This is a genomic window from Streptosporangium sp. NPDC005286, from assembly GCF_040607515.1.
Lineage (GTDB): Bacteria > Actinomycetota > Actinomycetes > Streptosporangiales > Streptosporangiaceae > Streptosporangium.
Genome location: NZ_JBEXGU010000028.1, coordinates 1 through 57404, shown reverse-complemented (window position 1 = coordinate 57404; position 57404 = coordinate 1). Strand labels below are relative to the sequence as shown.

General features: G+C 70.9%; 51 protein-coding genes and 1 pseudogene (1 of these 52 running past the window's edge). 17 read left to right on the top strand and 35 right to left on the bottom strand.

Translation table 11 applies throughout. The features are described 5' to 3' along the window. The 10 genes from ABZU75_RS13540 to ABZU75_RS13495 form a co-directional block, all read right to left on the bottom strand. On the bottom strand, positions 1–50 hold the 5' end (the start) of the coding sequence (locus ABZU75_RS13540; protein WP_350954461.1) for an ABC transporter permease. Its footprint begins 685 nt before the window's first position; the window shows 50 of its 735 coding nt (coding positions 1–50); its start codon is at positions 48–50; its stop codon lies off the left edge, out of view. Beyond that, positions 50–934: an ABC transporter ATP-binding protein gene (locus ABZU75_RS13535; protein ID WP_355553322.1), complete on the bottom strand. Its 885-nt coding sequence runs from the start codon at positions 932–934 to the stop codon at positions 50–52. The genes ABZU75_RS13540 and ABZU75_RS13535 overlap by 1 nt, the downstream gene beginning before the upstream one ends. A 128-nt stretch (positions 935–1062) precedes the next feature. Further along, positions 1063–1908, bottom strand: a complete 846-nt coding sequence (gene hisG / locus ABZU75_RS13530) for an ATP phosphoribosyltransferase (protein ID WP_355553319.1) — start codon at positions 1906–1908, stop codon at positions 1063–1065. A gap of 61 nt (positions 1909–1969) precedes the next feature. Beyond that, entirely contained in the window at positions 1970–2233 is a 264-nt protein-coding gene (locus ABZU75_RS13525) for a phosphoribosyl-ATP diphosphatase (protein ID WP_030904803.1), read from the bottom strand. A 110-nt stretch (positions 2234–2343) separates the two neighbouring features. After that, complete coding sequence (locus ABZU75_RS13520; protein ID WP_355553315.1) at positions 2344–4761, bottom strand: glycoside hydrolase family 2 protein; 2418 nt, start codon at positions 4759–4761, stop codon at positions 2344–2346. Beyond that, entirely contained in the window at positions 4758–5642 is an 885-nt protein-coding gene (locus tag ABZU75_RS13515; protein ID WP_355553312.1) for an ATP-binding cassette domain-containing protein, read from the bottom strand. Before ABZU75_RS13515 ends, ABZU75_RS13520 begins: the two co-directional genes overlap by 4 nt. Continuing rightward, positions 5642–6583 (bottom strand): ABC transporter ATP-binding protein, encoded by a 942-nt coding sequence (locus ABZU75_RS13510; protein ID WP_355553310.1) that lies wholly within the window; start codon positions 6581–6583, stop codon positions 5642–5644. The genes ABZU75_RS13515 and ABZU75_RS13510 overlap by 1 nt, the downstream gene beginning before the upstream one ends. Beyond that, a complete protein-coding gene (locus ABZU75_RS13505; protein ID WP_355553307.1) occupies positions 6584–7444 on the bottom strand; it encodes an ABC transporter permease in 861 nt (286 codons plus the stop codon). Further along, on the bottom strand, positions 7441–8436 hold the full coding sequence (locus ABZU75_RS13500) for an ABC transporter permease (protein ID WP_355553304.1): 996 nt from the start codon (positions 8434–8436) through the stop codon (positions 7441–7443). The genes ABZU75_RS13505 and ABZU75_RS13500 overlap by 4 nt, the downstream gene beginning before the upstream one ends. A gap of 73 nt (positions 8437–8509) precedes the next feature. Continuing rightward, complete coding sequence (locus ABZU75_RS13495; RefSeq protein ID WP_355553301.1) at positions 8510–10282, bottom strand: ABC transporter substrate-binding protein; 1773 nt, start codon at positions 10280–10282, stop codon at positions 8510–8512. A 154-nt stretch (positions 10283–10436) separates the two neighbouring features. On the opposite strand from ABZU75_RS13495, the gene ABZU75_RS13490 reads away from it, so the two are divergent. Further along, on the top strand, positions 10437–11456 hold the full coding sequence (locus ABZU75_RS13490; RefSeq protein ID WP_355553298.1) for a LacI family DNA-binding transcriptional regulator: 1020 nt from the start codon (positions 10437–10439) through the stop codon (positions 11454–11456). Positions 11457–11580: 124 nt separating this feature from the next. On the opposite strand, the gene ABZU75_RS13485 is transcribed toward ABZU75_RS13490, so the two are convergent. The 10 genes from ABZU75_RS13485 to ABZU75_RS13440 form a co-directional block, all read right to left on the bottom strand. Continuing rightward, complete coding sequence (locus ABZU75_RS13485) at positions 11581–13314, bottom strand: DEAD/DEAH box helicase (RefSeq protein ID WP_355553295.1); 1734 nt, start codon at positions 13312–13314, stop codon at positions 11581–11583. Between the two features lie 366 nt (positions 13315–13680). Then, positions 13681–14055 (bottom strand): metal-sulfur cluster assembly factor, encoded by a 375-nt coding sequence (locus ABZU75_RS13480; RefSeq protein ID WP_355553292.1) that lies wholly within the window; start codon positions 14053–14055, stop codon positions 13681–13683. Then, positions 14052–14489 carry a Fe-S cluster assembly sulfur transfer protein SufU gene (gene sufU / locus ABZU75_RS13475; protein WP_350918982.1) on the bottom strand — a complete coding sequence of 146 codons (438 nt, stop codon included), beginning with the start codon at positions 14487–14489 and terminating at the stop codon, positions 14052–14054. Before sufU ends, ABZU75_RS13480 begins: the two co-directional genes overlap by 4 nt. 118 nt (positions 14490–14607) lie before the next feature. Beyond that, entirely contained in the window at positions 14608–15870 is a 1263-nt protein-coding gene (locus ABZU75_RS13470; RefSeq protein WP_350918979.1) for a cysteine desulfurase, read from the bottom strand. Beyond that, a complete protein-coding gene (sufC, locus tag ABZU75_RS13465) occupies positions 15870–16643 on the bottom strand; it encodes a Fe-S cluster assembly ATPase SufC (RefSeq protein WP_355553288.1) in 774 nt (257 codons plus the stop codon). The genes ABZU75_RS13470 and sufC overlap by 1 nt, the downstream gene beginning before the upstream one ends. A gap of 2 nt (positions 16644–16645) precedes the next feature. Next, positions 16646–16963: a non-heme iron oxygenase ferredoxin subunit gene (locus tag ABZU75_RS13460; RefSeq protein WP_355553286.1), complete on the bottom strand. Its 318-nt coding sequence runs from the start codon at positions 16961–16963 to the stop codon at positions 16646–16648. Further along, positions 16960–18081 carry a Fe-S cluster assembly protein SufD gene (gene sufD, locus ABZU75_RS13455; RefSeq protein ID WP_350918973.1) on the bottom strand — a complete coding sequence of 374 codons (1122 nt, stop codon included), beginning with the start codon at positions 18079–18081 and terminating at the stop codon, positions 16960–16962. Before sufD ends, ABZU75_RS13460 begins: the two co-directional genes overlap by 4 nt. Then, entirely contained in the window at positions 18081–19493 is a 1413-nt protein-coding gene (gene sufB / locus ABZU75_RS13450; RefSeq protein WP_343981594.1) for a Fe-S cluster assembly protein SufB, read from the bottom strand. The genes sufD and sufB overlap by 1 nt, the downstream gene beginning before the upstream one ends. Beyond that, the gene (locus tag ABZU75_RS13445) at positions 19490–20281 is read right to left on the bottom strand and encodes a metalloregulator ArsR/SmtB family transcription factor (protein WP_355553362.1); all 792 of its coding nucleotides are present in this window, start codon (positions 20279–20281) and stop codon (positions 19490–19492) included. The genes sufB and ABZU75_RS13445 overlap by 4 nt, the downstream gene beginning before the upstream one ends. A 104-nt stretch (positions 20282–20385) precedes the next feature. Continuing rightward, positions 20386–21618 carry a multidrug effflux MFS transporter gene (locus ABZU75_RS13440; RefSeq protein WP_355553281.1) on the bottom strand — a complete coding sequence of 411 codons (1233 nt, stop codon included), beginning with the start codon at positions 21616–21618 and terminating at the stop codon, positions 20386–20388. A 246-nt stretch (positions 21619–21864) separates the two neighbouring features. Here ABZU75_RS13440 and ABZU75_RS13435 point away from each other — a divergent pair, with 246 nt between their 5' ends. The 3 genes from ABZU75_RS13435 (at position 21865) to ABZU75_RS13425 (ending at position 24657) form a co-directional block, all read left to right on the top strand. Next, on the top strand, positions 21865–22773 hold the full coding sequence (locus ABZU75_RS13435) for an ABC transporter ATP-binding protein (RefSeq protein ID WP_355553278.1): 909 nt from the start codon (positions 21865–21867) through the stop codon (positions 22771–22773). A gap of 26 nt (positions 22774–22799) precedes the next feature. Then, positions 22800–23609, top strand: coding sequence for an ABC transporter permease (locus tag ABZU75_RS13430; protein ID WP_355553275.1), 810 nt, complete (start codon positions 22800–22802; stop codon positions 23607–23609). Between the two features lie 145 nt (positions 23610–23754). Then, entirely contained in the window at positions 23755–24657 is a 903-nt protein-coding gene (locus ABZU75_RS13425; protein ID WP_355553272.1) for a DMT family transporter, read from the top strand. Between the two features lie 9 nt (positions 24658–24666). On the opposite strand, the gene ABZU75_RS13420 is transcribed toward ABZU75_RS13425, so the two are convergent. From ABZU75_RS13420 to ABZU75_RS13370, 11 genes are all read right to left on the bottom strand, one after another. Then, on the bottom strand, positions 24667–25320 hold the full coding sequence (locus ABZU75_RS13420) for a GntR family transcriptional regulator (RefSeq protein WP_355553269.1): 654 nt from the start codon (positions 25318–25320) through the stop codon (positions 24667–24669). 180 nt (positions 25321–25500) lie between these two features. Continuing rightward, entirely contained in the window at positions 25501–26208 is a 708-nt protein-coding gene (locus tag ABZU75_RS13415; protein ID WP_355553266.1) for an ABC transporter ATP-binding protein, read from the bottom strand. Further along, positions 26201–27097: an ABC transporter ATP-binding protein gene (locus ABZU75_RS13410; protein WP_355553263.1), complete on the bottom strand. Its 897-nt coding sequence runs from the start codon at positions 27095–27097 to the stop codon at positions 26201–26203. The genes ABZU75_RS13415 and ABZU75_RS13410 overlap by 8 nt, the downstream gene beginning before the upstream one ends. Further along, on the bottom strand, positions 27094–28056 hold the full coding sequence (locus ABZU75_RS13405; RefSeq protein WP_350918949.1) for a branched-chain amino acid ABC transporter permease: 963 nt from the start codon (positions 28054–28056) through the stop codon (positions 27094–27096). Before ABZU75_RS13405 ends, ABZU75_RS13410 begins: the two co-directional genes overlap by 4 nt. After that, positions 28053–28946, bottom strand: coding sequence for a branched-chain amino acid ABC transporter permease (locus ABZU75_RS13400; RefSeq protein ID WP_350918946.1), 894 nt, complete (start codon positions 28944–28946; stop codon positions 28053–28055). Before ABZU75_RS13400 ends, ABZU75_RS13405 begins: the two co-directional genes overlap by 4 nt. Then, entirely contained in the window at positions 28943–30118 is a 1176-nt protein-coding gene (locus tag ABZU75_RS13395; RefSeq protein ID WP_355553258.1) for a branched-chain amino acid ABC transporter substrate-binding protein, read from the bottom strand. The genes ABZU75_RS13400 and ABZU75_RS13395 overlap by 4 nt, the downstream gene beginning before the upstream one ends. Positions 30119–30402: 284 nt before the next feature. Further along, the gene (locus ABZU75_RS13390; RefSeq protein ID WP_350954498.1) at positions 30403–31404 is read right to left on the bottom strand and encodes a proline racemase family protein; all 1002 of its coding nucleotides are present in this window, start codon (positions 31402–31404) and stop codon (positions 30403–30405) included. 36 nt (positions 31405–31440) lie between these two features. Next, a complete protein-coding gene (locus ABZU75_RS13385) occupies positions 31441–32334 on the bottom strand; it encodes a dihydrodipicolinate synthase family protein (protein ID WP_355553254.1) in 894 nt (297 codons plus the stop codon). 22 nt (positions 32335–32356) lie between these two features. After that, positions 32357–33784 (bottom strand): FAD/NAD(P)-binding oxidoreductase, encoded by a 1428-nt coding sequence (locus ABZU75_RS13380; RefSeq protein WP_355553251.1) that lies wholly within the window; start codon positions 33782–33784, stop codon positions 32357–32359. 7 nt (positions 33785–33791) lie between these two features. Continuing rightward, positions 33792–34115, bottom strand: coding sequence for a (2Fe-2S)-binding protein (locus ABZU75_RS13375; protein WP_355553248.1), 324 nt, complete (start codon positions 34113–34115; stop codon positions 33792–33794). Between the two features lie 13 nt (positions 34116–34128). Next, positions 34129–35292 (bottom strand): FAD-binding oxidoreductase, encoded by a 1164-nt coding sequence (locus ABZU75_RS13370; protein WP_355553245.1) that lies wholly within the window; start codon positions 35290–35292, stop codon positions 34129–34131. Between the two features lie 258 nt (positions 35293–35550). Here ABZU75_RS13370 and ABZU75_RS13365 point away from each other — a divergent pair, with 258 nt between their 5' ends. After that, a complete protein-coding gene (locus ABZU75_RS13365; protein WP_355553243.1) occupies positions 35551–36543 on the top strand; it encodes a COX15/CtaA family protein in 993 nt (330 codons plus the stop codon). Positions 36544–36661: 118 nt separating this feature from the next. Beyond that, positions 36662–37342 (top strand): ElyC/SanA/YdcF family protein, encoded by a 681-nt coding sequence (locus ABZU75_RS13360; RefSeq protein WP_355553239.1) that lies wholly within the window; start codon positions 36662–36664, stop codon positions 37340–37342. On the opposite strand, the gene ABZU75_RS13355 is transcribed toward ABZU75_RS13360, so the two are convergent. Beyond that, complete coding sequence (locus ABZU75_RS13355; protein WP_355553236.1) at positions 37330–38625, bottom strand: PrsW family intramembrane metalloprotease; 1296 nt, start codon at positions 38623–38625, stop codon at positions 37330–37332. The genes ABZU75_RS13360 and ABZU75_RS13355 overlap by 13 nt on opposite strands. A 312-nt stretch (positions 38626–38937) precedes the next feature. Beyond that, positions 38938–39891, bottom strand: a complete 954-nt coding sequence (locus tag ABZU75_RS13350; RefSeq protein ID WP_355553233.1) for a heme o synthase — start codon at positions 39889–39891, stop codon at positions 38938–38940. A gap of 312 nt (positions 39892–40203) precedes the next feature. Here ABZU75_RS13350 and tkt point away from each other — a divergent pair, with 312 nt between their 5' ends. The 6 genes from tkt to pgl are packed head-to-tail and all read left to right on the top strand — an operon-like array spanning position 40204 to position 48459. Then, positions 40204–42300 (top strand): transketolase, encoded by a 2097-nt coding sequence (gene tkt / locus ABZU75_RS13345; RefSeq protein WP_355553230.1) that lies wholly within the window; start codon positions 40204–40206, stop codon positions 42298–42300. Positions 42301–42302: 2 nt separating this feature from the next. Beyond that, positions 42303–43406, top strand: coding sequence for a transaldolase (gene tal / locus ABZU75_RS13340; protein WP_355553227.1), 1104 nt, complete (start codon positions 42303–42305; stop codon positions 43404–43406). 8 nt (positions 43407–43414) lie between these two features. Beyond that, positions 43415–45046 carry a glucose-6-phosphate isomerase gene (locus ABZU75_RS13335; protein WP_355553224.1) on the top strand — a complete coding sequence of 544 codons (1632 nt, stop codon included), beginning with the start codon at positions 43415–43417 and terminating at the stop codon, positions 45044–45046. 19 nt (positions 45047–45065) lie between these two features. Continuing rightward, positions 45066–46718 (top strand): glucose-6-phosphate dehydrogenase, encoded by a 1653-nt coding sequence (zwf, locus tag ABZU75_RS13330; protein WP_355553221.1) that lies wholly within the window; start codon positions 45066–45068, stop codon positions 46716–46718. Continuing rightward, positions 46719–47630 (top strand): glucose-6-phosphate dehydrogenase assembly protein OpcA, encoded by a 912-nt coding sequence (locus tag ABZU75_RS13325; protein WP_355553218.1) that lies wholly within the window; start codon positions 46719–46721, stop codon positions 47628–47630. 55 nt (positions 47631–47685) lie between these two features. Further along, entirely contained in the window at positions 47686–48459 is a 774-nt protein-coding gene (gene pgl, locus ABZU75_RS13320; RefSeq protein WP_355553215.1) for a 6-phosphogluconolactonase, read from the top strand. Positions 48460–48749: 290 nt separating this feature from the next. Here pgl and add read toward each other — a convergent pair whose 3' ends face one another. Then, entirely contained in the window at positions 48750–49784 is a 1035-nt protein-coding gene (add, locus tag ABZU75_RS13315; protein WP_355553212.1) for an adenosine deaminase, read from the bottom strand. A gap of 188 nt (positions 49785–49972) precedes the next feature. Between add and ABZU75_RS13310 the strand changes: the two are divergent. Further along, a pseudogene (locus tag ABZU75_RS13310) lies at positions 49973–50410 on the top strand (Clp protease N-terminal domain-containing protein); the annotation flags it as partial. 325 nt (positions 50411–50735) lie between these two features. Here the strand turns inward: ABZU75_RS13310 and ABZU75_RS13305 are convergent. Continuing rightward, positions 50736–51767, bottom strand: coding sequence for a GNAT family N-acetyltransferase (locus tag ABZU75_RS13305; protein ID WP_355553209.1), 1032 nt, complete (start codon positions 51765–51767; stop codon positions 50736–50738). 177 nt (positions 51768–51944) lie between these two features. On the opposite strand from ABZU75_RS13305, the gene ABZU75_RS13300 reads away from it, so the two are divergent. From ABZU75_RS13300 to ABZU75_RS13285, 4 genes are all read left to right on the top strand, one after another. Then, positions 51945–53345, top strand: coding sequence for an FAD-binding oxidoreductase (locus ABZU75_RS13300; RefSeq protein WP_355553206.1), 1401 nt, complete (start codon positions 51945–51947; stop codon positions 53343–53345). A 155-nt stretch (positions 53346–53500) separates the two neighbouring features. Further along, positions 53501–55114 (top strand): amidohydrolase, encoded by a 1614-nt coding sequence (locus ABZU75_RS13295; protein ID WP_355553203.1) that lies wholly within the window; start codon positions 53501–53503, stop codon positions 55112–55114. A gap of 21 nt (positions 55115–55135) precedes the next feature. Further along, the gene (locus tag ABZU75_RS13290) at positions 55136–55942 is read left to right on the top strand and encodes an MBL fold metallo-hydrolase (RefSeq protein ID WP_355553200.1); all 807 of its coding nucleotides are present in this window, start codon (positions 55136–55138) and stop codon (positions 55940–55942) included. A gap of 39 nt (positions 55943–55981) precedes the next feature. Beyond that, positions 55982–57235 (top strand): MFS transporter, encoded by a 1254-nt coding sequence (locus tag ABZU75_RS13285; RefSeq protein WP_355553197.1) that lies wholly within the window; start codon positions 55982–55984, stop codon positions 57233–57235. Positions 57236–57404 lie beyond the last annotated feature (169 nt).

The window sequence follows — 57404 nt, the reverse complement described above, 5'->3', positions numbered from 1 at the left end:
CGCTTGTTGCGCAGCATCCTCAGGACCTCGATTTTGACGTAGTTCGGCATCAGGACTCCCGGGTGAGGGCGAGGAAGGCGTCTTCGAGGTCGGCGCCGATGATCCTGAGGTCGCGGATCTCCAGCGAGGTGCCCCGGTACAGGGCCGCCACGGTGGCGTCGGGGTCGGCGGTGCGCAGCGTGACGACGCCCTGGGAGATCTCCGCGGCGGAGACGCCCGGCAGGCCGTCCAGCCCCGCGACCGGCTGCCCGCCCAGGGTGAAGCGGACGACATGGTCGCCGATCCCCGACTTGATCTGGGCGGCGGTGCCGTCGGCCACGACCCGGCCCCGGGTGATCACGATGACCCGGTCGGAGTTCTCGTCGGCCTCCTCCAGGTAGTGGGTGGCGAACAGGACCGTCCGGCCCTCGGCGGCGTAGTCGCGCATGCTCTTCCAGAACCGCAGCCGCGACTCCACGTCCATGGCCGCGGTGGGCTCGTCCAGCACCAGCAGTTTGGGCGCGCCCGCGATGGCCAGGGCGAACCTGACCCGCTGCGCCTGCCCGCCGGACAGCTTGTCGGCGCGCCGCCGCGCCAGTTCCGTGAGGTCGGCCACCCGCAGGATCTCGTCGAGACCGAGCGGCTCCGGGTAGAGCCGCCGGACGAAGTCGACCAGTTCCCTGACCGTGAGCTCACCGATGAGCTCACCGCTCTGCAGCATGGCCCCGATCTCGCCCCGGGCGACGGCCGCCTCGGGGGAGCCTCCCAGGATCTCGACACGGCCCCCGCTCGGGCGGATCAGGCCGAGCATCATGTTGATCGAGGTTGACTTGCCGGCCCCGTTGGGGCCGAGCAGGGCGACGGTCCGGCCCGCCTCGACGGCGAGGTTCAGGCCGTCGACGGCGAGCACGTTGCCGTAGCTCTTGCTCACGTCTGTGAGGGCGATGGCGTCCATGCCCCAACGCTAGGAGCGCCCGGCGGGAATCCTCAGTGCCGCTTCTCCGGGTTTGGGGATGACATTTGTCAGATCTGCGGACACCGCCGCGGGCCGGGCCGGTGGCGCGGAGGGGCGCGGACGGCGGGTCAGATCCGGCAGGCGAAGATGGCGGTCACCAGGATGGCCTTGGCGCCGATCTCCCAGAGCTGGTCCATGACCTGCTGGTGCCCCTTGCGCGGGACCATGGCCCGGACCGCGACCCAGCCCTCCCGGTGCAGCGGAGAGACCGTGGGGCCCTCCATGCCGGGGGTGAGGGCGATGGCCTCCTCGATCCGCTCGGCGCGGATGTCGTAGTCCATCATCACGTAGTCACGTGCCATCAGCACGCCCTGCAGGCGGCGGACGAGTTGCTGCAGGCCCGGGGCCTCCACGGCGCCGGTCCGCTTGATCAGCACACCCTCGGAGCGGGCGATCGGCTCGCCGAACACCTCCAGGCCGATGTTGCGCAGCGTGGTGCCGGTCTCCACCACGTCGGCCACGGCGTCGGCCACGCCCAGCCGGATGGCGGTCTCGACGGCGCCGTCCAGCTTGATCACCCGGGCGTCGACGCCCTGTTCGGCCAGGTAGGACTCCAGCAGGCCCGCGTAGGAGGTGGCGACGCGTTTGCCCTTGAGGTCGGCGACGGAGGCGAAGTCCCCCGGATTCGCGGCGAAGCGGAAGGTGGAGCGGCCGAAGCCGAGCGGGATGATCTCCTCGACCTGCGCCCCGGAGTCGTGCAGCATGTCGCGGCCGGTGATCCCGGCGTCCAGGGTGCCCTCGCCGACGTAGACGGCGATGTCCTTGGGCCGCAGGAAGAACAGCTCGCAGGAGTTCTCCGGGTCGACGACCACGAGCTCCTTGCTGTCCTTGCGGGCGCGGTATCCGGCTTCCTTGAGTATCGTCTGGGCGGCCTCGGTGAGGGCGCCCTTGTTGGGTACGGCGAGACGGAGCATGGCTGGGTTCCTTACCTGTGGACGGGATCTGCCTACGAGACCGGGAGCCGGGCGCACCGGCTCACAGATGCTTGTAGACCTCGTCCAGTCCGATCCCCCTGGCGATCATGAGGACCTGCACGTGGTAGAGGAGCTGGGAGATCTCCTCGGCCGCCCGCTCCTTCGACTCGTGCTCGGCCGCCATCCAGCTCTCGGCGGCCTCCTCCACGACCTTCTTGCCGATGGCATGGACTCCGGCGTCCAGCGCGGCCACGGTGCCCGAGCCCGCGGGCCGGGTGCGCGCCTTGTCGGACAGCTCGGCGTACAGCTCTTCGAAGGTCTTCATGATCTCTCTCGGCGTCGTCGGATGTGCGCGTCAAGCCTAACGGGCTCACCGACCCCGGCGTGTGCGGGTCCACCCTCGCCGGACGCGAGCCGCCGGGTGATCTCCGGAGGTCACCACTCCATTTGACCGTCCCGTGCCCGGGCCGCCCATGGGGGCGGCCCGGGGGACGTTCGGTCGTTGACGCAGCGGAGCACCGGGCGGGTGACGAGAGCGGCCGGATCGGGCGAGCCCGTCACGTGCAGGGTGACGCTCTCACCGGGAAGCAGGGTCAGCAGCATGTCGTCCACCCAGGACGCCGGATCGAGGCGATCGGGGAACAGGGCCAGCTCGCGCAGGAGGGTACGGGCGGTGACGGTGACATCCAGGCCGCCGGCCGCGGGCACGACCTCGGTGTCATAGGCGGCCACCGGGAAGGCGACCCGCGGGTCCTCGACGAAGAAGCGGAGCACGCGGTGCTCGCCCAGCCGTACCGAGAGCAGCTCGGCACACGGGTCCCCGGGGACGGCCACCGAGTCCGGCAGCCCGACCCTGGCCACCGAGCGCGCCGCCACCTCGACCGCGACCCTCTCGGTGGCCAACACCTCCCCGCCCAGGCCGAGCCGCGACAACTCCAGCTCACCCGACCACGGCTGCGGGCCGTCGTTGACCACGGCCACGACGCCGTCGCAGACGGTGAGCAGACGGTCGGCGTAGACACGGCGCAGCGCGTACCACAGGGGCTTGCGCCGCCCGGCGCCGTCGACGGCCGACCAGGAGGTGACCGGCCAGCAGTCGTTGAGCTGCCAGACGATCGTGCCCGCGCAGTGCGGCGCCAGCGCCCGGAAGCGCTCGATGCCAAAGGCCACCGCCCTGGCCTGGTTGAGCTGGGTCAGGTAGTGCCAGTCGTCGAAGGTCTGCGGCCGGGGCAGGTGCTCACCGAGGCCGCGCAGCAGCTTGGCGTTGCCCTCGTGCGCCTTTTGGTGGTGCAGCACGCCGGGCGAGGTGGGGGTGAGCGGGTCGTCGCTGACCGCCCCGCGCAGCGTGGCGTGGGCGGGCGGTCCCTGGAAGCCGAACTCGGCCACGAAGCGGGGGCGATAGTCGCCGTAGCGGGTGTAGTCCTCGCGGTTCCACACGTCCCAGATGTGGACGGTGCCGCGCGCGGGGTCGTTGGGCGGCAGGTCGGGGTCACCGGAGTACGGGCTGCCCGGCCAGTAGGGGCGGGTGGGGTCGAGTCCGGCCAGCAGCGAGGGCAGCAGATCGTAGTAGAAGCCCGCCCCCCAGCTTTTCTCCCCCAGCTCCTCGCGCCAGCCCCAGTCGGCCTGGCCCTCGATGTTCTCGTTGTTGCCGCACCACAGCACCAGCGAGGGGCGCCAGGACAGCCGGGTGATGTTCTGGCGCGCCTCGGCCTCCACCTCGCTCGCCAACGGCTCCTCCTCCGGATAGGCGGCGCAGGCGAACGGGAAGTCCTGCCAGATGAGCAGGCCCAGCTCGTCGGCCAGGTCGTAGAAGTCCTCGCTTTCGTACAGGCCGCCGCCCCAGACCCGCAGCAGGTTGACGCCCGCCCCGACCGCCTGGCCGAAGCGCTCGGCCAGCCGCTCGCGGGTGACCCTGGCCGGGAAGCAGTCGTCGGGGATCCAGTTGACGCCGCGCACGAAGACCGGCACGTCGTTGACGACGACGGTGAACCCCTCGCCGGTGCGGTCCAGGCGCACGTCGCGAAAGCCGATCCGGCCCGTCCAGGTCTCCTCGCCGAGGCGTACGACCAGCTCGTAGCGGTCCTGTGCGCCGTAGCCGCGCGGCCACCACAGCCGGGGGTCCTCCACCCGCAGCTCCAGGACCGCCTCGCACTCGCCGGCGGCCAGCCGCACCTCGCGCTCGACGCCCGCGACCGAGGCCGTCACGGTCACCGGGACGTTTGTGGCGCGCTCGAGCGTGACGTGCACCTCGACGCGGCCGTCCCCGCTCACCAGCGGCCGCACCGACGCCAGTCTGGCCCCGCTCCAGGAGTGCAGCCCGATCGGCCGCCAGATGCCGGAGGTGACCACGGCCGGACCCCAGTCCCAGCCGAAGTTGCAGGCCATCTTGCGGATGAACTGGTAGGGCGCCGGATAGGCGCCGGGCCGCTCGCCCAGCTCGGCCCGGCGCGCCTCGGCGTAGGCCTGCGGGGAGGCGAACCGGATCCGCAGCGTGTTCTCGCCCTCGCACAGCAGCTCCCGCACCGCGAAGCGGTAGGAGCGGTGCTGGTTGGCCGTGGCCGCGACCCGCACACCGTTGAGCTCGACCGTGGCGATGGTGTCCAGGCCCTCGCAGACCAGGTCGGCGCGGTCGTGGGAGTCGGCGCTCCAGGTGAAGACCGTCTCGTAGTCCCAGTCCGAGCGGCCTATCCAGGTCAGCCGGTTCTCGTTGTCGTCCAGGTACGGGTCCTCGATGAGCCCGGCGGCCAGCAGATCGGTGTGCACGCACCCCGGCACCGTGGCGGGGACACGGGAGGTCCCGCCACCCACCTGGCGCAGGGTCCAGCCCTCGTGCAGTGCCCTAACCGTCGTCAACTCACGCTCCTTGTCAGTGTGGTGTCGCCCCGCCGGACGAGGTGCCCCGGTTCCTCCTCCACCAGCGTGGAGGGCCCTGCCGAGACGTCCTCGGCGGGGACGGCGGGATCGCCGCCGTCCCACCGGGCGGTGAGCCTCGGCACCGACGACAGCAGCTTGATCGTGTACGGGTGGAGGGGGTTGCCGAACACCGCGGCGGTGGGACCGGACTCCACCACCTGCCCCCGGTACAGGACCACGGCCCGCTCGCTGATGTAGTTGCCCAGCGACAGGTCGTGGGTGACGAACAGCACCCCGAGGCCGCGCGACTTCAGGTCGGCGAGCAGGTTGAGGACGTCGATCCTGGTGGAGGCGTCGAGCATGCTGGTGATCTCGTCGGCGACGAGGTACCTGAGGTCGAGCAGCAGCGCCCTGGCGATCAGCAGGCGCTGCAGCTGGCCACCGCTGAGCTGGTGCGGATACCGGCCCAGGACCTGCCCGGGGTCGAGGCCGACGTCCTTGAGCGACTTCTCGATCCTGCCCTCCCACTCGGAGGCCGCGACGCCGGGAAAGTACTCGTCCTTGATCATCTTGACTACCCGGTCGGCCTTGAAGACCGGGTTGTAGCAGCTGAACGGGTCCTGGAAGACGCCCTGCACGTGCCGGTAGTACGCCTTTCCCGGCCGCGCGGGGGCTCCGTCGAGGGTGATCCTGCCCCGCGTCGGGGTGAGCAGCCCGAGGACCGTCTTGCCGAGGGTCGTCTTGCCGCTGCCGCTCTCGCCGATGAGGGAGACCACCTCCCCCGGCGCGAGGTCGAGGCTCACGTCGTCGACGGCGGTGAGGGTCGCGGTGCCGAAGGCACCCACCCGGTAGGTCTTGGTGACCCCTTCGAGACTCAGCATTACGCCTTCCAACAAGCGACGTGGTGGCCGGGGGCGACCTCGATGGGCGGGGGGTCCTCGGCGCACCTGTCGAAGGCCAGCGGGCAGCGGTCCCTGAACCGGCAGCCCTGCGGCGGATCGAGCAGCGAGGGCGGCCGCCCGGGGATGCCGGAGAGCCTGCGCTCCGCGTGGCGGACCCCGACCTCGGGCAGCGAGGAGATCAGCATCCGGGTGTACGGGTGGCGCGGCTCGCTGACGATCACGCTCGCGGGGGCCTTCTCGGCCAGCTTCCCCGCGTACATGATCATGATCGTGTCGGCGATCTGGTAGGTCAGCGAGATGTCGTGGGTGACGAAGATCATGCTGCGCACGAAGCCCCGGTCCCGAAACTCCACGAGGGTCCTGGCCACGGCCTTCTGGGTCGACACGTCCAGCGCGGAGGTGATCTCGTCGGCGATGAGCAGGGAGGGGTCGAGCAGCGTGGAGATGACCATCACCATCCGCTGCTTCATCCCGCCGGACAGCTCGATCGGGTAGCGCCCCAGGATGTCCCTGGGCAGCTCCACCAGGTCCAGCCGGCGCTCCAGCTCGGCTGTGTCCACGCTCTCGCCCCGGGAGGCGAGCAGCTCGGTGATCATCCTGCCGATCCTGCGGGTGGGGTTCATCGCGCTCATGGAGTACTGCGGGATGAGCGACACCCGCTTGAAGCGGAAGGGGTTCATCCGCCGGTCGTCGCCGATGGGCAGTTCCTCGCCGTCCAGCGAGACGGTGCCCCCGGCCAGCCGCATCCGGCCGTCCATCCTGATCAGGCTCTTGCCGAGGGTGGTCTTGCCGCAGCCGGACTCGCCGGCCAGGCCGAGGATCTCGCCGTCGCCGACGCCGAAGCTGACGCCGTCCAGCGCCTTCACCTCGCCGCGCAGAGTCCTGTAGTGGACCCTGAGGTCGTCCACACGCAGAGTCATCTACAGCTCCCGCAGTTTCGGGTTGAAGACCTCGTCCAGGCCGACGTTCATCACGTACAGGGCGCCGACGATGGCGGTGATCCCGGCTCCCGGCGGGATGAACCACCACCACATGCCCAGGTGCAGGGCGCTCCAGCGGGCCGCGTTGTTGAGCATCAGGCCGAGCGAGACACCCTCGCTGGGGCCGAGCCCGATGAAGTCCAGCGAGGCGGCGATCAGGATGGACCCGCCGAACAGCAGGATGAAGGTCATGAAGAGGTACGAGCTCATGTTGGGCGCGATCTCCCTGGCGATGATCTTCCAGGTGCGCACGCCGCTGAGCTTGGCCAGGTCCACGAAGTCGCGCGAGCGCAGCGAGAACGTCTGGGCCCTGATGGCCCTGGCCGCCCACGGCCAGGAGGTGAGCCCGATGAAGAGCGCCTGCACGCCGACGCTGCGGACCCCGAGGTAGGCGTTGACGATCAGCAGCACCGCCAGCGCGGGCAGGACCAGGACGATGTTGGTGAGCATGTTCAGCACCTCGTCGACCAGGCCGCCCCGGTATCCGGCGGTGAAGCCGATCGCCATCCCGATGATCGCGGCCAGCCCGCCGCCGAGCAGCCCCACGATGAAGGTGACGCGCAGGCCGTAGACGAACTGGGCGAAGATGTCCTGGCCGAACATGGTGGTGCCGAACCAGCGCTCGGCCGAGGGAGGCGAGGCCGGGGTGGCGACGTAGGCGTTCGGGTCGCCCCCCGCGATCAGCGGGGCGGCGGCGGCCAGGACGAGCAGCGGGACCAGCACGACCAGTCCGGCCAGCAGCTTCCCGTTGCGCAGCGCGAAGTACAGACCCTCGTTGCGCCTGGTGGGCACGGCCGTCATGCCGCCTCCCCTCCTATCCCGGTCCTGGTACGCGGGTCGACCAGGACGTAGACGATGTCGATGATGAAGTTGGCGACCAGCACGCCCACCACGATGAACAGGAAGGTCCCCTGCAGCAGGAAGAAGTCCTGGTTCTGGATCGCCTGGAGGATCAGGTGGCCGAGCCCCGGATAGGAGAAGACGATCTCGGTGACCAGGGCTCCGGCCACGAGCACGCCGAGTTGCAGGGCCAGGCCGGTGATCTGCGGCAGTACCGCGTTCCTGAAGGCGTAGCGCCGGATGAGCCGCCGCGAGGCCCCCAGCGAGGACAGGTAGGTGGAGTAGTCGGCCTCCAGCTCATAGATGATCATGTTGCGCATGCCGATCGCCCAGCCCCCGAACGCCACGAGGAAGAGCGAGACGAACGGCAGGAACCAGTGCAGCGCCAGGTTGCCGACGAACTCCCACGACCAGTTGGGCCGCATGGCGAAGCTGTAGCCGCCGGAGACGGGGAAGATCCCCGCCACGATGCCCAGCCCCCAGGCCAGCAGGATCGCCAGCCACATGTAGGGCGTCGCGGTGAGCACGTACCCGATCGGCAGCGCGGTGTTGTCCAGCCACTTGCGCCTGGCGGCGAAGGCGCCGAACCTGTTGCCCGCCCACCAGCTGAGCAGGATGGACGGGATGAGCAGTGCCAGCGTGTACGGCACCGCCCGGATGATGATGTCGGTCACCGGGGTGGGGAACAGCCAGATGCTGGTCCCCAGATCACCCCGGAACAGCGCGGCCCAGAAGTTGCCGTACTGCTCCCAGAGCGGCAGGTCGAGCCCGAACAGGCTCGTGTAGTGGGCGCGCATCGCCTCAACGGCGGCGGGCTGTGACACGTTGGCCCTGGCCAGCATGCTCTGGACCGGGTCTCCCGGCATGAAGCGCGGGATCATCCAGTTGATCGTGACGGCCACGAGGAAGGTGAGCCCGTACACGAGCAGCTTCCGGCCGAAATAGCGTCGCACGCGATCCTCCCGAATCGGCGAGATGAGCCCCTCCCCGCGCCGCGCGCGGGGAGGGGGCGAGAGTCGCGGGGGATCAGCCGCCGGCGGGCTTCAGCTCGGTCAGGGTCAGCACCCCGCCCAGCTCCAGCCAGTTACGCCACATGGTCGGCGGGCTCTTGGGCGTCGCGGGGTCGGAGGAGGGCCAGTTGGTCCAGACCGCGTTGCTGGTCTGCGCCCACAGGCCGTTGTACCAGAGCGGGATCACCGGCAGATCGTCGAGCTGGATCTTCTGGATCTCCGAGGCGACCTGCTTCATGCCCTCGACGTCGTCGGCCTTCTTGCCGTCGAGATCCTGAACCAGGTCCCAGACCTTCTTGTTCTCGTAGCGGCCGAAGTTGACGGTGTTCTGCTGCTTGTTGATCGGCAGCCGGAACATGTAGTCGTAGTACATCCAGGGCGTGTTGGACAGCTGCCGCTCGTTGTTGAGCAGCAGGTCGAACTTGCCGGACCCGCGCTGGTCGACCAGCGCGTTGTAGTCGGGGAACTCCGGGGTGAGGTCGATCCCGGCCGCCTTGGCGCCCTCGGCGATGACCCGGCTCGCCTCCATCCAGTCGGTCCAGCCGGCCGGAACGATGATCTTCAGCGAGGCCTTGGAGCCGTCCTTGTTCTCCACGAACCCGTCGCCGTCGCCGTCCTTGTATCCGGCGTCGGCCAGCAGCCTCTTCGCCTTCTTGGTGTCGAAGGAGAAGCCCTTCTCGCTCACCACGGCCTGGTCGACGTACTTGTCCCACTGGGGCAGCAGCCCGGTGGGGCCGGCCGCCTTGACCAGGTTGCCGTAGACACCCTCGACGATCTTCTTGGTGTCGATGGAGTTGGCGATCGCCTTGCGGAAGGCGGGGTCGTCCAGCGGCTTCTTCGCGGTGTTGGGCACCAGGAAGGCCGTGTTGGCCGAGAGCATGTACGGCGGCTCTGGATAGTAGGTCTTGATACCGAAGTTGCCCTGGACCAGGTTGGCCACGCCGGGCAGGAAGTTGTTGCTGAGGTCCAGGCCCTTCTGCAGCAGCAGGCCCATCGCCACCTCATTGCTGGAGTTGACGATGTCGACGACGTACTTGGGCTTGACCTCCTTGCCCAGCGCCGCGGTGGCCCACCAGCCGTCGCGCTTGACCCAGGCCATGCGGTCCTGGTCGTGGCTGTGGTAGGCGTACGGCCCGGTGCCGACCGGCTTCTCGTTGACGCCGTTCAGCACCTCGTCCTCGGAGAGACCTTCCCAGATGTGCTTGGGGACGATCGCGTTGCTGTAGACCCAGTTGGCCCACTGCTGGTAGTTGGCCTTGGAGAAGGTGAACCTGACGGTGCCCGGGTCGACCGCCTCGACCTTCTCCAGCCAGTCCCACAGGTTGGCGTAGGGGATGGTCTTCATCTTGCCGAGCTCGACGGTGAAGACCACGTCGTCGGCGGTGAAGGGCTTGCCGTCGGCCCAGGTGACCCCCTGCCTGAGCTTGAGGTCGTAGGTCTTGTCGTCCGTCCAGGTGCCGCTCTCGGCCAGCCAGGGCGTGAACTTGTCGGTCTGGGGGTCGTACAGGAAGAGCGTCTCGTAGACGAGCCCCTTGGTGCCGGTGGCCGAGTCCCAGGTCCGCAGCGGATTCCAGTTGGCCGGCGGGCCCCACTGGGTGCCGCTGGTGTACAGGGTCTCGTTGCGGGGGAACGCGGCGTTCGCCGCCCCCGCCCCCGCCGAGGGGGCCGCGGCGCCCGACCCCTGCGGCGCCTCGCTCGGAGCTGACGGCGTCGTCGACCCTCCCGTGCACCCGGCCGCGACCATGCAGGCCGCCACCCCGAGGATCGCGAACCTTCGTCGAATCCGCATCTATGTTCTCCTCTCCAACATGGGAGCGCTCCCAAATAACTAAACGCGACCGCATGCGTTTGCTGAGCCGGATAAGTATCGTGACCGTAAAGTCCACGTGTCGGCACTGTCAATAGGCGACTGGACCGGTTCAGCTGAAATCGCGGAGGAGATCATGAAACGACCGACGATCGCGGACGTCGCCAGACGGGCCGGGGTGTCCAAGGGGGCCGTCTCGTACGCGCTCAACGGGCAGCCCGGCGTGTCGGAGAGCACCCGGGCCAGGATCCTGGCGATCGCCGAGGAGATCGGCTGGCGCCCCAACAGCGCGGCCCGCGCCCTGAACGGCGCGCGGTCCCACACCGTCGGCCTGGCCATGTGCCGCCCGGCGCGCACGCTCGGCGTGGAACCGTTCTTCATGGAGCTCATCAGCGGCATCGAGGGCGAGCTCTCGGCCCGCTCGTACGCGCTCATGTTGCAGGTGGTCTCCGACCACGGGCAGGAGGTCGCGGTCTACCGCCGCTGGTGGGGTGAGGGCCGCGTCGACGGCGCCATCCTGGTCGACCTGCACGTGGGCGACCCCCGCATCCCCGAGTTCGAGTCACTCGGCCTGCCGGCCGTGGTGATCGGCCATCCGTCGGAGGCCGGGTCGCTGCTGCCCATCTGGTCCGACGACGGCGGTGCCGTCCACGAGACCGTGGAGTATCTCGTCGCGCTCGGCCACCGCAGGGTCGCCAGGGTCGCCGGGCTGCCGCGCCTGGCCCACACCGTGCTGCGCGACCACGCCTTCGCCGAGGCCTGCGACGGCGTCGCCGAGCACGTGACCGTGCACACCGACTACACCGGTGAGGAGGGCGCCCGCGCCACCCGGCGCCTGCTGAGCTCGCCCTCCCGGCCCACCGCGATCGTCTACGACAACGACATCATGGCCGTCGCCGGGCTGTCCGCCGCCCAGGACCTGTGCCTGGACGTGCCCCGCGACCTGTCCATCGTCGCCTGGGACGACTCACCCCTCTCCCGGGTCGTCCGCCCCCCGCTCACCGCCCTGAGCCGCGACATCTCCGCCTACGGCGCCCACGCCGCCCGCCATCTCCTCGCCCTCGTCTCCGGCGAGAGCCCCGGCCCCTACCAGGACGAGGCCGCCCGCCTCACCCCCAGGGGCAGCACCGCTCCCCCGCCCGGGCGGGTCCGGTGACGGCGGCCCTTCCGGGGACCGGGCCGGAACGCGGAGCGGCGGCGGTCCCGGCGGGTCGGGCCGCTCCAGACGAAGGGCCGGCACGGCGAATGCCGTACCGGCCCTTCAGGGTGCTACGAGATGATCAGCGGCCGTAGCGGCTGCCGCCGCGCGGGGCGGAGCCGCGGCCGTCGGCGCGGAACTCGCCACCGCGGAAACCGCCGCCCTGACGGTCACCGCGGAAGGGCTCGCGCTCGCCCGCGGGACGCTCGGAGCGGTAACCACCACCGGCCGAGGCCGGACGGTCGGCGCGGAACGGCTCGCGCCGCTCGCCGCCGCGGTAGCCACCGCCCGCGGGACGCTCGGAGCGGAAGCCGCCACCGGCCGGGCGCTCACCGCGGTCGGCGCGGTAGCCACCGCCCGCGGGACGCTCGGAGCGGTAACCACCGCCGGCCGGGCGCTCGGAACGGTACTGGCCGCCGCCACGGGAGTCGTCACCGAAGGAACGCTCACGGGGCTGCTGGCCCTCACCGTGGGCGGGACGCTCGGAGCGGAAACGACGCGGGCCACGCCCGCCACCGTTGCCGCCGAAGCCGCCGCGCCCCTGGCGCTGCCTGCTGGCCGGAGCCGAGGGCTCCCAGACCGGGATCGGCTCGCCGCTGGGGGTACGCGCACCGGCGACCTCCTCCAGGCGCGGGTGGCCCGGGGTGACCCTGGCGCGGAACGGCTTGATGCCCGCGCGGCGGGTCATCGCGTCGGTGGAGCGGCGCTCGTTGGGGAGCACCAGCGTCATGACGGTGCCCTTCTCCCCGGCGCGGGCGGTGCGGCCGCCGCGGTGCAGGTAGCTCTTGTGGTCCTGGGGCGGGTCGACGTGCAGCACGAGGCTGATGTTGTCGACGTGGATGCCGCGGGCCGCGACGTCCGTGCAGACCAGGACGTTGATCGTGCCTTCCTTGAACTCGGCCAGGATGCGGGTGCGCTGGTTCTGGCGCTTGCCGCCGTGCAGGCCGCCGGCCTTGATGCCGACCTGGGCGAGCTGCTTGCACAGCCGGTCCACGCCGTGCTGGGTGCGCACGAAGATGATCGTCCGGCCCTCACGGTTGGCGATCTCGGCGGTCACCGGGAACTTGTCGTCGCGGTGCACCTCCAGCAGGTGGTGCTCCATGGTGTCGACCGAGGAGGCGGCCGGGGCCATGGAGTGGGTCACCGGGTTGGTGAGGAAGCGGCGGACGAGCTTGTCCACGTCACCGTCGAGGGTCGCGGAGAAGAGCAGGCGCTGGCTGTCGGCCGGGGTCTGCTGCAGGATCGCGCTGACGACCGGGAAGAAGCCGAGGTCGCACATGTGGTCGGCCTCGTCGAGGATCGTCACCTGGACCTCGTCCAGCATGCACTCGCCCTGCTGCATGAGGTCGGTCAGGCGGCCGGGGGTGGCCACGACGACCTCGACACCGCGGCGCAGCGCCTCGATCTGGCGGCCCATGGACATGCCGCCGACGACGGTCTTCATCCGCAGCGACAGGCCGCGGCCGAGGGGCTCCAGCGCGTCGGTCACCTGCATGGCGAGCTCGCGGGTCGGCACCAGCACGACGGCCAGCGGGTGGCCGGGACGCGCCTTGGCCCCGGCGATGCGGGTCATCATGGGCAGGCCGAAGGCGAGCGTCTTGCCCGAGCCGGTCTGGCCGCGGCCCAGGACGTCGTGGCCGGCGAGGATGTCGGGGATCGTGGCCCGCTGGATGGGGAAGGGACTGTCGATGCCCGCACGGGAGAGACCGGTCACCAGCGGCTTCGGCAGACCGAGAAGGGTGAACTCGGACGTGCCTGCGGGGGCCTGGGAGATTTCGGTGATTTCGGTGATTTCGGGCAGAACAGCGTCAAGCATGGTCACGAAGACTCGTGCCTTTCGATAGAAGAACGGGGCACGTCACTTCTGCGAAAGGACGAGCCTGGAACGCGCGGCCTGAGGCCGCGCTTGATCAACACCCACATGGGGGCGGTGGTGCGGTGCAAGTCGAGGCGCACCGCACGGGGCGGGTCTAGCTTACCCGCACGCAGTCAAACCACGATCAAGCATACCCGGCGTTCGCAGTGCCGAGTTCGGTCGGGGCGTCCGGCGTGAGCCGGTCGCTTGTCCGTCGATTGGAGCCAACACTCCCGGCCGGGTTTTTCTTCCCGGCCTCCGTGATCCTCTCACACAATTGGGTACGGCCCGAACCCGGGGGGTGCGAGCCGTACCGGTGACCGCGTCTCAGACGTTGAAGCCGAGCATCCGGAGCTGCTCGCGGCCCTCATCGGTGATCTTGTCCGGGCCCCACGGCGGGAGCCAGACCCAGTTGATCTTCACGTCGGAGACCATGCCGTCCAGGGCCGAGTGCGCCTGGTCCTCGATGACGTCGGTCAGCGGGCAGGCCGCGCTGGTCAGCGTCATGTCGATGGTGGCGACCGGCAGGGCGTCCCCCTCGCCCCCCTCCGCGGGGTCGAGGTGGAGCCCGTAGATCAGGCCCAGGTCGACGACGTTGATGCCGAGTTCGGGGTCCACGACGTCCTTGAGGGCCTCCATGACCTCGTCATGGGTGGTGTCCCCGTCGTACGCCGTGGTCGGCGTCTCAACAGCCTTGCTCATTTCGTGCTCCTCACGACCGCGTCCTTGTAGGCCATCCAGGCCAGTAGCGCGCACTTCACCCGGGCGGGGAACTTCGCGACCCCGGCGAAGGCCACGGCATCGCCCAGCAGGTCCTCGTCCGCCTCGATCTTTCCTCTGCCCTGCATGAGCCGGGTGAACTCCTCCACGACGCCGAGCGAGTCGTCGACGGTCGAGCCGGTGGCCAGCTCGTGCAGCACCGAGGCCGCGGCCTGGCTGATGGAGCAGCCCTGCCCGTCGTAGGAGACGTCCTCGACCTTGCCGCCGTCGCCCAGTTTCACCCGCATGGTGATCTCGTCGCCGCACGTCGGGTTCACATGGTGGACCTCGGCGTCGTACGGGTCGCGAAGACCCCTCCCCTGCGGGTGTTTGTAGTGCTCCAGGATCAGCTCCTGGTACATGGACTCGGCGATCATAGGGTCGTGCTCACCTTCTCGTTCGCTGCGCCGTACGCTCGCGCGTCGCCGGACGCCGTGCCGTGGGCGTGTGGCGCCCGCCGTTCGCTCGCCCGCCGGCTCGACTGCTCGGGCATGACTAGGCGAACACCTTCCGCACGTGGTGGAGGCCGCGGACCAGAGCGTCGATCTCGGCCGTTGTGTTGTACAGGTAGAAGGACGCCCGCGTGGTCGCGGGAATCCCGAATCGCAGATGGAGCGGACGGGCGCAGTGGTGCCCCACGCGCACCGCCACGCCGAAGTTGTCATCCAGGATCTGCCCGACGTCGTGCGGGTGAATCCCCTCCAGCGTGAACGAGACGGTGCCGCCGCGGTCGGCGAGGTCCAGCGGGCCGATCACCTTCAGGCCCGGGACCTCTCCCAGCGCACCGAGCGCGTAGGCGGTGAGCTCGTGCTCGTGCCGGACGACGGCGTCCATCCCGATCTCGGACAGGTAGTCGACCGCGGCACCGAGGCCGACCGCCTCGACGATCGGCGGCGTACCCGCCTCGAACTTGTGCGGTGCGGGCGCGTAGGTCGAGCGGTCCATCCAGACCGCCTCGATCATCTCGCCGCCGCCCAGGAACGGGGGCATGGCCGAAAGCAACTCACCGCGGGCCCACAGCACGCCGATCCCCGAGGGGCCGACGACCTTGTGGCCGGTGAAGGCCAGGAAGTCGACACCCAGCGCGGCCACGTCCACCTGCTGGTGAGGCACCGACTGCGAGGCGTCGAGCATCATCAGCGCGCCGACCTCGCGGACCCTGGCGAGCACCGGGGCGACCGGGTTGACCGTGCCCAGCACGTTCGACTGGTGCACGATCGAGACGATCTTCGTGCGCTCGGTGACGAGCTCGTCGAGGTTCGACAGGTCCAGGCGGCCGGAGTCGGTGACGGAGAACCAGCGCAGCGTCGCACCCGTGCGCTGCGCGAGCATCTGCCACGGCACGATGTTGGAGTGGTGCTCCATCTCGGAGATGACGATCTCGTCTCCGGGGCCGAGCCGGAAGCGCGGGTCCTCACCGATGGGGTTACCGAAGGCGTACGCCACCAGGTTGAGCGCCTCGGAGGCGTTCTTGGTGAAGACGATCTCGTCGCGGTCGGGCGCGCCGACGAAGGCGGCGACCTTGTCCCTGGCGTTCTCGTACGCCTCGGTGGACTCGGCGCCCAGCGCGTGCATGGCGCGGCCGACGTTGGCGTAGTGCATCGCCATGTGCTCGCGCATCGCCTCGACCACCTGGGTCGGCTTCTGCGCGGAGTTGCCCGAGTCGAGATAGATCAGCGGCCTGCCGCCGGGAAGCTCTCGGGAGAGGACCGGGAAGTCCTTCCTGATCCTCTCCACGTCAAGGCCGGTGTCCACCATCAGGCCGACGCCTTCGTGTAGGCCTCGTAACCCTCGTTCTCAAGCCGCTCGGCGAGTTCGGGGCCGCCCTGCTCCACGATCCGCCCCGCGGAGAAGACGTGGACGAAGTCCGGCTTCACATAACGCAGGATGCGGGTGTAGTGGGTGATGAGCAGCACACCGGTCTCGCCGTTCGAGCGGAAGCGGTTGATCCCCTCGGAGACCACGCGCAGCGCGTCGACGTCGAGGCCGGAGTCGGTCTCGTCGAGCACTGCGATCTTCGGCTTGAGCAGCTCCAGCTGGAGGATCTCGTGGCGCTTCTTCTCACCGCCGGAGAAGCCCTCGTTGACGTTGCGCTGGGCGAAGGCCGCGTCGATGGACAGGGCCTCCATGCCGGACTTGAGGTCCTTGGCGAACTGGCGGAGCTTGGGGGCCTCGCCGCGGACGGAGGTGACCGCGGTGCGCAGGAAGTTGGAGACGCTGACACCGGGGACCTCGACCGGGTACTGCATGGCGAGGAACAGCCCGGCGCGGGCGCGCTCGTCGACGGTCAGCTCCAGCAGGTCGACCCCGTCGAGCAGGACCTGGCCACCGGTGACCGTGTACTTGGGGTGACCGGCGATCGCGTACGCGAGCGTGGACTTGCCCGAGCCGTTGGGGCCCATGATGGCGTGGGTCTCGCCGGCCCGCACGGTCAGGTTGACGCCGCGCAGGATCTCCTTGTCGGCGACGTTGACGTGCAGGTCGCGGATCTCCAGGGTGGAACCCGAGGGAACTCGGCTCGTGTCAGACACTTTTATGACTCCTTCGAGAGCGAGACGAGGACGTCATCGCCGTCGATCTTGACTCGGTAGACGGGGACGGGCTTGCTGGCGGGCGGACCGGTGGGCTTGCCCGACCGCAGGTCGAAGCACGAACCGTGCAGCCAGCACTCCAGGGTGCCGTCGTAGACCTCACCCTCGCTGAGTTTCACCTCGGCGTGGGAGCACACGTCGTGCAGCGCGTAGACCTCATCGCCCCGGCGGACCAGGGCGACGGGGGTCTCGCCCACCTCAACGCCGATCACGCCCTCGTCGGGGATGTCGGCGAGCTTGCAGACCTTCTCGAACGTCACTTCTCAAGCTCCGCCTCGACCCGGGCGAGCACCCGCTCGCGAAGCTCGGAGACCTCGATCTTCTCCACCAACTGCGCGAAGAAGCCCCTGATCACGAGGCGACGCGCGTCCTCGTAGGGGATCCCGCGGGCCTGCAGGTAGAAGAGGTGCTCGTCGTCGAGGCGGCCGGAGGTGCTGGCGTGGCCGGCACCGGTGACCTCTCCGGTGAGGATCTCCAGGTTGGGCACCGAGTCGGCGCGGGCGCCGTCGGTGAGCAGCAGGTTGCGGTTGAGCTCGTAGGTGTCGGTGCCCTCGGCCTCGACCCGGATGATGACGTCGCCGATCCAGACCGCGTGGGCGTCCTGGCCCTGCAGCGCCCCGCGGTAGTCGACGTTGCTCCGGCAGCCGGGCCGGGAGTGGTCGACGAGCAGGCGGTGCTCCAGGTGCTGGCCGGCGTCGACGAAGTAGAGGCCGTTCAGCTCGGCGTCGCCGCCGGGCCCGGAGTAGGAGACCGAGGGGGAGAGCCGGACCAGGTCGCCTCCGAGGGTGACCACGAAGCTGCGGAAGGTCGCGTCCTTGGCGAGCAGGGCGTGGTGGTGGGAGACGTGCACGGCGTCGTCCGCCCAGTCCTGCAGGCTGATGACCTTGAGCGTGGCGCCCTCGCCCACAACGAACTCGACGTTGTCGGCGTAGAGCGCGCTGCCCTGATGGTCGAGGACGACCACGGCCTCGGCCATCGGCTCCAGCTTCACGACCGTGTGGCCGTAGGCGGCGCCCCGGCCGGACCCGGTGAGGGTGACCACCGTCGGGGTGGAGGCGACGGCCTCGCGCGCCACCGTGATCACGGTGGCCTTCTCGAAGGAGGCGTAGGCCTGGGCGCTGACCCGGTCGGCGGGCACGTAGGCCCGGCCGAGCCGCGCGTCGTCACGGCCGACGGTCTCCACGGTGACCTCGGGGGCGGCGTCGACGTGCACGACCACGTTCGCGGAGGCCGCGACGCCCTCGTGCAGGCCCTTGAGCCGGGAGAGCGGGGTGAAGCGCCACTCCTCCTCCCGGCCGGTCGGGACCGCGAAGTCCGCCACGTCGTACGAGGCCTTCTCGTGGAGCGTCGACAGGGGTTTGGCGGTGTCGAGACCCATCAGCCGACGGCTCCTTCCATCTGCAGTTCGATCAGGCGGTTCAGCTCCAGGGCGTACTCCATCGGGAGCTCGCGGGCGATCGGCTCGACGAAGCCCCGGACGATCATCGCCATGGCCTCGTCCTCGCCCATGCCGCGGCTCATCAGGTAGAAGAGCTGGTCGTCGGAGACCTTGGAGACGGTGGCCTCGTGCCCCATGGAGACGTCGTCCTCGCGCACGTCCACGTAGGGGTAGGTGTCGGAGCGGCTGATCTGGTCGACGAGCAGCGCGTCGCACTTGACGGTGCTGGCACTGCCGTACGCGCCCTCCTCGATCTGGACCAGACCGCGGTAGGAGGTGCGGCCGCCGCCCCTGGCGACGGACTTGGAGATCACCGAGGAGCTGGTGTTCGGTGCGAGGTGCACCATCTTGGAACCGGCGTCCTGGTGCTGGCCCTCACCGGCGAAGGCGACGCTGAGGGTCTCGCCCTTGGCGTGCTCGCCCATGAGGTAGACGGCCGGGTACTTCATGGTGACCTTGGAACCGATGTTGCCGTCGATCCACTCCATGGTCGCGCCCTCGTACGCCACGGCGCGCTTGGTGACCAGGTTGTAGACGTTGTTCGACCAGTTCTGGATGGTCGTGTAGCGGCAGCGCGCGCCCTTCTTCACGACGATCTCCACGACCGCGCTGTGCAGCGAGTCCGAGGAGTAGATCGGCGCGGTGCAGCCCTCGACGTAGTGGACGTAGGAGTTCTCGTCCACGATGATCAGGGTCCGCTCGAACTGGCCCATGTTCTCGGTGTTGATCCGGAAGTAGGCCTGGAGCGGGATCTCCACGTTGACGTTCGGCGGCACGTAGATGAAGCTGCCGCCGCTCCAGGTCGCCGTGTTCAGCGCGGCGAACTTGTTGTCGCCGACGGGGATCACGGTCCCGAAGTACTCCTTGAAGATCTCCTCGTGCTCCTTGAGGGCGGTGTCGGTGTCGACGAAGATGACACCCTTCTCCTCAAGGTCCTCACGGATCTTGTGGTAGACCACCTCGGACTCGTACTGGGCGGCGACGCCGGCGACCAGGCGCTGCTTCTCCGCCTCGGGGATGCCAAGCTTGTCGTAGGTGCTCTTGATGTCGTCGGGCAGGTCCTCCCATGAGGCGGCCTGCTTCTCGGTCGAGCGCACGAAGTACTTGATGTTGTCGAAGTCGATCCCGCTGAGGTCGGAGCCCCAGTTCGGCATGGGCTTCTTACCGAACAGGCGCAGCCCCTTCAGGCGAAGGTCCAGCATCCACTCCGGCTCGTTCTTCAGCGCGGAGATATTGCGGACGACCTCTTCGGACAGGCCGCGCCGGGCCGTCGCTCCCGCGGCGTCCGAGTCGGCCCAGCCGAACTTGTAATTCCCGAGGCCTTCCAGCTCCGGGCGGTCGGTGACAGTCACCTTCCGGTCTCCTTGCTCGATATGTCGATCGTTTCGTGGGTTGCTGGTGATCGCACCGGCGTGGATGCCGGGGCGTTCGCCGCGCGCTCCCTCGCGCCCGGCCCGGAATCCCGGTGGGGACTCACATGCGTGGTGCACACGCCGTCACCGTGGGCGATGGTCGCGAGCCGCTGCACGGGAGTGTCGAGGATGCGCGCGAACGCCTCCGTCTCGGCCTCGCACAGCTGCGGGAACTCCGCGGCCACGTGCGCCACCGGGCAGTGGTGCTGACACAGCTGTTCACCGCCGAGGCTGGCCTTGCTCGCCGAGGCGGCGTAGCCGTCGGCCGACAGCGCCTCGGCCAGGACGCGCACCCGCTGGTCGGCGGGGACCTCGCGCATCTCCGGCCGCAGGCGGGCGACCAGGCCGGCCACCTGTGATCGGGCGAACTCCGCAACGGCCTCCTCGCCCACGCGCTCGGCCAGGAAACGCAGCGCGCTCCCGGCGAGACCGTCGTAGGCGTGCTCGAAAGCGCTCCGGCCGGCGTCCGTTATGGCGAACAGCTTGGCAGGCCGGCCACGCCCGCGCTGGCCTCGTGGCCTGGCGGTACGCGTCTCGGCCATTCCCTCGGCCAGCAGTGCGTCCAGGTGCCTGCGGACCGCTGCGGGGGTGAGACCCAGCCGCTCGCCGAGAGCGGCGGCGGTGACGGGCCCGTGCTCCAGGATGAGCCGGGCGACACGCGCTCGCGTGCTGCGCTCGGCGGACACGGCGGAGGGCCGCACGATGGCGGCTCCCTCGGTGCCCTGCATCCCGGTCACGTATTTCACAACATCAGTGTGCCGTAATTGCTTCCCGAGTTACAAACCAATGTTCAGCCGCCTCAAATGCGATTTGTCACGCAGGCAAGGCTTACCTAACCTGCGGAAACATTCCGCGCGCCTCCTCGCAGCCCGGTGAAGGCCAGGAGCGAGACGAGGGTGAAACCGGCCAGCACGACGGCCATCGGCAGCGCGGAGCCCTCGCCCCCCAGGCCCACCAGCGGTGCGGCGAGCGCGCCGAGCGCGAACTGCAGCACACCCGTCAGCGCGGCGGCACTCCCGGCGATCTGCGGGGGCTGGCCGGCCAGGGCGAGCGCGGCGCTGCCGGGCATGACGAAGCCCGCACCACACATGATCACGAACAGCGCGGCGACCAGCACCGGCAGGGGCAGGTGGAACAGCGCCGTGGCAAGCAGCGTCACGGCTCCGGCCACGCTCGTGAACAGTCCGATCAGGATCAGCCGGGCCGGGGCGATCCGGCGCCCCGCGAGGCGCCCACCGATCTGCGCGGTGACGGTCAGCCCCAGGGCGTTCAGCCCGAACACCAGGGAGAAGGTCTGCGCCGAGGTCTCGTAGACCTCCTGGAGCACGAAGGGCGATCCGGAGATGTAGGCGAACATGCCCGCGAAGCCCAGCCCTCCGGCCAGGGCGGGGGCCATGAAGGACCGATCGCCGAACAGGTGCCGGAAGGTGACGAGGGTGTGCCGCAGCCCCCCGCCCTCACGCTGGTCCGCGGGGAGCGTCTCGTGCACCCCCGACAGCGCGGCGGCCAGCAGCAGCAGGCCGGCGACGCTCAGCGCGACGAAGACACCCCGCCAGGAGGTGTGGTTGAGCAGCTGCGCGCCCGCGAGCGGGGCCAGGATCGGCGCGAGGCCGGTCACCAGCATGAGGGTGGCGAAGATGCGGGCGATGGCCGCCCCCTCGTACAGGTCCCGGACGACCGCGCGGACGATCACCAGCGCGGCGCCGCCCGCGATGCCCTGGAGCAGGCGCAACCCGACCAGCCCGTACACCGAGGGCGAGAAGGCGCACAGCAGCGAGGCGACGGCGTAGGCGAGGATGCCGAGCAGCAGCGGCCCCCGGCGGCCGCGCACGTCGCTGAGCGGGCCGGCGACGACCTGCCCGGCGGAGACCCCGATGAGGCAGGCGGTGAGGGTGAGCTGCACCTGTGCCTGCCCGGTGCCCAGGTCGGCGGCGATGGCCGGGAAGGCCGGCAGATACATGTCGATCGACAGGGGACCGATCGCGGAGAGCGCACCCAGGATGATCAGCAACAGTCTGCGCCGCGTGCCCGGCACCACGTCCGACTCGCCGACGACGGCGGTCATATCCGTACTCCCCTTTTGATCGCAGGCCACGACGGGCCCGCAGGGGCCGAAGCGTCCCAACCATCAACAGGTCATCCGAATTCCTGGATTTAGGAAATTTCCCAGAAAGAATCTCAAAGCACTGACCAGTAAAAGCCCTCTGGGAGCCCCCGGCGCCTCAGGGCCGGAACTCCTGGCCGGTATGGAGCGGCCCGGACGCGTGGTCCGGGAACATGACCGGCGGCCGCGGTCCCTAAACTCGTGGCCATGGAATCCCCAGCCGTCGAGATCGTCGACCTGGTCAAGAGATACGGCGGAACGACCGCTATCGACGGCCTGACCTTCAACGCCGCCCGAGGCGCGGTCACCGCCGTGCTGGGCCCCAACGGGGCCGGCAAGACCTCCACGCTGGAGATCTGCGAGGGATTCCGCCGGGCCGACGGCGGCAGGGTGAAGGTGCTCGGACTCGATCCGTCCAGGCCGGAGCTGCGGGCCAGGGTCGGGGTGATGCTCCAGGCGGGCGGCGTTCCCCCGGCGACCCGCTGTGGGCAGTGGCTGCGGCTGATGGCCCGCTTCCACGCCCACCCGCTCGATCCCGCGGCGCTGTTGGAACGGCTGGGGCTGACCGAGCACGCCCGCACCCCGTACCGGAGGCTCTCCGGCGGCCAGCAGCAGCGCGTGTCGCTGGCCGGAGCGGTCATCGGCCGTCCCGAGCTGGTCTTTCTCGACGAGCCGACCGCGGGCCTGGACCCGCAGGCCAGGCACGCCTGCTGGGAGCTGGTACGCGAGCTGCGCGCGAGCGGGGTCTCGGTGGTGCTCACCACCCACCACATGGAGGAGGCGGAGAAGCTCTCCGACCAGATCGTGATCATCGACCGCGGCCGGGTGGTCGCCGAGGGCACCCCCTCCTCCCTCACCGGCGCCGAGCGGCAACTGCGCTTCCGTGCCCGCCCCGGGCTCTGCCTGGACGAGTTGCTCGCCGCGCTGCCCGTCGGCAGCTCGGCCAAGGAGTCACCGGCGGGGCACTACATCATCGAGGGTCAGGTCGTGCCCGGCCTGCTGGCCACCGTGACGACCTGGTGCGCCGCCGAGGGCGTGAGCACCGACGACCTCAGCATCGAGCGGCGTACCCTGGAAGACGTCTTCCTGGAGCTGACCGGGCGCGAGCTCCGGTGACGCTCCCGGCACCCCCCTCACCACGCATGGATCCGGGCGCGGCCCGAGCCAGACCACAGGAGAGCCGCTTGACCACCCTGGACCTCACCCCGGCCCCCGGAGCCGCGCCGCTGCGCCGGATGGTGGCGGCCCAGACGGGCGCGGAGATCCAGGCGATGCTCCGCAACGGCGAGCAGCTGCTGCTCACGATGATCATCCCGGTGCTGCTGCTCGTCGGCCTCTCGGTCGCCCCGATCATCGACGTGGGCGGCGGTTCCCGCATCGACTTCATGGCCCCCGGAGTGCTCGCGCTGGCCGTGATGTCCACCGCCTTCACCGGGCAGGCCATCGCGACGGGCTTCGAACGCCGCTACGGCGTGCTGAAGCGGCTGGGCGCGACCCCGCTGTCGCGGACCGGGCTGATGCTGGCCAAGACGCTCGCGGTAATCGCCGTGGAGGTCATCCAGGTCACGGTCATCTGCGGGGTGGCGCTCGCCCTGGGCTGGCGCCCGGCGGGCTCGCCGCTCGCGGTGCTGCTGCTGGTCGTGCTGGGCACCGCCGCGTTCAGCGGGCTCGGCCTGCTGATGGCCGGCACGCTGCGCGCCGAGGCCACGCTCGCCGCGGCGAACCTGGTCTACCTGGTCCTGCTCGCCTGCGGCGGGATCGCCTTCCCGCTGACCAGGTTCCCCGAGCCGGTACGGCCGGTGCTGGAGTCACTGCCGATCTCCGCGCTGAGCGGAGGGCTCCGCGCGGTCCTGAGCGAGGGGGCGGGACCGCCTCTCGCCGCGCTGGCGGTCCTCGCGGCGTGGGCCGCGGTGTCGCTCTTCCTGACCTCGCGAACCTTCCGCTGGGAATGATGTGACCTCTCCGGTTCGTGGTGGCCCGTCCCATGGCGGCCGTCCTCTTTCCTGAGCCCGTCTCGCATCGCGGACGTCGCTGAAAACGGGAGCCCCCGGCAAGTAAGGTGCCATTAACTATTTTGCGCCTGGCACAAGGAGTGTCGTGACCGCCGAAGCCCTGCCTGGGCCCGCCGAGCCCCGCAGACCGGGAGCGCTGCTGAGGGCCGCCTCCGACGCCATCCCGCCCTCCGGGCTGGTGCTGCTGGCCATCCTGTCGGTGCAGGTGGGCGCGGGTTTCGCCAAGGACCTGTTCTCCCAGCTGCCACCGAGCGCGGTGGTGTTCCTGCGGATCGCGACGGGTGCGCTGATCATGGGGATGATCGCCAGGCCCCGGCTGAAGGGACTGACCCGGGCGGACCTCGCGGCGGGCGCGGCCTTCGGCCTGACGCTTGGCCTGATGAACCTGTCGTTCTACGAGGCGCTGGCCCGGCTGCCCATGGGCATCGCGGTGGCGATCGAGTTCCTCGGGCCGCTCGGTGTCGCGGTGGCGGCCTCGCGCCGCCGCCTCGACCTGCTCTGGGTCGTGCTCGCCGCCTCCGGCGTGGTGCTGCTGGCCCCGTGGGGCACCTCGGCCTCCAGGATCAGCTGGGCCGGAATCGCCTTCGCCCTGGTCGCGGGGGCCTGCTGGGCCGGCTACATCCTGCTGGCGGCCTCGGTCGGCCGGCGCTTCCCCGGGGCCACCGGCCTCTCCCTGGCGATGATCATCTCCTTCGTGCTGATCGCCCCCTTCGGGATCACCTCGGGCGGCGCCGACCTGCTCCGGCCCGAACTGCTGCTGATCGGTGTCGGGGTGGGCCTGCTGTCGTCGGTCATCCCCTACTCGATAGAGCTGGAGGCGCTGCGCAGGATGCCCAAGCGGGTCTTCGGCATCCTGATGAGCCTGGAGCCCGCGGCGGCCGCGCTGGTCGGCCTGCTGGTACTGGGCGAGGTGCTCCAGGTACGCGAGTGGGCCGCCATCGGCTGCGTGGTCATCGCCAGTGTCGGCGCCACCCGCGGCTCGCGCTGACCCGCGCCGCTACTCGGGGCGGCTGGCCCAGATGCCGCGTACGTGCCGGATGTGCTCGCGCATCAGCCGCTCGGTACCGCTCACGTCTCCCGCCGAGAGCAGGTCGAGCAGCGTGAGGTGCTCGCGGGCGGAGTCGACCAGGCCCCCCCGTTGGTGCAGGGCGGACAGGCCGTACAGACGGGCCCGGTTGCGCAGGTCGCGGACCACCTCCACGAGGTGGGAGTTGCCCGCCAGGGCGAGCAGGTCCAGGTGGAAACGGATGTCGGCGTCGACGTAACCGAGCAGGTCGCCGCGCTCGGCCGCGTCGACGATCGCCTGGGCCTGCGGGCGGAGCGCCTCGAAGTTCGGCGCGCCCACGGTGCCGGCCGGTCTGCCGGCCAGTTGCGACACCGTGGGCACCTCGATCAGCCTGCGGAGCTCGGTCAGCTCGTCCAGGTCGCGCTCGGACAGCTCGGTGACCCGGAAGCCCTTGTTGCGCACCGCCTCGACCAGGCCCTCCTTGGCCAGGTCGAGCATCGCCTCGCGCACCGGGGTCGCCGAGACGCCGAACTGGGCGGCGAGGGCCGGGGCGGAGTAGACCATGCCGGGTCTCATCTCACCGGTGATCAGTGCCGCCCTGAGCGCGTGCGCCACCTGCTCCCGCAGGCTCTGCCGCTCACTCACAGCCGGCAGGTCGGGCCGGCCGTCCGCCCTAGGAGCCATACCCAACCCTCTCGTGTCGCTCGTGTCCACACCTGGTGGGCCGAGCCCGCCACCTTCACATCCTCCCAGGCCATGCGCGTGCTCCCGAACACCCGGTGCCCTCATCCGGAAGGCACGGCACCGGCGGCGGCCCCGTCTCCCCTAACCCCCGCCGAGGTAGGCCTCGGCCACCCGGGGGTCCCGGCGGAGCTCGGCGGCGGGTCCGTCGAGGACGCACTCGCCGTTCTCGATCACGTAACCACGGTGCGCGATCCCGAGGGCGGCGACGGCGTTCTGCTCGACGAGCAGCACCGAGGTGCCCTCGGCGTTGATGCCCGCGATGAGTTTCATGACCGAGGCGACGACCAGCGGTGCCAGGCCCATGGACGGCTCGTCCAGCAGCAGCAGCCGGGGTCCGGTGACCAGTGCCCTGCCGATGGCGAGCATCTGCTGCTCGCCACCCGACAGCGTGCCCCCCTGCTGGGCGCGCCGCTCGGCCAGGCGGGGCAGCAGCTCGTACACGTGCTCGATCCGCCTGCGGATCTCCGCCTGGTCGCGGAGCAGGTAGCCGCCCAGCTGGAGATTCTCGTGGACGCTGAGCGTGCTGAAGATCCTGCGGCCCTCGGGGACGTGCACCAGGCCGCGGGCGGTGATCCTGTGCGGCTTCCGGCCGGTGATCTCGTGGCCGTCGAAGAGCACCCTGCCGCCGCTGGGGCGCAGCAGCCCCGAGACCGCGGCCAGCGTGGTGGTCTTGCCCGCACCGTTGTTTCCCAGCAGGGCGACGATCTCGCCCTCGGCGACGCCGAGGGACAGGCCGCGCAGGGCGTGCACGCCGCCGTAGTGGACGTTCAGCCGGTCGATGTCAAGCATGCGCGTCGCTCCCGGCCGAGTCCTCTTTCCCCGAACCGCCCTTCCCCCCGCTGTCCTTCCCCCGGGCGTCCTGCCCCGCGATCTCCTCCTCCAGCACGGTCTCCCCCAGGGCGGTCTCCTCCAGGGCGGCGGGATCGCCGCCGAGGTATGCCTCGATGACCGCCGGGTCGCGCCGGACGTCCTCGGGGCGGCCGTCGGCGATCTCCCTGCCGAAGTTGAGCACGACCACGCGCTCGGAGACCTCCATGACCAGCCCCATGTCGTGTTCGATGAGCACGATGGCCACGCCGAGCGCCTGGATGCGCCGGATCAGGTCGAGCATCTCCGCCTTCTCGCCGTGGTTGAGCCCGGCCGCGGGCTCGTCGAGCAGCAGCAGGTCGGGCCGGCGGGCCAGGGCGCGGGCGATCTCGGTGCGGCGCTGCTCGCCGTAGGGCAGGGCTCTGGCCTGCCCGTACCGGTCGCCGCGCAGGCCGACGAAGTCCAGCCAGTGGTGTGCCTGCTCGGTGCACTCGCGCTCGGAGCGCCGGTAGCGCGGGGTGTGCAGCAGGGCGTCCAGGACGCTCTGGCGCAACCACAGGTGCGATCCGGCACGCACGTTGTCCAGGACCGACAGCTCGCCGAACAGGCGCAGGTTCTGGAAGGTCCGCGCGACGCCCAGGCCCGCGATGGCCGAGGGCCGCAGTCCGGGCAGGTCCCTTCCGCGCAGGGTGATCCGGCCCGAGGTGGGCCGGTAGAAGCCGGTGACGCAGTTGAAGGCCGACGTCTTGCCCGCCCCGTTGGGCCCGATCACCGAGACGATCTCCGCCTCGCCCACCGAGAACGACAGGCCGTCGATGGCCACCAGCCCGCCGAAGGACAGGCGCAGGTCGGCCACGCTCAACAGGCTCAAGGGACCTCCTTGGAACGGGCCGGCCAGAGCCCCTGCGGGCGCAGCAGCATGAAGGCGATGAGCAGGACGCCGAAAAGGAAGAACCGGTAGTCGGCGAGGTCGCGCAGGATCTCCGGCAGGATGCTGATCACGACGGCCCCGACGACGACGCCGGGCATCGAGCCCATGCCGCCGAGGACCACGGCCATCAGCACCAGCGCCGACGACAGGAAGGTGAAGCTGCCCGGCGAGATGGCCGACAGGTGCGCGGCGAACAGCACCCCGGCCAGGCCGCCCCAGACCGCCCCCGCCACGTAGGCGGCGAGCTTGACCCGGTAGGTGTGCACGCCCATCGCCTCAGCCGCGTCCTCGTCCTCCCGGACGAAGCGCCAGGCCCGGCCCAGGCGGGAGCGGCCCAGCCTGGCCGCGCCGAGGACGGCCAGCGAGACGACGACCACGGTGAGGTAGTAGAAGGCCACCGGACCTTCGACCAGGTGCGGGATGCCGTAGATGCCCGAGGGGCCGCCGGTGACGTCCAGGTTGTTGGCGGTGATCCGGATGATCTCACCGAAGCCGAGCGTCACGATGGCGAGGTAGTCACTGCGCAGCCGCAGCGTCGGCGCGCCGATGACGATCCCGGCGACGACCGTGACCACGATCACGGCGGGCACCGTGGCGAGCAGCGGCAACTCCAGGCGGGTGGCCAGCACCCCGCTGGTGTAGGCGCCGACCGCGAAGAAGGCGACGTAGCCCAGGTCGAGCAGGCCGCAGTAGCCGACCACGATGTTCAGCCCGGCGGCGAGCATCACCGCGATGGCCGCGCTGGTCATGACCGACAGCGCGTACGGCGTGGCGTCGACGAAGGGGGCCAGCAGCGCGACCAGCAGCCCCGCGAGCCCGGCCCGGCGGTTCTGCAGCAGCTTCGAGGCCCTGCTGGGCGGTGAGTCCGTGCCGAGACGGCGGACCTTGGTCGCGCTCACACCCGCTCCGTCACACGCTCGCCGAGCAGGCCGGTGGGCCGCACCGTCAAAAACAGGATCAGCACCCCGAAGGCGAACACGTCCCGCCACTCGCCGCCCAGCCAGAACGTGCCGAACGACTCCAGCAGCCCGAGGAGCAGGCCGCCGAGCATGGTGCCGGGGATGTTGCCGATGCCGCCGATGACCGCCGCCGTGAAGGCCTTGAGGCCGATCAGGAAGCCCATCATGAAGTCGATCTTCCCGTAGTAGGCCCCCGCCATCACGCCCGCGGCCCCCGCCAGGGCCGAGCCGACGAAGAAGGCGCGGGAGATCACCGCGTTGACGTCGATGCCCATCAGCGCGCTGGTACGCGGATCCAGCGCGATGGCCCGCATCGCCCTGCCCTCGCGGGTCCGGGTGACCAGCAGGTTGAGCCCGGCCATCAGCAGCACCGCCACGCCGATCAGGACGAGTTGCTGCGGGGTGATCCTGGCGCCGAGGACCTCCAGCGAGGTACCGCCCAGCCGCACCGGGTAGACCCGGGGGTCGGCCCCGGCCACCGCGCGCATCCCGTACTCCAGGGCGAAGGAGGCGCCGACGGCGGTGATCAGCAGGGACAGCCGCGGGGCGCGGCGTAGCGGCCGGTAGGCGATCCGCTCCAGCGCCACCCCGGCCAGGCCGGTGACGACCATGGTCGCCAGGAGCACCGCGAGCAGCAGCGGCAGGGCCATGGCGGAGGACACGCCGCCGACCGCGCCGAGGATGGCGAAGCCGGCGAACGCGCCGAGCATGTACAGGTCGCCGTGGGCGAAGTTGAGCAGCTTGATGATCCCGTAGACCATGCTGTAACCCAGGGCCACCAGGGCGTAGAACGAGCCGACGAACAGCCCGTTCCAGATGAGTTGCGTCACTTCAGGGAGTCCTGCAGGGCGAATTTGTCGCTCTTGACGACGAGGATCTGGAAGCCTCCGTTGGCCAGGGTGTGTTCGGGGGTGAACTTCAGCGGCCCGGAGAACATCGGGAAGCCGTCGATCGCCTCAAGCGCCGCGATGACCTTGGTTCCGTCGGTGCCGCCCGCCTTGGTGACCGCCTCCGCGGCCAGTCGTACCGCGTCGTAGGCCTGGTTGGAGTACGGGCCCGGCTCGGCACCGTACTTCTTCTTGTAGGCGTCGATCCAGCCCTCGGCGCCCTCCAGGGTGTCGGGGGTCTGGGTCATCGTGGCGTAGAGGCCCTCGGCGGCCTCGGCTCCGGCGATCTCGACCAGCTTGGGAGAGACCGAGCCGTCGCCGACCATGATGGACCCCTTGTACCCGGCCTGCCGGAGCTGGCGCGCGATCAGGCCGCCCTCCTGGAAGTAACCGGTCCAGTAGACGAAGTCGGGCTTCTTGGCCAGCACGTTGGTGATGTTGGCGCTGTAGTCGCTCTCCTTCGGGGTGACCGCCTCGGTGACTGCGGCCTCGGCCCCGCCGGGGGCCTCCAGCAGGGCTTGGGTGCGCAGCGCGATGTCCTTGGAGTAGCTGGTGTTGTCGTGCATCAGCGCGACGCTCTTGGACCCCTGCTTGGTGATCCACTTCTCCGCGGCCGCGGCCTGCTGGGAGCCGGTGCCGTTGATCAGGAAGACGTGCTTGAGCTTCTGGTCGACCAGCTCCTGGGAGTTGGCAGCCGGAATGATCATGGGAATGCCGGCCTTGCCGAAGATCGGCAGGGTGGGGAGCGTCGCTCCGGAGCAGTAGCCGCCCACCGAGACGTCGATTCCCTCGGTGACCAGCTTGTTGGCGCCGGCGGCGGCCGACTGGGCGTCACAGCCGTCGTCGGCGGTCTTCAGTTCCAGCTTGCGGCCGAGCACGCCGCCCTTGGCGTTGATCTCGTCGATCGCGAGCTGCGCCGCGTTGCTCATGTAGGGACCGATGGCGGCCTCGCTGCCCGACTGCGGGATCAGCATGCCGAGGACGATCGGCTCCTCCTTCCCGGCCGCGGTCTGCCCGGCGCCGTCACCACCGCCGAGCAGTCCCTGGCCACACCCGGTGACCAGGAGGCCGAGAACGGCCAGCGACGTGAAGGATTTCAGGGGGATGGCACGCATGTGCTGCTCCTCACATCTGGCGATGTGTGACATTGCACGTGCATTTCGAAGGACGCGTCAAGGCCCAAAACAAGATCGTTAGCGTTAGGACACCGCTTCTTCCGCAAGCTGCGACCCACCGGGACACGGATCGCCACCGGAGCCGGGAACGGTGACGTCTCCGCTGGTCAGACCGGGTACGACCGACTGCGGGCCAGCCGGGGGGCCGACCGGGGCCGACCGGCCGGAGAGCGGCGGGTCAGGCCCGGTCAATCCAGATGTCAGCAGGTCGGCGGGGTAGCGGGTCAGAGGAGGAAACCCTCGGGGAACGGGTCGCGGGGGTCGAGGAAGTACTGGGCGGTGCCGGTGACCCACGCCCGCCCGGTGATGGCGGGGACCACCGCGGGCAGGCCCGCCACCTCCGTCTCCCCGACGAGCCGCCCGACGAACCGGGTGCCGATGAACGACTCGTTCACGAAATCGGTGTCCATCGGGAGCTCGCCCCTGGCGTGCAGCTGGGCCATCCTGGCACTGGTGCCGGTGCCGCAGGGCGAGCGGTCGAACCAGCCGGGATGGATCGCCATCGCGTGCCGCGAGTGCCTGGCGTCGGAGCCCGGCGCCGTGAACTGCACGTGATGGCAGCCCCTGATACCGGGGGCCAGCGGGTGCACCGGCTCGTCCTGCTCGTTGATCGCCCCCATGACGGCCAGCCCCGCGTCGAGGATCCGCCGGCCGTGCGAGCGCTCGAACGGCAGGCCCACGGACTCGATCGGCAGGATCGCGTAGTAGTTGCCGCCGTAGGCGAGGTCGTAGGCGACCTCGCCGATGCCGGGCACCTTGACGACACGGTCCAGCCCCGCGCTGAAGGAGGGCACGTTGGTGATGGTCACCTCGGTGGCGGCCCCGTCCTCGACCCTGACCTCGGCGACGACCAGCCCGGCCGGGGTGTCCAGCCTGATGGTGGTGACCGGCTCGGCGACCTCCACCATCCCGGTCTCGACGAGGACCGTGGCGACGCCGATGGTGCCGTGCCCGCACATGGGCAGGCAGCCCGACACCTCGATGTAGAGCACGCCGTAGTCGGCGTCGGGCCGGGTGGGCGGCTGCAGGATGGCCCCGCTCATCGCCGAGTGGCCGCGGGGCTCGTACATGAGCAGGGTCCGCAGGTGGTCCATCTCGGCCAGGAAGTGCTCGCGCCGCTCGGCCATGGTCACACCGGGAATGACCCCCACTCCCCCGGTGATCACCCGGGTGGGCATGCCCTCGGTGTGGGAGTCCACCGCGTGGAAGACCCTCTTCGTCCTCATCGACTCTCCTCGCGAGAAAGGGAAAACGGGACCGGCCTACCGCAGGCCCTCGGCCAGGGCCTTCTCGGTGGCCGCGCGGACCGCGGCCTCCTGCTCGCCGGGGAGCCCGAGCCTGGGCGGGCGGCACGGGCCGCCGTGGCGCCCGGCCAGGTCCATGGAGAGCTTGATGGCCTGCACGAACACCGGTTTGGAGTCCCAGCGGAGCAGCGGGTGCAGCGCTCGGTAGAGCGGAAGCGCGGTGGCCGTGTCCCCGGCGGCGGCCGCCCGGTAGAGGGCGACCGTCGAGGCGGGCAGCGCGTTGGGGAAGCCGGCCACCCAGCCGACCGCTCCGGCGGTGACCAGTTCGAGCAGCACGTCGTCGGCTCCGGCCAGCACGTCCAGCCCCGGGGCCAGCTCGGCGATCTCGTAGATCCGGCGGACGTCGCCGCTGAACTCCTTGACGCCCGCGATCAGGCCCTCGGAGTGCAGGGCGGCCAGCAGGCGTGGGGTGAGGTCCACCCGGGTGTCGAAGGGGTTGTTGTAGGCCACCACCGGCAGACCGGCCCTGGCCACCTCGCGGTAGTGCTCCAGCACCGTCCTGTCGTCGGCGCGGTAGGCGTTCGGCGGGAGCAGCATCACCGCGCGGCACCCGGCCGCACCGGCCTGCTCGGCCCAGCGGCGGGCCTCCAGGGCGCCGTAGGCCGCGACGCCCGGCATGACGCGGTCGCCACCGACGGCCGCGACCGCGGTCTCCACCACCGAGGCCCGTTCCTGGGAGGTCAGCGTCTGGTACTCCCCCAGCGACCCGTTCGGCACGACGCCGTCACAGCCGGAGGCGACCAGCCACCGGCAGTGCTCGGCGTAGCCGTCCAGATCGACCGAGAGGTCCATGCGCAGGGGCAGCGCGGTGGCCACCGTCACGCCGTGCCAGGGTTTCACGCGGGTCGCCATGCTTCATCCTTCCGAGGGGGGTTCAAGCCGGTACGAAGTCAGGGGGCTCCGGCCCGTCCGGGTCGGGGAGGGTTCCCCGCCGGTCCGGGGAGGCCGGGGTCCGCGCGGCGAGGTCGCCGAGCCTGACGGGCTGGGCGATCGGGCGCCGGGGCGGCGCGGGATCCTCGCCGACGAGGCAGGCGACCGCGTAGCCGCACATCCGGCCCTGGCACCACCCCATCCCCGGGCGCGCCAGCAGCTTGACCGAGCGCGCGTCGACGGCGCCCATGGCCTGGGCCTCGCGTACCGCCGACAGGGGCACCTCCTCGCAGCGGCACACCAGCGTGTCGTCGCGGAGCCAGTCCTGCCAGCCCGGCCGTAGCGGGTAGGCGCCCTGCAGGGCTCGCGCGAAGGCGGCGAGCCGGTCCCTGCGCCGGGACAGGGCGGGGTCGGGCGGCGTGGGGCGGCCCAGGTCGGCGGCCGCGGCCCGGCCCGCGATCCGGCCCTCCACCTCGGCGAGCGCGGCCCCGCCGACACCGGTGGCCTCCCCCGCCGCGTAGACGCCGGGCACGCTGGTGCGCATGCCCGCGTCCACCGCGACGACCGGGCCGCCGTCGGGGTCGCGGCGGGTGGCGCAGTCCAGCTGGAGGGGCAGGTCGAGCCGGGGGACGAAACCGTAGCCGCAGGCGAGGGTGTCGCAGGCGACGGTTCTCGTCGAGAGCGGCCGCCAGGCGGGGTCCAGGCTCGCCACGGTGACGTGGGTCAGCGCGGTCTCACCGTGCGCGGCGATCACCGCCTCACGGCCACGGTAGGGAACCCGGTGGCGGGCCAGGCGCGCCACGTACCCGAGGGCCTCCGCCGCCCGGCCGGCGGCGAGCAGCGGATGCCTGGCGAGCCCGAACCTGCGGTTGGCCTCGTGCACGCCGAGCACCTGGGCCCCCGCGTCCGCCAGGCCCGCGGCGACCGGGAGCAGGAAGGGGCCGGTACCCGCGACCACGACCCTGCGGCCCGCGAGGACCAGGTCACCCTTGAGCAGTGCCTGCGCACCGCCCGCGGTGAGCACGCCCGGCAGGTCCCAGCCGGGGAACGGCAGCGGCCTGTCGTGGGCGCCGGTGGCGACCAGCAGCCCGCGCGCGGTCACCGTACGGGGCCGTTCCTCGCGGTCTCCCTCCAGGCAGCGCACGGTGATCGTCCCGTCCGCGCGCTCGACGGCCCAGACCCGCGTGCTCAGCAGTACCTCGGCGCGCTCGCGGAGCGTCTCCCACTGGCGGGTGAACCTGTCCAGGCCGTGGTGGAGCGCGCCGGGCCTGGCGGCGTGGAACCCCTCGGCGGGGCGCCGGAAGTACTGGCCGCCCGGTCGTCCGGCCCCGTCGACCAGCACGACGTCCAGCCCGGCCAGGGCGGCGGTGAGCGCGCCCGCGACCCCGGCGGGACCCGCGCCGACGACGGCCAGGTCGTGGATCTGGGTCATCGGCCGCTCACCGCCCCCCTCCGGCGCCGGGAACGTCCCGCACCGGAGCGTCCCCGGTGGTGACCAGGTCTCCTGGGCGGGCCTCGGTCAGGCAGGCACGCAGGGAGGGGACCCCGTTCACCGTGACCAGGCAGTCGAAGCAGACCCCGATGCCGCAGAAGAGCCCGCGCGGGCGCCCGCCGAACCTGGTGGTGCGCCACGAGCGGATGCCCGCGCCGTGCATGGCGGCGCCGACACTCTGGCCTGGGATCACCGCGACGGGGGCGCCGTCCACGCTGATCTCGAACTCCGGCTCCGGCCGCGCCCGCACCAGGCGGTACGGCCCCCTCATCGGACACCCTGGGTCATGACGCCTCCAGCGGGAAACGGTCCGGACGGAAGGGGGCGAGGTCCACCTCGGGGCGGAGTCCTGCCAGGAGCCGGGCGATCAGGTGGCCGGTGGCCGGGGCCAGGCCGATACCCGCGCCCTCGTGGCCACAGGCGTGGTAGAGCCCGGGGACCCGGGGATCCTCGCCGATCACCGGCAGGTGGTCGGGGCAGTAGGGACGGAAACCGCAGTAGGCCCGGATCACCCGGTAGGCCGCCAGGACGGGGAACAGCTCGACGGCCTGGCGGGCGAGGCGTTCGAGCACCGGCACGGAGACCGTGCGGTCGAAGCCGACCCGCTCGCGGCTGGCGCCGATGAGCACCGGCCCCGACGGGGTGCTCTCCACGACGGCGGACGTCTCCAGCCCCTCCGAGTCGCTGGCCACCGCGGTGACGTAGTCGGCGGTGTAGACCTTGTGCCTGATGAGCGGCCCGGCGAGTGGCTCGGTGACCAGGATGAAACCGCGCCTGGGCAGGATGGGTACGCGCACCCCGGCCAGCGCGGCGATCTCGCCGCCCCAGGTACCCGCGGCGTTGACGACGGCTCCGGCGAGGATGTCGCCGCAGGAGGTGGTGACGCCGGCGACCCGGTCGCCGGCGCGGAGGAAGCCGGTCACCGTGACACCGGTGCGCAGCATCAGGGCGCCGTGCCCGAACCGTTCCGCGCCCCGCCGGATGAGCCTGGCCGCCGCCAGCATCGGCTGCACCTGGGCGTCGTGCGGGTAGAACACGCCACCGGCGAGCCCTTTCGCCAGGTGTGGCTCGTAGTCGCCGAGCTCTCCGGCGGCGACGGCGACGCACTCGACGCCCTGCCTGCCCGCCAGGCCGGTGAGTGCCTCAAGCACCTCGTCCGTCTCGGCGACCACCAGGCCGCCCTTGGCCTCGAACTCGAACCCACCGTCGGGCCCACCGTCGGGCCCGTCGGCGGCCAGGTCACGCCAGAGCCGGTTGGAGAGCAGCGCCAGGTCGAGTTCGGGGCCCGGCTCCTTGTCGGAGACCAGCACGTTGCCCTCGCCCGCGCCCGTCGTGCCGCCCGCCACCGCCCCCCGGTCGACGACCACCACGTCCAGCCCCGCGCGGGCGGCGTAGTAGGCGCAGGCGGCGCCGACGACCCCGGCTCCGACGACCACGACGTCCGGCATGACTCACCTCGCTCCCGGGCTCGCCAGTAATATGTCACATACCTTTTTATGGATCAATGCACCGGACCGGACGTCACGGGCGTGCCACCGGCTCAGCCCACCCCTACCCGTGGACCCGTGAGGCACGCCGTCCGAGGTGAGCGGCCCCTGCCCGAGATGCCGGCAGGCGTGAACCGACCGGGGCGAAAGCCTCCGTACCGGCCCCGGCGCCAGGGGGCCACGGCGGGACCGCCCTCCTCGCCGCCTAGCATGTGAGCCGTGAAGCACCTCCTTGACCAGACCCGTCTGCGGACCGCGAAACTGACCTGGATCGTGGGGCCGCCGACCTTCCGCACCCTGCGCCGCTGGGCGCTGGCGTCGGTGGCGGCCAACGTCGGGATCACGGTGACGGGTGCCGCGGTGCGGGTCACCGGCTCCGGCCTGGGCTGCCCCACCTGGCCCAGGTGCACGCCGGACAGCTTCATCCCGGTGGCCCACGACGACATCTCACCGATCAACATGGCGATCGAGTTCGGCAACCGGCTGCTGACCTTTCTGGTGCTGGCCATCGGCCTGGCCTGCCTGCTCGCCGCCCTGCGGCTGCTGCCCCGCCGCCCCGATCTGGTCAGGCTGGCCTGGCTGCAGCCGATCGGCGTGGCCGTGCAGGGACTCTGGGGCGGCCTGGTCGTGCGCACCGCGCTCAACCCGGTCACCGTGGGCGTGCACTTCCTGGTCTCCGTCGGCATGATCGCCGCGGCGTACGCGCTGTACGCCCGGGCCGGCGAGGGCGCGGGCCCGCCGCGACGCCTGGTCAACCAGCACGTCCGCACACTCGGTTTCGTGCTCACCGCCGCGGTGTTCGTCCTGCTCGTCGTGGGCGTGGTGGTGACCGGCACCGGGCCGCACTCCGGGGACGTGATGGCCTCCCGGTTCGACTTCGACATCGAGACCGTGGCGAGGATCCACGCCGACGTCGCCTACCTGGTGGTCGGCCTCACCTTCGCGCTGGCGTTCGCGCTGCACATCACCGACGCGCCCGGGCACGCCCGGCGGGCCGCCTGGACGCTGCTCGGCGTGGAGGTGGCGCAGGGCGGAATCGGATACGTCCAGTACTTCCTGGGCGTGCCCGCGGCCCTGGTCAACCTCCACGTGCTCGGCTCGACCCTGGTCTGGGTCTGCGCGCTGCGGGTGGTGTTCACGATGCGCTCACGCGGCCCGGCGGGCGCGACGGCCGCCGAGAGCGCGGACCAGCTCGACCGGGTCCCGGCCTGACCGTCGGCTCCGCTCCCGCCGTGAAAGGCCCGCGACGGCCGCGTGGAAACCGATCCGGAGGATCCTGACCCCCCGGACGCGTTCGACTCGGCCGTCACCTGACCGCGACAATGGCCGGATGCCGCTGTCGCGAAGGTTCCTCCGGCTCTCCTACCAGGGCGCGGTGCTGCTGAGCGTCCTGGCCGTCGCACCGCTGACCTGGGCCTGGCTGGCCAGCTCCGGCCACCGGGTGATCGCGGACTCCTCACCCGGCTGGATCGCCGGGGTTCCCGAGGCGCCGGTGGCGCTGGTGCTGGGGGCGGCCGCCTTCGGGGGCACCCCTTCCCCGATGCTGGCCAGACGGCTGGACATCTCCGCCGAGCTGTACCGGGCCGGCAAGGTCAGGGCGATCCTGCTGTCGGGCGACAACGGGCGGATCGAGTACGACGAGCCGACCGTGATGCGCGACTACCTGCTCGCCCGTGGCATACCGGCCAGGGCGCTCGTCCTCGACTACGCCGGTTTCGACACCTGGGACTCGTGCGTGCGTGCCCGCGCCGTGTTCGGCGCCACCCGCCTCACCGTGGTCACCCAGCTCTTCCACCTGCCCAGGGCCGTCACCCTGTGCCGTACGGCGGGCCTGGAGACCTTCGGCGTGGGCGACGACTCCTCCCAGCGGTGGGCCTCCACCTACGCCTACGCGGCCCGCGAGTTCGCCGCCTCCGCGAAGGGCCTCCTCGACGCCGTGGTCCTCGACTCCGCTCCCGTCTTCCCCGGGCCGCGCGAGACCTCCCTGGAGGCCGCGCTTCAGTCGGGGTGAACGCCGCGCCCGGGGGGCGGACGCCACTGAGCGGCGTCGGGATGCCCCGAGGTCCCGGGGGTACCGCCCCACGGATACGGCGAGCCGCCCGGCGGCCGGGCGCCGGGCCCGTACCCCGGCGGGACGTTGCCGCCGGGGGGCTGCGGTGGCGGTGGTGGCGGCTGCGGGGGGAACTGGGCGCGGGAGGCGGCCATGCACTCCAGCAGCGCCCGCTGCTCCTCGTTGAACGTACGCTCGTCGATCACATGCCCCCTGGCCCGCTCGTGGAGCAGGCCCAGCTCGGTGGCCGCGAGCTGGTAGTCGCTCATCGCCCGCAGTCCCGTCCTGCCGCCGTTGTTCCTGGCCCACTGCCTGGCGTGGCGGCGCCCCGGCAGGGAGGAGAGCATCGCGATGTCGTACGAGGAGACCAGCCCCGTCGCCCAGTAGGCGGGCAGGTAGGTCTGGATGAGCCCGATGATCCGCTTGCGGTCGCGGAAGATGATCCAGATCAGCACGAACAGCACGATCATCAGCAACAGGTAGGCGATGGCCAGGCCGGCGAAGCCGACGTAGGAGGCGAAGCCGTTCCAGATGCCGTGCAGCAGCATCGCGCCGATCCACCCGGCGGCGATGACGAAGATCCGGCCAGACCCCCGGCGCTGCGCCGCGTAGGCCACCGCGACACCGATCATGGAGGTGAACAACGGGTGGGCGAACGGTGAGAGGACTCCGCGCAGCACGACGGTCACCGCCAGGCCCTGCGCGCCCATGTCGTCGAGCGCGGCCACGTAGTAGCTGACGTTCTCGCTCATGGCGAAGCCGAGGCCGACCATGCTGGCGTAGATGATGCCGTCGGTGGGCCCGTCGAGCTCCGCGCGCCTGAACCTGAGCAGGCCCAGCAGCACCAGGCCCTTCATCGTCTCCTCGACCACCGGGGCGCCGAACGTGGCGGCGATGTTGCGCGCGTAGTCGTAGCCGAGCCCGGCGGCGTTCTCGATGTAGACGAGGCCGAGGGAGTTGACGACCCCGGCGACCAGGACCGCCACGCCCGCTCCCCAGGCGAACGCGAAGATCAGGTTGCCTCGCGGCTCGGGCTCGATCCGGTCGAGCGCCAGCACCGCGGCCAGCAGCACGGGAACGGGCGCGAGCGCGAGGATCAGGGCGATGAAGAAATAGACGGGGTCGCCGTTCAGCACGTCGAAGGAGAGCGACACCAGGCCGCACAGTCCCGTCAGGACGAGTCCGGTGATCAGCGCGAGCGACGGGCGGTCCCTGAGCACCCACCGGGGGTCACGGCTGGCCATGAGGTAACCGTAACCGTTGGCTTCCACCCCACGAATCAAACCGGGACATCCCAGCGTGAAGGTCTATGATCGGCACCTGGCGGGCGGCCCTGCACGCCCCGGATACGGAAACCATGCCGAGCGCTGGAACGGTCCCGGGACCGGAGCGGTGATCCGGCTCCCGAGGTTTTCCGACGACCATGAGTTGCCCTCCCCACGACCAGGCCCGACCCGGGCCGGCCAAGAAAACGTGTTCCCCACCCGGGAGACGTCTCCCCCCCGAACGGGAGGCGGAAACGGGCAGGTGGCAGGAGAGCGTACCGGTGAGAGGGCTCAGACGAACATCGAGTCGATGGCGACGGCGAGGAACAGCAACGCCAGGTAGGCGTTGGACCAGTGGAAGAAGCGCATCGGGCGCAGATCGACCCCTGTCTTGCCCGCGTTGACCCGGCCGAGGAGGCGGTGAACCTCCCACAGGCAGGCGGCGCCGAGGACGGCGGCGACGGCGGGATAGAGCAGGGTGGTTCCGGCCACCGGCCACAGCAGCAGCGAGCAGAGCACCGTCGCCCAGGTGTAGACGATGCTCTCCAGCACCACCCGGCGCTCGGTGGCGACCACCGGGAGCATGGGGACCTTCGCCGCGGCGTAGTCCTCCTTGTAGCGCATGGCGAGGGTCCAGGTGTGCGGAGGCGTCCAGAAGAACACCACGCCGAAGAGCACCACGGGGGCCCAGTCGAGGCCGCCGGTGACGCCGGCCCAGCCGATCAGCACCGGCATGCAGCCCGCGATACCCCCCCACACCACGTTCTGCGAGGTCCGCCGCTTGAGGATCATCGAGTAGACGAGCACGTAGAACAGGTTCGCGGCCAGCGACAGGCCGGCGGCGAGCCAGTTCACGGTCAACCCGAGGCCAAGGGTCGACAGCACCCCGAGAATGACTCCGAAGATCAGCGCATTGGTCGGCGGCACCAGGTCGCGGGCGAGCGGGCGGCGCCGGGTGCGGCGCATGGCCGCGTCGATGTCACGGTCGATGTAGCAGTTCAGGGCGTTCGCGCTGCCCGCCGACAGGGTGCCGAACACCAGGGTGTTGACGGCGATCCACAGCGGTGGCAGGCCCTTGGCCGCCAGGAACATCACCGGCAGCGTCGTGATCAGCAGCAGCTCGATGATCCGCGGCTTCGTGAGGGCGACGTAGGCCTTCACGACGTCGCCGAAGGAGCGAGGCACGACGCCTGCGGCCGTGCCCGCCTCGGGCGGGACCGTCGATTGCTTGTCGGTGAGCACCATCTAAGGCGCTTCCAGCACGTGCGGGGTCAACGCGTAACCTCTGATTAGAGCGGATCCGTGAATGCGGGCACCAGCCAGCCTTGAGGACTCACTGTAGTTGCAGGGGGGGCCGGTCCCGGCACGGGGTGCGGAAGCGGCGCGAGACGACAACCGCCGGGGAACCGCCCATGAGTCCCGTGGACCCGCACCTGGTCGACCTACGCCACGGTAGCGCGGCCGAAACCGTTAGGGTCCCATGTGGGCGGGAAATACCAGACCGGCGCCACCATCACACTATTAGATCCGGAGACCGAGCAGTTGAGCAGCGAACTCGTGCCAGCCCTTGAATGGAGCGACCTGGACCGCCGCGCGGTCGATGTCGTACGGGCCCTGGCCATGGATGCGGTAGAGAAGGCGGGCTCGGGCCACCCGGGCACCGCGATGAGCCTGGCGCCCGCCGCGTACCTGCTGTTCCAGCAGGTGATGCGGCATGATCCGTCAGACCCCTCCTGGGTGGGCCGTGACCGGTTCGTCCTTTCGGCCGGTCACACCAGCCTGACCCTCTACATCCAGCTCTACCTGTCGGGCTACGGCCTGAGCCTGGACGACCTCAAGGCGCTGCGCCAGTGGGAGAGCCTGACCCCCGGCCACCCCGAGCACGGCCACACCGTCGGCGTCGAGACCACCACGGGGCCGCTGGGCCAGGGCCTGGGCAACGCGGTCGGCATGGCCATGGCCGCCCGCCGCGAGCGCGGCCTGTTCGACCCGGACGCGGCGCAGGGCGCGAGCCCGTTCGACCACCACATCTGGTGCATCGCCTCCGAGGGGGACATCGAGGAGGGCATCAGCCACGAGGTCAGCGCCCTCGCGGGCCACCAGAGGCTGGGCAACCTGACCGTCGTCTTCGACAGCAACCACATCTCGATCGAGGACGACACCCAGATCGCGCTGAGCGAGGACGTCGTCAAGCGCTACGAGGCGTACGGCTGGCACACCCAGACCGTCGACTGGACGCGGACCGGCGACTACGTCGAGGACGTCGAGGCGCTGCACCAGGCGCTGGAGGCCGCCCGCGCCGAGACCGGCAGGCCGTCGTTCATCCGGCTGCGCACGATCATCGGCTGGCCCGCCCCCAACAAGAAGAACACCGGCAAGATCCACGGCTCGGCGCTGGGCGCCGACGAGGTCGCCGCCACCAAGAAGATCCTGGGCCTTGACGAGACCAAGAGCTTCGACGTCCCCGCCGAGGTCCTCGAGCACGCCCGCGAGGTCGTCGAGCGCGGCCGCGCCGCGCGGGCCGAGTGGGACAAGCTCTACCAGAGCTGGCGCGAGGCCAACCCCGAGCGCGCCGCCGAGTTCGACCGCATCTCCGTGCGGCAGCTCCCCGCCGGCTGGAGCGAGGCGCTGCCGCTCTTCGAGGCCGGCTCCTCCATCGCCACCCGCAAGGCCTCCGGCGAGGTGCTCAACAGCCTCGCGCCGGTGCTGCCCGAGTTGTGGGGCGGCTCGGCCGACCTGGCCGAGTCCAACAACACCACGATGAAGGGCGAGCCGTCCTTCATCCCCGAGGAGTTCCAGACCAGGGACTTCCCCGGCAACCCCTACGGCCGCACGCTGCACTTCGGCATCCGCGAGCACGGCATGGGGGCGATCCTCAACGGCATCGCGCTGCACAACGGCACCCGCCCCTACGGTGGCACGTTCCTGGTCTTCAGCGACTACATGCGTCCGGCCGTGCGGCTGGCGGCGCTGATGAAGCTGCCGGTCACCTACGTGTGGACGCACGACTCCATCGGCCTGGGCGAGGACGGCCCGACGCACCAGCCCGTCGAGCACCTGTGGGCGCTGCGCGCCATCCCCGGCCTCGACGTGGTCCGCCCCGCCGACGCCAACGAGACCGCCGCCGCCTGGCAGGTCGTGCTCGAGCACAACGACCGCCCGGCCGCGCTGGCGCTGACCCGCCAGAACCTGCCGGTCTACGAGGGCACCCGCGACGCGACGAAGGTCGCCCGCGGCGGCTACATCCTGCGGGAGGCCTCCAACGGGCAGCCCGCGGTGGTCCTGATCGGCACCGGCTCCGAGGTCGAGCTGGCCGTCGAGGCCCGCGAGATCCTGGAGGCGGAGGGCATCGCCACCCGGGTCGTGTCGATGCCGTGTGTGGAGTGGTTCCACGCCCAGGACACGGCCTACCGGCAGACGGTGCTGCCCTCCTCGGTCCGCGCGCGCGTGGCGGTGGAGGCGGGAATCTCACTGGGCTGGCGGGAGTTCGTAGGAGATGACGGGGAAGTGGTCAGCCTGGAGCACTTCGGTGCCTCGGCTCCCTACAAGACCCTCTATGAGCAGTTCGGCCTGACCGCCGAGCGCGTGGTCGCCGCAGCCAAGGCGAGCCTCGCCAAGACCGGAGCCGACAAGGGCGAGACGACAGGAAACTGATCATGAGTGAGATCCTGAGGAAACTCTCCGAGCAGGGCGTCTCCATCTGGCTGGACGACATCAGCCGCGAGCGTCTGCGCACCGGCAATCTCCAGTCGCTGATCCGCGACCGGCAGGTGGTCGGCGTCACCTCCAACCCGACGATCTTCGCCTCCGCGCTGAGCAAGGGCGACGCCTACGACACCCAGCTGCACGATCTGAAGATCCGCGGCGTCGACGTCGAGGAGGCGGTGCGCTCCATCACCACCTACGACATCCGCTGGGCCGCCGACGTGCTGCGCCCCGTCTACGACGCCACCGGCACCGTGGACGGCCGGGTGTCGATCGAGGTCGACCCGCGCCTGGCCAGGGAGACGGAGAAGACCGTCGCCGAGGCGCGCGCGCTGTGGTGGCTGGTCGACCGGCCCAACCTGTTCATCAAGATCCCGGCCACCGTCGAGGGCCTGCCCGCGATCACCCAGGCGATCTCCGAGGGCATCAGCGTCAACGTCACGCTGATCTTCTCCCTGGAACGCTACCGCGCCGTGATGAACGCCTGGCTGAGCGGCCTTGAGCAGGCCAAGGCCAAGGGCCTCGACCTGTCGAACATCGAGTCGGTGGCCTCGTTCTTCGTCAGCCGGCTGGACGGCGAGATCGACAAGCGCCTGGACAAGATCGGCACCCCCGAGGCCCTGGCGCTGAAGGGCAAGGCCGCGCTCGCCAACGCCCGGCTGGCCTTCGCCGCCTTCGAGGAGGTCGTCGCCTCCCCGCGCTGGCAGGCACTGGCCCTGGCCGGAGCCCGGCCGCAGCGCCCCCTGTGGGCCTCCACCGGTACCAAGAACCCCGACTACCCCGACACCCTCTACGTCGACGGGCTGGTCACCTCCGGCACCGTCAACACGATGCCGGAGAAGACCCTCGAGGCGGCCGCCGACCATGGCAGGATCACCGGTGACACGGTCCGCCCCTCCTACGAGGAGGCCTGGAACACCATGGCCGCGCTCAAGGAGATCGGCATCGACTACGACGACGTCGTGAGGTTCCTGGAGGAGGACGGCGTGGACAAGTTCGAGGCCTCCTGGACCGACCTGCTGGCGACCGTCACCGCCGAGCTGAAGAAGGCATGAGGGAACACATGTCAGTGTCCGTAACGTTCGGCGAGGACGACCTCACCGAGCAGGCCTCGGAGACGGCCGGCCGGCTCGTCTCCGAGGGGGTCCCCCAGTCCCTGGCCGCCGGCGACCCCACGCTGTGGGGCCCGGAGGCCGAGCCCGAGGCGGCCGTCCGCCTTGGCTGGCTCAACCTCCCGCTGACGAGCAGGCCACTGCTCGGTGAGATCGGCGAGCTGGTGGAGTGGGCCCGCGCCGAGGGCCTGGACCACGTGGTCCTGGCGGGCATGGGCGGCTCCTCCCTCGCTCCCGAGGTCATCACCGGCTCCGCCGACGTCCCGCTGACCGTCCTCGACACCACCGACCCCGGCCAGGTGCGCCGCGCGCTGGAGGACCGGCTGGAGAGCACGCTCCTGGTCGTCGCCAGCAAGAGCGGCGGCACCGTCGAGACCGACAGCCACCGGCGGATCTACGAGAAGGCCTTCCGCGACGCCGGGATCGACCCGGCCAGAAGGATCGTCGTCATCACCGACCCGGGCTCGCCGCTGGAGCTCAGTGCCCGCGAGGCGGGCTACCGGGTGGTCCTGGCCGACCCGAACGTGGGCGGCCGCTACAGCGCCCTGACGGCGTTCGGGCTGGTGCCCAGCGCGCTGGCGGGCGCCGACGTCGAGCGGCTGCTCGACGACGCCGCCGAGGTGCTGCCGCTGCTGTCGCGCTCAGCGGGCAACCCCGGCCTCGACCTGGGCGCCGCCCTGGGTGCCGCCGCGGTCGCCGGGCGCGACAAGCTCGTGATCGAGGACGGTCTTTCGGAGATCAACGGCCTGCCCGACTGGATCGAGCAGCTGGTCGCCGAGTCCACCGGCAAGTCCGGCAAGGGCATCCTGCCCGTCGTGGGCGCCGACCCCGGCGACGCCGACGACGAGCTGCTCGCCGGGATCGACACCGACGGCGTGGTGACCGTCGCCGGCCCGCTGGGCGCGCAGTTCCTCATCTGGGAGTACGCCACGGCCATCGCCGGGCGCGTCCTGGGCATCGACCCGTTCAACCAGCCGAACGTGGCCGAGTCCAAGGAGAACACCGCCAAACTGCTCGACCAGAGCGAGCTGCCGGTCGGCACCCCGATCCTCGTCGACGGCCCGGTGGAGGTCTACGGCGATCTGCCGCCGGGCGTGGAGGCCCCCAAGAGCCTGTCCGACGTGCTCACCGGGCTGCTGGAGGCGATCCCCTCCGACGGCTACCTCGCGGTGATGGCCTACCTCGACAGGGAGGCGGCCTTCGACGCCCCGTACCCCGAGGGCGCCTCGTTCGAGGAGATGACGGACGTGTGGAGCGCGGCCGACCCGGCCACGCTCCGCGGGATGCTCGCGGTCCGCACCGAGCGGCCGGTCACCTTCGGGTGGGGACCCCGCTTCCTGCACTCCACCGGCCAGTACCACAAGGGCGGCCCGCAGAACGGGGTGTTCCTGCAGATCACCGGGGCCGTCGAGAACGACCTGGAGGTTCCCGGCAAGCCCTACACCCTGGGCCGCCTCCAGCTCGCCCAGGCGCTGGGCGACCTGGGTGCCCTGGCCAGCCGGGGGCGCCCCGCCGTGCGACTGCACCTGACCGACCGTGCCGCCGGTGTCGCGCACCTGCTCGCCGCCTCACGGGAGGTCTGATGGGCCGCCGGAGGTTCGAATGAGCAAGGAGAACTCCCAGCCCCAGGCCGACCGGCCTCGGGCCGAGGAGCTCACCACCACGGGCACCGCGCACGAGGGGGCGGTCACCACGGCCACCGCCGCCTCGACCGCCGGCATCACCGAGGCCCTGATCGAGTCCAACCCGCTGCGCGACCCGCGCGACAAGCGCCTGCCGCGCGTGGCGGGGCCGTGCGTGCTGGTGCTGTTCGGCGTGACCGGCGACCTGGCACGCAAGAAGCTGCTACCGGCAATCTACGACCTGGCGAACCGGGGGCTGCTACCCCCGGGCTTCTCCCTGGTCGGCTTCGCCCGCCGGGACTGGGAGGACCAGGACTTCGCGCAGCTGACCCACGACGCCGTCAAGGAACACGCGCGCACGCCGTTCCGCGAGGAGGTCTGGAAGCAGCTGTCGGAGGGCATCTTCTTCTGCCGCGGCGAGTTCACCGACGACGGCGCCTTCGACGCGCTGGCGATGATGCTCAAGGAGATCGACGAGACCCGGGGCACCGGCGGCAACTACGGCTTCTACCTGTCGGTGCCGCCGAAGTTCTTCCCCGTCGTGGTCCAGCAGCTGAAGCGGACCGACCTGGCGGACGGCCCCAAGGGCTCCTGGCGCCGGGTGGTGATCGAGAAGCCGTTCGGGCACGACCTGCGGAGCGCCCAGGAGCTCAACGCGATCACCAGCGCGGTCTTCCCGGAGAGCTCGGTGTTCCGCATAGACCACTACCTGGGCAAGGAGACCGTCCAGAACATCCTGGCGCTGCGGTTCGCCAACAACCTGTTCGAGCCGATCTGGAACCGGGGTTATGTCGACCACGTGCAGATCACGATGGCCGAGGACATCGGCATCGGCGGCCGGGCCGGCTACTACGACGGCATCGGCGCGGCGCGCGACGTGATCCAGAACCACCTGTTGCAGCTGCTGGCCCTGGTCGGCATGGAGGATCCGACGTCGTTCGGAGCCGACTCGCTGCGCAGGGAGAAGGAGAAGGTCCTCAAGGCGGTGCGGCTGCCGTCGGACCTGTCGCTGACCACCGCGCGCGGCCGTTACGGGGCCGGCTGGCAGGGCGGCGAGCCGGTCATCGGCTACACGCAGGAGGAGGGCATCCCGCCCGACTCGATCACCGAGACCTACGCCGCCATCAAGCTGGAGATCGCCAACCGGCGTTGGGCGGGGGTGCCGTTCTACCTGCGCACCGGCAAAAGGCTCAGCCGCCGGGTCACCGAGGTGGCCGTGGTGTTCCAGCGCGCGCCGCACCTTCCGTTCAGCAAGGACGACACCGAGATACTCGGGCAGAACGCCCTGGTCATCCGGGTGCAGCCGGACGAGGGCATCACTGTGCGGTTCGGTTCCAAGGTTCCGGGCACCGCCATGGAGGTCAGGGACGTCTCGATGGACTTCGCCTACGGCGAGTCGTTCATGGAGTCCTCCCCCGAGGCCTACGAGCGGCTGCTGCTCGACGTGCTGATCGGCGACCCGCCGCTCTTCCCGCACCAGCGCGAGGTCGAGCTGTCCTGGAAGATCCTCGACCCGATCGAGGACTTCTGGAGCACCCAGGGCCCGCCGGAGGAGTATCCCGCGGGCACCTGGGGGCCGGCCTCGGCCGACGAGATGATGGCCCGTGACGGGCGCGTCTGGAGGCGGCTTTAGATGACCAGCTTCATGCTCAGCGGCACGACCGCCTCGAAGATCTCCTCCCAGCTCACCCACCTGCGCCACCAGATGGGCACCCCGGCCGTCGGCATGGTGCTGACCCTGGTGGTGGTCTGTGGCGAGAGCGACCAGTACGACGCGGTCCGGGCGGCGACCGAGGCGGCCAGGGAGCATCCCTCCCGGATACTGGTCGTCATTCCTCGCGACCCGAACGAGCCCAACCGGCTCGACGCCGAGATCCGGTTCGGCGAGTCGACCCCGGGCGAGGTGATACTGCTCCGTCTGTACGGGGAGCTGACCAGGCACGCCGACTCGGTGGTCAGCCCGCTGCTGCTCACCGACACCCCGGTGGTCGCCTGGTGGCCCAGCGACTGCCCCGAGGTCCCGGCCGCGGATCCGATCGGCATGCTGGCCCAGCGCCGCATCGTCGACGCGCGGTCCGCACCCGACTCGGTCAAGGCGATCGCCGGCCGGGCCCGCGGGTACGTGCCCGGCGACACCGACCTGGCCTGGACCCGGCTGACGACGTGGCGGAGCCTGCTGGCCGCCGCGTTCGACCAGCCGGTGGCCAAGGTCAAGCGGGGCACCGTGGAGGCCGTGCCCGGCCATGCCAGCGCCCTGCTGCTGGCGGCCTGGCTCGGTGAGCGCCTCGGCGCGCCGGTGAAGGTCTCCGACTCTCCCGGCCCCGGCCTGACCGCCGTCAAGCTGGTCTCGGGCGACGGCGACATCACCATCACCCGGGGCGACGGCCGCCTGGCCATGCTCTCGCGTCCCGGCCAGCCGGACCGCCGGGTCGCGCTGGCCCGGCGCCCGACGTCGGACCTGCTCGCCGAGGAGCTGCGGCGGCTGGACCCCGACGAGATCTACGCGGCCGCGATCCAGCGGCTCGCCCGGACCCGCAAGTCCTGAGTCGTGAGCGCCCCGCGGCCTGCCGCGGGGCGCCTTTCCTTGAAAGAGAAGTTCCGTGAGCGTTCCCACTGTGATCATCCATCGCGACGCCGACGTGCTCGCCAAGGCCGTCGCCGCCCGGGTGATCATCCGTGCCATCGACGCCCAGGCGGCCAAGGGCTCGGCCCAGCTGGTCCTGACCGGCGGCACCGTCGGCCTCGCCACCCTCGCCGAGATCGCCGCCTCCCCGGCCAGGGACGCCGTCGACTGGCGCAAGGTGGACATCTGGTGGGGCGACGAGCGTTTCCTGCCGGCCGGTGACGCCGAGCGCAACGAGACCGGCGCCCGCAAGGCCCTGCTGGACCACATAGACCTCGACCCCGAGCGGGTGCACGTGATGCGCGGCCCCGACTCGGGCATGACCGCCGAGGAGTCGGCCGACGCCTACGCCGAGGAGCTCCGCCGGGCCTCGCGCCCCGAGGACCACGGCCCGGCGCCGTCGTTCGACCTCATGATGCTCGGCATGGGCCCGGACGGCCATGTGGCCTCGCTCTTTCCCGGCATGCCCGCCCTGTACGACACCCGCCCGGTGGTGGCGGTGCACGGCTCGCCCAAACCGCCGCCCACTCGCATCTCGCTGACGATGCCGGTCATCCAGGGCTCCCGCGACGTGTGGGTGATCGCCGCCGGTGAGGAGAAGGCGAGAGCGGTACGGCTGGCACTGTCGGACTCGGGAACGATGCAGGTCCCCGCGGCCGGTGCCCGAGGCAGCCGGCGAACCCTCTTCCTGCTGGACCGGGCCGCCGCCTCCAAGATCCCCTCCTCCCTGGGCCGGATCTCCTCCCCCTGAGCCCGGCCCCTCGCTTTCGCCTTGGTCCGGCCCGCGTCGACCATCGCGGTCACGGTGTGCGATTCACTGATTACCGTTACGGTGGCCCTCGGTCCGCGACGGGGCCGCACGAACACCGCGGAATGGAGGGGATGGTGGCCGAACCATCCGACGTCACGCCGATGCCCGCCGAGCAGTTCGACGAGCCGGACGAGGCGCCCGTGCTCCGCGAGGCCGCGCGGCGACGGCGCGCCTATCGCGAATCGACATGACCTGACGATCGCGATCTTCGAGATGGCCGTCATGGGCGGTCAGGGTGCCGTCCCGGAGGGCTGGGCGGTGAGAGCGTCGATCTCGTCGAGGATCTCCTTCTTGCCCGCCGGGTCCATGGACGAGGCCTCGACGGCGTTGCGGGCCAGAGCGGCGAGGGTGGCGCGGTCCAGGCCCAGGTGTTCGGCGGCGGTACGGTACTCGCCGCTCAGGGTGGTGGCGAACATGGGCGGGTCGTCGCTGTTGAGGGTGACGAACAGGCCCTCCTCGATCATGCGGGGCAGCGGGTGCTCCTCGATGCGGGCGACCTGGCCGGTGCAGACGTTGGAGGTGGGGCAGACCTCCAGCGGGATCTGTGTCTCGCGCAGGTGGGCGACCAGGCGGGGGTCCTGCACGCAGGCGATGCCGTGGCCGATCCGCTCGGCGCCCAGGTGGTCGAGGACCTCCCAGATGGTCTCCGGGCCGCTCATCTCGCCCGCGTGCGGCAGGCTGCGCAGCCCGGCGGCGGTGGCGGCGCGGAAGGCGTCCCGGAAGGCGTCGCGATATTTCGGACGCTCCTGTTCGATCCCGGCCAGCCCGAAACCTACCAGCTCCTGGGGAGGTTCTCCGAGCGCGTGGTCCAGGGTGAACCGGGCCGCCTCGACGCCGTACTCGCCGGGGATGTCGAAGACGTACGCCATCCGCACGCCGTGCTCCTCACGGGCACGCCGGGCGGCCAGGTCGAGTGCCTCGGTGACCTCCCGCATCGGCATGCCCATGACGTGGTGCGCGTACGGGGTGACGGTCAGCTCGACGTAGCGCCCGTTCTGCCGGGCCAGGTCCGCGGCCAGGCCGAGCACCAGGGTCGCCACGTCCTCGGGCTCCCGGACCAGGGCGTTGATCGCCTGGTAGATCTCGGCGAAGTGCGGGAAGTCACGGAATTTGTAGAAGGCGAGCAACTCCTCCTCGGTCGTGGGAACGCCCCCGCCGGGGTGGCGGCGGGCGAGTTCCAGCACGGTGGCGGGCGAGGCGGAGCCGATCAGGTGGACGTGGAGCTCGACCTTGGGGAGGGCGTCGATGAACGTGTCGATCGTCATGCGGGCGACCCTACGCACGCCACACCCGGGTTTAAAAGTCATTTACCCTGAATCTAACAGTAAAATGTACGATTACGGCGGCGAATGCCGGGCGGCGCGAGAATTTCACCGGAGCTTTTCCTCCCGCTCATCGGACGTCTGGCGCATAGTGGGGGCAAGCACCTCGACACCCCTCACGGAGGCTCCCAGTGTTCGAGCGCTTCACCGACCGTGCCCGCCGTGTCGTGGTCCTGGCCCAGGAGGAGGCCCGGAGGCTCGGCCACGACCACATCGGCACCGAGCACATCCTGCTCGGCCTGGTCCTTGAGCAGGACGGCGTCGCCGGCCGCGCCCTGCGGGCCCTGGACATCGACGGCGAGCGGGTCAGGAACGACGTGGAGGAGATCATCGGCAGGGGTGAGGAGACCCCCGGCAGTCACATCCCCTTCACCCCGCACGCCAAGAAGGTGCTCGAACTGTCGCTGCGGGAGGCACTCGGCCTGCACCACACCTACATCGGCACCGAGCACATCCTGCTCGGTCTGATCCGCGAGGGCGAGGGCGTGGCCGCCCGGGTACTGGCCGGGCAGGGGGCGCACCTGGACGCCGTACGCGCCCAGGTGATCACGCTGCTCGGGCAGCGTGGCCCCGACCGCGTGGTGACCACCGAGGAGGGCTTTCCGGTGATGGGCGCGTCACTCTCGGCCAGACTGGAGCGCATCCAGGAGAGCCTGGACCGGATCGAGCGCAGGCTGGACGCCATCGACGCCGCTGACGCGCCCCGCGAGCCCGGCCCACCAAAGGAGCAGGCTCCCTGAGAACCCTCCCGCAGAACCGGGTAGGGCACACGCCCGCTAGGCGGGGTCAGAGAGGGAACCGCCCGCACCCGCCCTCGTGAGAGGGCATGGGAGTGGGCCCTCCCCGCTTCGGGAGCCCTGAGCGATCCCGAAACGGGGAGGCCGAATGATGGGTTCAACTCGGGGATGCCGTCGCCATCACTCCCACGGCCAGCCTGGCTTCCACCACGCCGGGGTCCTCGGTGTAACTCAGGGTCGCGCCAAGTGAGACCAGGAGCCTGCGCATGCGCACGTTGTCGGAGAGCAGGGTGGCTCTGACCTCGGCGAAGCCCAGGTCCCGGGCCTGGCCGACGAGCATCTGGGCCAGGGACGCGCCCAGTCCCCTGCCCTGCCAGCGGTCCTCGACCAGGAAGGCCATCTCGGCGATGCCGGGGTCGGGGGTGAACATCAGGTTGGCGAGGCCGACGACCTGGCCGTCGTGCCCGGCGACGATGGAGTGACCCTTCGTGCGGTCGCAGAGCCGGTCGAAGACCTTCGGCGGCAGCAGGGGCATCGCGGTGAAGTAGCGGAACCTGCGGGCCTCGGGCGAGCAGCGGTCGTGCAGGTCGCGTACGGCCTCGCGGTAGAGCCGGGTGAGCGGGCGGACCTGGACCTCGACGCCGTCGGAGAGCGTGATGTCGCGGTCGGTGCCGGACTGCTCGACGGGGGGCTGCGCCAGCCGCACGAAGGAGGCCGCGCGGGCGGCCTCGGTCAGGGTGAAGGGCAGCTCGGCCCGGCGCACCCTGATCGCGCGGCGCGGGGCCACGGGCACGGTGAGCAGCGTGGGGTCCGGGAGATCGCTCATCTCGGCACCGTAGACCCAGCGGGAGTCGTCGGCGCGCAGCAGTTCCCCAAGCAGCTCGGGCAGGCGCCAGGGTGTCGTACGCAGCCGGGAGGCGAGCAGGAGCACGCGGGTGGGCTCGTCCGTCAACTCGTGCGCGGTGGCGGGGACGACCAGGACCTCGCGTCCACCGACCGCCTCCAGGGCCTCGCGCACCGCCTCGGCACCGGCGGGGATGTCCGTGACGAACTCGTCGACCGTGCCGTCCGCGTCGGTCTGGACGCTCAGGCCCAGGATGTTGCCGCCCTTGGCGGCGAGCGCGGCGGCCAGCGAGGCGAGACGCCCCGGCCGCTCGTCAACGGTAGTACGAATCCTCAGAAACCCCATCAGAATGCTCCCTCTGTCGGGAGATAGCCTTACCTGACCCTGTTACGGGACTGCTACACATGAGTGAGCCCGCCGTTACATCTAGCGGATCACTCATTACGTGGCAGGACTGCTTTTCTGCAACGGTTTCCGTTGACAGGCGCATCACAATAGACGGATATAGCAGGATATGAGGCCATGAGCACGCGTGTTCCCCTGGCTGGGGATTTCGTCAACGGAGACGTCTCCTTCTGGTACCGCTCCCTCGGCATCCCCACGGCCGGCACTCCCCTCGGCGGCGACCTCGACGCCGACGTGGCCATCGTCGGCGCCGGCTACACCGGCCTGTGGACCGCCTACTACCTGAAGAAGGCCAGCCCCACCCTGCGGGTCGTGGTGCTGGAGAAGGAGTTCGCCGGCTACGGCGCCTCAGGGCGCAACGGCGGCTGGCTGGTCGGCGAGCTGGCGGGCACCCCCGAGCGCTACGCCAGGACGCACGGCACGGACGCGGCCAAGCGGCTGCAGCGAGTGATGTTCGAGGCGATCGACGAGGTCATCACGATCGCCGAGGACGAGAACATCGACGCGGACATCGTCAAGGGCGGCGTCACCACGGTCGCCACCAACGCCGCCCAGGACCGGCGGCTGCACCGGTTGCTCGCCCACGAGCGCCACTGGGGCTGGACCGAGGATGACGTGCGGCTGCTCGATCCGGCGGAGCGGGAGGAGCGCCTGCGGGTGGCCGGCGCGGTCAGCGCGATCTGGAGCCCGCACTGCGCCAGGATCCAGCCCGCCAAGCTGGCCCGCGGCCTGGCCCAGACCGTGCGGGACCTCGGGGTGAAGATCTTCGAGCGCACCCCGGTCACCGAGATCGCCCCGCGCGAGGCCCGCACGCCGCACGGCACGGTCCGCGCCGACTACGTCATCCGCGCCACCGAGGGTTTCACCGCCGAGCTGAAGCAGTACCACCGCGCCTGGCTGCCGATGAACAGCTCGATGATCGTCACCGAGCCGCTGGGCGGGCTGTGGGACGAGATCGGCTGGGAGGGCCACGAGCTGCTCGGCGACATGGCGCACTACTACATGTACGCCCAGCGCACCGCCGACGGCCGGATCGCGTTCGGCGGGCGCGGCAAGCCCTACCTCTACGGCTCCCGGGTGGACGAGCGGGGCCGCACCCACGAGTGGACGATCGAGGCGCTCTGGGAGTTGCTGACCGGGATGTTCCCCGCGGTCAGGGCCTCGAAGGTGGCGCACGCCTGGTCCGGGGTGCTCGGCGTGCCGCGCGACTGGTGCGCCACCGTGCACGTCGACCACGCCACCGGCATCGGCTGGGCGGGCGGCTACACCGGCCACGGGGTGACCACGACCAACCTCGCCGGCCGTACCCTGCGCGACCTGATCCTGCGCGAGGACACCGAGCTCGCCTCCCTGCCCTGGGTGGACCGCAAGGTGCGGGGCTGGGAGGTGGAACCGCTGCGGTGGATCGGCGTGCACACCATGTACGACCTCTACCGGCGGGCCGACGCCAGGGAGAAGGCGGGACTCGGCCGCACCTCGGTGCTGGCCCGCGTCGCCGACTCCATCACCGGACGCTGAGCGCCGGGGAAGACGGCCCCGGACGCCGGACGGCGGCGGGCGCCCGGAGAAACTCACCCTGGACCTCGGCCGGTCGAGCGTGCAGTGTAGGTGATCAAGCGGCATCCCGGGGGCGTCAGCGACCTCCGGGCCACCGACAGAAGGATGGTGCAACAGTGAGCGACCTGCTCTTCCTGGGCGGCCGGGTCTTCCTCGCCACCGACGCCTTCGCCGAGGCGGTGCTGGTCCGTGACGGCCGGATCGCCGCCGTAGGCACGGAGTCCGACGTCGTACGGCTGGCCGCCCCCGGCCACGAGGTCGTCGACCTGGACGGCCGCCTGCTGACCCCCGGGTTCACCGACGCGCACATCCACCCGGTGCAGGCGGGCCTGGAGCGGGCCAGGTGCGACCTGTCCGAGGTCTACGGCCTGCCGGAGTACGTGGAGAAGATCGTCGCCTACGCGGACTCCCACCCCGGCCACGAGTGGATCGACGGCGGCGGCTGGGACATGTCGGCCTTTCCCGGCGGCCTCCCGCACCGCTCCCAGCTCGACGTCGTCGACCGCCCGGTCTATCTGATCCAGCGCGACCACCACGCCGCCTGGGTCAACAGCCGGGCGCTGGAGCTGGCCGGGATCACCCGCGACACCCCAGACCCGGCCGACGGCAGGATCGAGCGCGACGCCGACGGCACGCCGAGCGGCGTACTGCACGAGGGCGCGATGGACCTGGTCGGCCTGCTCACCCCCCGTCCCAGCGCCCGGGACATGCACGAGGCGCTGCTGGCGGCCCAGGACCACCTGTTCTCCCTCGGCGTCACCGGCTGGCAGGACGCCATCGTCGGCTCCTACGCGGGCTACGACGACCAGCTGTCCACGTACGTCTCGGCGGCGGCCTCCGGCGCGCTGCGGGCCCGCGTCGTGGGCGCGCTGTGGTGGGACCGGACGCGCGGCGCCGAGCAGATCCCCGAGCTGCTGGAGCGGCGCGAGTCGGCCACGGGCCTGGAGCGGTTCCGCGCCACCTCGGTGAAGATCATGCAGGACGGCATCGCCGAGAACTTCACCGCCGCGGTGATCGAGCCCTACTGCCGCTGCGGCGGCACCGGCCTGTCGTACGTGGAGCCGGCGCTGCTGAAGGAGTGCGTCGCCGAGCTGGACCGGCACGGCTTCCAGGTCCACTTCCACGCCATCGGCGAGCGGGCGGTCCGCGAGGCGCTGGACAGCTTCGAGGGGACCGACCCGGCCAACCGGCACCACATCGCGCACCTGCAGATCGTCGAGCCCTCCGACGTGCCGCGCTTCGCCGAGCTCGGCGTGACCGCCAACCTGCAGCCGCTCTGGGCCACCCACCACGCCCAGATGGACGAGCTGACCCTGCCGTTCCTGGGCGAGAAGCGCTCCGGCTGGCAGTACCCGTTCGCCGACCTGCTGCGCTCGGGCACCCGCTTCTGTGCGGGCAGCGACTGGCCGGTCTCCAACCCCGACCCGATCCAGGGCCTGCACGTGGCCGTCAACCGCACCGAGCCGCCCAGCTCGGTGCACGCGGACTACCCGACGGCGCAGACTCCGTTCCTGCCCGGCCAGCGCCTGGATCTGGCCACCGCGCTGACCGCCTACACCGCCGGCTCGGCCCGGATCAACCACGACGACGACGCGGGGACCATCGTCCCCGGCAACCGCGCCGACCTGGTCGTCCTGGACCGCGACCCGTTCACCGAGCCGCAGACCGAGATCTGGCGGACGAGGGTCGCGATGACCTTCGTCGGCGGCGAGCAGGTCTACCGGCGCTGACCCGGTCGAAGGAGTTCCGAAGTGAACGATCTGCCCATCTGCGTCACCTGCGGGGTCCAGTACGCCACGGCGCGGGATGACTGCCCGATCTGCGAGGACGAGCGGCAGTACGTCGGCTGGGAGGGCCAGCGCTGGACCTCCCTCAACGAGCTACGCGAGAGCGGACACAGGCCGCACCTCGCCGAGGAGGGCACCGGGGTCGTCGGCATCGGCACCGACCCCGCCACCGCCATCGGGCAACGCGCCCTGCTGGTCCGCACCCCCGCCGGCAACGTGCTGTGGGACATGGTCAGCCACCTCGACGACGAGCTGATCAGGCAGGTCGGCGAGCTCGGCGGGATCGACGCCATCGCGATCAGCCACCCGCACTTCTACGGCTCGATGGTCGAATGGGCGCACGCCTTCGACGCGCCGATCCACCTGCACGCGGCCGACCGCGCCTGGGTGGCCCGCCCCGACGAGTCGGTGCTCTTCTGGGAGGGCGACACCCACGAGATCCTCGAAGGAGTGACGCTGGTCAACGCGGGCGTGCACTTCGACGGCGGCCAGGTCATGCACTGGCGCGACGCCGAGGACGGCCGGGGTGCGCTGTTCTCCGGCGACATCCTCCAGGTGGTGGCCGACCGCCGCTGGGTCGGCTTCATGTACAGCTACCCCAACCTGATCCCCGAACGCCCCGCCACGATCCGCCGCGCCCTGTCGCTCCTGGAGCCGTACGCCTTCGACCGCGTCTACGGCGGCTGGTGGAAGCGGATCGTGCACACCGACGGCGCCGAGGCCGTCCGCCGCTCCGCCGACCGCTACCTCTCCTTCGTCCTGGACGATTAACCGCTGGAAAAGATCGCCAAGGTGAGGGATAGTCCCCTGGTGCCGGGATCAGAGGAAGCAGAGAACGTGCGCCCGCTGTGGCGGGACCGGAACTTCAACGTCTTCTGGGTCTCCCAGACGCTCTCCGTCGCCGGGGACTCGTTCGCCTACATCGCCATCCCGCTGCTGGTGCTGAACGTGACCGGGTCTGTCGCGCAGATGGGCCTGCTGACGGGCGTGGCCGGTGCCGCGTCGGTCGGTGCCGGGATCTTCGCCGGGATCCTGGCCGACCGGCTCGACCGGCGGACCCTGCTGATCTGCTGCGACCTCGCCCGCCTGGTGCTGTACGGGCTCGTCCCGCTCGTCTGGGCGTTCGGCCCCCAGGTCTGGCTGCTCTACGTGGTGCTGCCGCTCAGCGAGGCGATCGGGATGGTCTTCCAGGTCACCTACGTGACCGCGGTGCGCAATCTGGTGGAGGGCGACCGCATCACCGAGGCCAACGGCCGGCTCTACGCGACCGCCGCGGCGGCCGGTGTCGGCGGCCCATTGCTCGCCGGGGTGGTCTCCGGACAGTTCGGCCCGACCGCGGCGATCGCCATCAACGCGGCGAGCTTCGCGCTGTCGGCGGCGGGCCTGTACTTCGTCCGGTTCAAGCGACCCGAGGCCGGCGCGCCCGCGCCGCCGCGCCAGCGGCCCTGGCAGGAGTTGCTGGCCGGTGCCCGGTTCCTCTGGCGGCACCCGGTGCTGCGCTCCCTGACGATCCTGCTCTCCTTCTTCATCTTCTTCACGCTCGGCATGACCGACGTCCTGATCTACCACCTCAAGCACGATCTGGGCCACTCCGACGGCACCGTCGGCACGGTCCTCGCGGTCGCCGCGGCCGGCACGATCGCCGGAGCCGTGCTCGTGGCGCCCGTCCGCCGCAGGCTCGGTTTCGGCGTCACCTGGATCGGCGCCCTCGCGACCAGCGGGCTCGCCATGGCGTGCGTCGGCCTCTCCGGCCGTGTCCCGGTGATCGCCGCCCTGATGGCCGTCTACCTCTGCGGCGTCAGCGTGGCCGGGATCTGCTCGATGTCCCTGCGCCAGCAGGTGACCCCGGACCATCTGCTCGGCCGCGTCACCTCGGCGTTCTGGACGATCCACTTCTCCCTCGGCCCGGTGGGCGCGGCCGTCCTGACCTGGGGTGCGGGCGGCTACGGCGTCACCGTGATCTGCCTCCTGGCCGGCACCGCCTGCCTGCTGATCGCGACGATCGCGCTCTTCACCCCCATCCGCCGCCCCGCCCCCGAGCACTCCGCGCCCACCACCTCATGAGGCCGGAGCATCCGGCGGTGAAAGGTCATTCGGTGTGGTCGCCTCGGCGGGCTGATCCATGAGCGTAGGCCGAGTTTCCGGCACCCACCCGCGGGGCGGACCCCGCAGCCGGTGGGTGGCCCGGGGGAGCAGTTAGCCGCGGGGTACGCGGCCGCCCCCCCCACCAGCG

Bases quoted from the DNA above. Each gene is read 5' to 3' on its own strand.
- ABZU75_RS13395 (WP_355553258.1), bottom strand. From the start codon at position 30,118: ATGCGTGCCATCCCCCTGAAATCCTTCACGTCGCTGGCCGTTCTCGGC.
- ABZU75_RS13435 (WP_355553278.1), top strand. From the start codon at position 21,865: ATGGAATCCCCAGCCGTCGAGATCGTCGACCTGGTCAAGAGATACGGC.
- ABZU75_RS13360 (WP_355553239.1), top strand. From the start codon at position 36,662: ATGCCGCTGTCGCGAAGGTTCCTCCGGCTCTCCTACCAGGGCGCGGTG.
- sufU (WP_350918982.1), bottom strand. From the start codon at position 14,489: ATGATCGCCGAGTCCATGTACCAGGAGCTGATCCTGGAGCACTACAAA.
- tal (WP_355553227.1), top strand. From the start codon at position 42,303: ATGAGTGAGATCCTGAGGAAACTCTCCGAGCAGGGCGTCTCCATCTGG.
- hisG (WP_355553319.1), bottom strand. From the start codon at position 1,908: ATGCTCCGTCTCGCCGTACCCAACAAGGGCGCCCTCACCGAGGCCGCC.
- add (WP_355553212.1), bottom strand. From the start codon at position 49,784: ATGACGATCGACACGTTCATCGACGCCCTCCCCAAGGTCGAGCTCCAC.
- ABZU75_RS13470 (WP_350918979.1), bottom strand. From the start codon at position 15,870: ATGGTGGACACCGGCCTTGACGTGGAGAGGATCAGGAAGGACTTCCCG.
- ABZU75_RS13510 (WP_355553310.1), bottom strand. From the start codon at position 6,583: ATGACTCTGCGTGTGGACGACCTCAGGGTCCACTACAGGACTCTGCGC.
- ABZU75_RS13380 (WP_355553251.1), bottom strand. From the start codon at position 33,784: ATGACCCAGATCCACGACCTGGCCGTCGTCGGCGCGGGTCCCGCCGGG.
- ABZU75_RS13535 (WP_355553322.1), bottom strand. From the start codon at position 934: ATGGACGCCATCGCCCTCACAGACGTGAGCAAGAGCTACGGCAACGTG.
- ABZU75_RS13415 (WP_355553266.1), bottom strand. From the start codon at position 26,208: ATGCTTGACATCGACCGGCTGAACGTCCACTACGGCGGCGTGCACGCC.
- sufD (WP_350918973.1), bottom strand. From the start codon at position 18,081: ATGGGTCTCGACACCGCCAAACCCCTGTCGACGCTCCACGAGAAGGCC.
- ABZU75_RS13515 (WP_355553312.1), bottom strand. From the start codon at position 5,642: ATGCTGAGTCTCGAAGGGGTCACCAAGACCTACCGGGTGGGTGCCTTC.
- ABZU75_RS13370 (WP_355553245.1), bottom strand. From the start codon at position 35,292: ATGCCGGACGTCGTGGTCGTCGGAGCCGGGGTCGTCGGCGCCGCCTGC.
- ABZU75_RS13350 (WP_355553233.1), bottom strand. From the start codon at position 39,891: ATGGTGCTCACCGACAAGCAATCGACGGTCCCGCCCGAGGCGGGCACG.
- ABZU75_RS13385 (WP_355553254.1), bottom strand. From the start codon at position 32,334: ATGGCGACCCGCGTGAAACCCTGGCACGGCGTGACGGTGGCCACCGCG.
- ABZU75_RS13375 (WP_355553248.1), bottom strand. From the start codon at position 34,115: ATGAGGGGGCCGTACCGCCTGGTGCGGGCGCGGCCGGAGCCGGAGTTC.
- ABZU75_RS13480 (WP_355553292.1), bottom strand. From the start codon at position 14,055: ATGAGCAAGGCTGTTGAGACGCCGACCACGGCGTACGACGGGGACACC.
- ABZU75_RS13505 (WP_355553307.1), bottom strand. From the start codon at position 7,444: ATGACGGCCGTGCCCACCAGGCGCAACGAGGGTCTGTACTTCGCGCTG.
- ABZU75_RS13495 (WP_355553301.1), bottom strand. From the start codon at position 10,282: ATGCGGATTCGACGAAGGTTCGCGATCCTCGGGGTGGCGGCCTGCATG.
- ABZU75_RS13355 (WP_355553236.1), bottom strand. From the start codon at position 38,625: ATGGCCAGCCGTGACCCCCGGTGGGTGCTCAGGGACCGCCCGTCGCTC.
- ABZU75_RS13525 (WP_030904803.1), bottom strand. From the start codon at position 2,233: ATGAAGACCTTCGAAGAGCTGTACGCCGAGCTGTCCGACAAGGCGCGC.
- ABZU75_RS13335 (WP_355553224.1), top strand. From the start codon at position 43,415: ATGTCAGTGTCCGTAACGTTCGGCGAGGACGACCTCACCGAGCAGGCC.
- ABZU75_RS13325 (WP_355553218.1), top strand. From the start codon at position 46,719: ATGACCAGCTTCATGCTCAGCGGCACGACCGCCTCGAAGATCTCCTCC.
- ABZU75_RS13300 (WP_355553206.1), top strand. From the start codon at position 51,945: ATGAGCACGCGTGTTCCCCTGGCTGGGGATTTCGTCAACGGAGACGTC.
- ABZU75_RS13485 (WP_355553295.1), bottom strand. From the start codon at position 13,314: ATGCTTGACGCTGTTCTGCCCGAAATCACCGAAATCACCGAAATCTCC.
- ABZU75_RS13305 (WP_355553209.1), bottom strand. From the start codon at position 51,767: ATGGGGTTTCTGAGGATTCGTACTACCGTTGACGAGCGGCCGGGGCGT.
- ABZU75_RS13440 (WP_355553281.1), bottom strand. From the start codon at position 21,618: ATGACCGCCGTCGTCGGCGAGTCGGACGTGGTGCCGGGCACGCGGCGC.
- zwf (WP_355553221.1), top strand. From the start codon at position 45,066: ATGAGCAAGGAGAACTCCCAGCCCCAGGCCGACCGGCCTCGGGCCGAG.
- ABZU75_RS13430 (WP_355553275.1), top strand. From the start codon at position 22,800: ATGGATCCGGGCGCGGCCCGAGCCAGACCACAGGAGAGCCGCTTGACC.
- ABZU75_RS13445 (WP_355553362.1), bottom strand. From the start codon at position 20,281: ATGCAGGGCACCGAGGGAGCCGCCATCGTGCGGCCCTCCGCCGTGTCC.
- ABZU75_RS13490 (WP_355553298.1), top strand. From the start codon at position 10,437: ATGAAACGACCGACGATCGCGGACGTCGCCAGACGGGCCGGGGTGTCC.
- ABZU75_RS13390 (WP_350954498.1), bottom strand. From the start codon at position 31,404: ATGAGGACGAAGAGGGTCTTCCACGCGGTGGACTCCCACACCGAGGGC.